Origin of the sequence: Streptomyces sp. NPDC021080 (assembly GCF_044333225.1) — a bacterium.
Lineage (GTDB): Bacteria > Actinomycetota > Actinomycetes > Streptomycetales > Streptomycetaceae > Streptomyces.
This window is the reverse complement of record NZ_JBIRQM010000001.1, coordinates 341030-397041: the sequence shown is the minus strand read 5'-3', so window position 1 is coordinate 397041 and position 56012 is coordinate 341030. Positions and strand designations below refer to the sequence as shown.

The following is a 56012-nucleotide window of genomic DNA, read 5'->3' as shown; positions in this document are numbered from 1 at the left end:
GGCCTCGCCTGCAACCTCGTGCTCGCGCCGCCCGTGTGGGTCGGCGTGGCCGGGGAGCAGATCGAGGACCTGGCACGCCGGATGCGGCAGCTGATGCTGCGGGTCGGCGAGGGCGCCGTCGCGCACACGCCGTTCCACGTGGCGGCCGAGCGGCTGCACGAGGCCCGCCGGCTCGACAACGACATCGCCGGGGTGGACGCGGCCCTGCGGCAGGCCGAGGACAGCCTGAAGCTCAACCCGCGGGTTCGCGAGGGGCTGCTGCACCGGGTCGTGCTGCGCACCGGTCTGGACACCCTGGAGATCTGCACGGTGGTCCTGCGGGTCATCGCGCGCAGCCTCACCGACCTGGCCAAGGAGCGCGAACCACGGCCCCTGTTCGAACCGCGGGCCGGGGCCGTCCTGCAGGAGCTGATGTCCGAGGTCGCCGACGCGATCGTCAGCTTCGCGGTGCTGGTGACCACCGATGTCACCCAGAACGCGGTGTCCGCCGAGGAGCGGCTCAGCGCGGAGCTCGCCACCGCCGCCGCGACCCGCGACAAACTGGCCCGGCTGTTCCTGGAGGAGATCCGGCGCGACCCGAGCCAGTGGCAGCTCCACGGCTCCGTCCTGAGCGAGATCACCCGCATCCTCGACGAGCTGGACACCGAGCACCGCAGCCGGCGGCTGTTCGAGGAGCTGGACCGCTGCACCCGTGAGCAGCACGAGCGCCGGCCGCGTCTGACCCGGATGCAGAACCGGCTGCGCCTGCCGCGCCGCCCCCGGAACCGTTCCACCGCCTCCGGTCGTTCCAGGTGACGAGTACGGTGTCCGGTCGTTCCCGCTCGCCCGGTGCAGCCGGTCGGTGACGGGCCGGGCGAGCCCGTCGAGGACGGCGACCGGTGGCCGCCCCCGCGTTGCGCACGACGCAACGCGCAGGACTGTTCTTGCACTTACGGGGTGTCGCACGCCAAGGTGGCCGTTCCGGCCGAGGCAACCGAACACCCCGAGGTGCAGGCATGAGCAGTGGTGCACGGCCGTCGCGCGGCACGGGCGGCGGCTGGACCAGACGCCGCTTCGTCGGCGTGCTGGCGGGGGCCGCCGGGATCGCGACGGTCCCCGCATGCGCCGCGCCCCGGGCGGACCCCGCCGCGGCGGCGCCGCCCCCGAGGACACCGCCGGCCGGTCCCCCCGTCTCCGCGTCGGCGTCTCCGTCCGCGTCCGCCTCGGCACCGTCGTCCCCGGCTCCCCGCTCCGGTCCGCGGCCGCTGTTCCTGGGCACCTACACCTCGGGCGACGGCGGCGGGAAGGGGATCGGTGTCGCCACGTACGACCCGGCGACCGGTGAGATCACCGGCGGCGGCGTGGTGACGGGTGTCGACAACCCGTCCTTCCTCGCGGTCCACCCGGACGGCCGGACGCTGTACGCCGTCGACGAGCAGGGCGCGGGCGCGGTGACGGCGGTCCGTCTCCCGGAGAACCAGGTGCTCGGCAGCCGCTCCACCGGTGGCGCGGGCCCCTGCCATCTGTCCGTGCATCCGGGCGGCCGCTGGCTGCTGAGCGCGAACTACGCCTCGGGGAGCGTCGCGGTGCATCCCATCGGGGCGTCCGGCGCGCTCGGCGAGCGCACCGATCTGGTCACGCACACGTCCCCGGGGCCCGGTCCCGGCCAACAGGGCCCGCACGCGCACCAGTTCGTCACGAGTCCGGACGGCGGGCATCTGCTCGCCGTCGACCTGGGCACCGACACGGTGTACACCTACCGGCTGGACGGGACCCGGGGCACGCTCACCGAGGTCTCCCGGGCGCGGACGAGGCCGGGCGCGGGCCCGCGCCATCTCACGTTCCACCCCGGCGGCCGGTACGCGTATCTCGCCGACGAGGTGGACGACACCGTGACGGTGTGCGGCTACGACCCGGCGACCGGCCGGCTCACGGTCGGCGAGCCGCAGTCCACGGGCACGGGAAGCGGCACGAGTTACCCGGCCGAGATCCTGGTGACGCCGAACGGTTCGTACGCGTTTCTCGCCAACCGGGGCCACAACAGCCTGACGCGGTACGCGATCGAGGCGGAGGGCGCCCGGCTGCGACTGCTGGACACGGTGCCGGTCGGCGGCGACTTCCCGCGCCACATCGCCCTCTCGCCGGACGGCCGGCTGCTGTTCGCGGCCAACCAGCGGTCGAGCACGGTCACGGTCTTCCGGGTCGACCAGGACAGCGGTGAACTCCGGCGCGCGGGCGAGCCGTTCGCCTCACCCCTCGCGGTCTGTGCGCTGCCGCTGTAGGGGGCGGTGGCAGGAGGCGGCGAGGCTCGCCTGCGTGAGCAGGACGTGCATGCGCTCCGTGAGCTGGGAGACGTCGTCGGCGGGCGCGTGGAACGGCAGGCGTACGTCGCCGTTGCCGCGCGCCCGTTCGATGCGCAGGGTGAATCCGTGGCGGTCCACGGCGAGGGGCTGGACGCGTACCGCGCCGTGCAGGCTGTCCGGTTCGACCAGGCGGGTGAGCCGCTCGACGGCGTCCGGGTGGGCGTCGGCGAGATGGGTGAGGAGGTGGGCCTCGGCGAGGGCGAGCGGGTCGGGCCGGGCGTCGGCCAGTTCGTCCAGGTCGACCACCACGGTCCCGTCGGGCCGGCGCAGCACCGCGCGGGTGGTGCGGAACGACAGCTGCCCGTCCTCGGGGACGAACCAGCCGGCCAGCCAGAGCCGGGCCCGGATCCGGTTCCGTACGGGAACCGGCGCGACATCGGCGAACTCCAGCACGGCGGACGGTTCTCCGCGCGGCGAGCAGATGGCGGCGGCGAGCAGCGCGCTGTCCTCGGGCACCCGCAGGAGCACCCGGCCGTCCTCGGTGACGGAGTGCGAGCCGACGAACTCCTCCCGGCCGCCCTCGGCGCTCACCGCGCAGGACCAGGCCGTGGCGAGCACCGAGCGGGCATGCTCCGCCGCGGCGGGCGCGGCCGTCCAGGTGTGACGGTCACCCATCAGCTTCCTCCTTAGGTAAGGCTTGCCTAACCTATCGAAGATCGGGGCGTACGCCAACCACGCATCGCCCACCGATGGGCACGACGCCGGGTCCACACCCGCCGGAAGACGGCGGGTCCACGCCCGCCGAAGGGGCGGTCGCGGTCACCGCGGAGGCCTGGCCTCAGGGCGTGATCGCGCCGAGCAGCGCCCGCGCACACAGGTCCCGCACCTGGTCACGGGTCAGGTCCGCGCCCCGGAGCCACTCCAGGCACACGGCCGTGGTGAACGCCAGCCACCCGCGGACGGCGATCCGCAGTTCGGGCCGGTCCTCGGCGGACCGCCCGAGTTCGGGATCCGCGGCCAGGGCCTGGAGGATCTGCTGCTCCTGCGCGGCCAGCGCCTGCCGGTAGACCCGGCGCACGGCCTGGTCACCGGCCGCGTCGGCGCGGTGGAAGGCGCGGAACCCGTGCGCGTGCTCCTGCACGTACCCGAGGAAGGTGTCCAGGCCCGCGCCCAGTTGCTCGCGCACCGGGACACCGGGCACCGCCGCGGTCATCCGCAGCATCCGCCCGCTCTCCCGCTCGACCACGGCGGCGAAGAAGTCCCGCTTCGTCGGGAAGTAGTGGTAGAGGAGTCCGCGCGAGACTCCGGCGATCTCGGCGACCTGCTCGATCCAGACGTCGTCGTACGGGCTCTCCGAGAACAGGCGGGCGCCGACCGACAGCAGCTGCTCCCGGCGCTCCTCGGTGCTGAGCCGGCGGCGTGCGCGCTCCCCCTGCTTCCCCGTCATGCCCGCACTTTACTTGACGCCGGTTCAACAACGGGACCAGACTGAACACCGCTATTGAACTCGCGTACAACAGACTCGACCTGCCCGATCAGCAAGGGAGTTGGCGTCATGGCGGAGACGAAGGAGGCGGCGCGGCCCAAGGGGTTCCGCAGCGCGGAGCTGGGCTGGCCGGAGCTGCACCGCATCCCGCACCCGCCGCGCCGCGTCCCCCTGATCGGCGACGTGGTCGGCGCCGACGTCCGTTCCCCGCTGCAGGACTCCATGAGGTTCGGGCGGCAGCTCGGACCGATCTTCCGGCGCCGGGCCTTCCGCAACGAGATCGTCTTCGTCTGGGGCGCGGATCTCGCCGCCGAACTGGCCGACGAGTCGCGGTTCGCCAAGCACGTGGGCCTGGGAGTGGCCAACCTGCGCCCGGTCGCCGGGGACGGACTGTTCACCGCCTACAACCACGAGCCCAACTGGCAGCTGGCGCACGACGTCCTCGCCCCCGGTTTCAGCCGCGAGGCCATGGAGGGCTACCACCCGATGATGCTGGCCGTGACCGAGCGGCTGACGGACCACTGGGACCGGGAGCAGGCCGCGGGCCGCGCGGTGGACGTGCCCGGCGACATGACGAAGCTGACGCTGGAGACGATCGCCAGGACCGGCTTCGGCCACGACTTCGCCTCGTTCGAGCGCTCCCGGCCGCACCCCTTCGTGAACGCGATGGTGGGCACGCTGACCTACGCGCAGCGCCTCAACGTCGTCCCGGTCCCGCTGGCCCCGCTCCTGCTGCGGGGTGCCTCCCGGCGCAACGCGGCGGACATGGCGTACCTCAATCGCACGGTCGACGCCGTGGTGGCCGCCCGCCGGTCCGGCGGCGGCGACGGCGACCTGCTGGACCGCATGCTGGAGACGGCGCACCCCGGGACCGGGGAGCGGCTGACCCCAGAGAACATCCGCCGCCAGGTCATCACGTTCCTGATCGCCGGCCACGAGACCACCTCGGGCGCCCTGTCCTTCGCCCTGCACTACCTCTCCCGGCACCCGGAGGCCGCCGCCCGTGCCCGCGCCGAGGTCGAACGCGTCTGGGGCGGCACGGACCGGCCGGGCTACGAGCAGGTCGCGAGGCTCCGCTACGTCCGCCGGGTCCTCGACGAGTCGCTGCGCCTGTGGCCGACGGCACCGGCGTTCGCGCGCGAGGCCCGGCACGACACCGTGCTCGGCGGTGTCCACCCGATGCGGCAGGGGGCCTGGGCGCTGGTCCTGACCGCGATGCTGCACCGCGACCCGCAGGTGTGGGGCGCCGACGCGGAGGAGTTCGACCCGGACCGCTTCGACGCGAAGGCGGTACGGGCCCGGCCCGCGCACACCTTCAAGCCGTTCGGCACCGGCGCGCGCGCCTGTATCGGCCGCCAGTTCGCGCTGCACGAGGCGACGCTGGTCCTCGGACTGCTGCTGCGCCGCTACGACCTGCGGCCCGACCCCGGCTACCGGCTGCGGGTGGCCGAGCGGCTGACCCTGATGCCGGAGGGACTGCGCCTGCACCTGGAACGGCGTGCGCCGGTGGTGCCGGGGCGGGAGACGACCCTGGCCCGGGCGGCCGACTGACGCCCCGATCGCGGCCCGGGCGGCCGACTGACGCCCCGATCGCGGCCCGGGCGGCCGACTGACGCCCCGATCGCGGCCTGCGCGGCCGGCTGCCGCCACCGTCGCGGCCGGGGTGTCCCGGCTCTCGGCCCCGGGCGGGCCCCGGCCGCACGAGGTGCCGTACGGCCCGCTCCCGTGCCGGGGAACGCCTCCGGGGCCGAGGAGCCCCCTCAGCCTCGAGAGGTCCAGTGGCCGGGGCGGGAGACCGAGTCCGGGAGCCGGGTGCCGGCGCTGCCGCGGGCCGCGTTCAGCTGCGGCTGGGTGAGGAAGAGCGCCCCGGTCAGATCGGCGTCGGTGAGGTCGGTGTCCCGGAGGTCGGCGCCGATCAGATCGGCGCCGCGCAGATCGGCCCCGGTGAGGTCGGCGGCGATGAGGAGGGCTCCGCGCAGACTCGCGCCGCGCAGGTCGGCACCCTTGAGACGGGCGCCCATCAGATCCGCGCCGCGCCGGTCCTTCCTCCTGCCCCCGCCGGTCCCCGCCCGGACGAGTTCGCTGGTCCGCAGCAGCAGTTCGCCGACCTCCTGCCGGTGCGCGCCGACGTCCAGCGCGGCCAGTTCCTCCGGCGTCCCCCGGGTGAGGCGCTCGGTCGCGGAGAGCAGGCGCCGGACGTCCGCGTGCACCGGCCGCGCGGCGGGGAGCGTGAGTGCCTCGTTCAGGTACCAGAGCAGTTCGTGGAGGTGGCGCACGACGGGGAACACGTCGAACATCCGCCGGGCGCGCTCCGTGGGCCCCGAGCGCCAGTCCACTCCGCCGAAGGTCACCTGGGAGACGTGCTGCCCGGCGCCGAAGCAGTCGTAGACCGTGCAGCCGGAGAAGCCCGCCGGCCGCAGCCGGGTGTGGATGCCGCACCGGGAGTCGCTCCGCAGGTTCGGGCAGGGCTCGCCCGCGCCCTTGTCGATCGCGAAGTCGGCCGAGCGGGCGAAGGGAAGGGCGACGCAGCACAGTCCGAAGCACCGGTCGCAGTCGGCGCGCAGTTCGGTGCGGGGGTCAGGGGATGTACTGCCGTACTCGTGCATGGCCTCCACCCTACTCAAAACGGACTCGCCCCGAACCGAGCCGACTTGGTCTCCCGGACCCCGCGCGAGGGCTTTCCCGTGCTCCGGGGCCGGATGTACCGCGTCGGCACCGGGTATCGAATCCGCCATGGACTCCACGGCGCTTCCCGGTCTCCCCGCCCCTCCCCCGCTGGGCGCGAGCGCCCTGCCGGCCGGGACGTACGACGGCTCGCTGGTGCTGGTCACCGGTGGCGGCACCGGACTCGGGAGGGCGATCGCGGCGGAGTTCGCGCGGCTGGGCGCCGACCTTCTGATCGTCAGCCGCCGCGAGCGGCATCTCGCTCCCGCCCGGGCCGAGTTGGCGAAGCTGGGCACCAGGGTCGAGTCCGCCGTCTGCGACATCCGGGACCCGAAGCGCGTCTCCGAGGTGTTCGACGCATGTCCGCTGCCCGACGTCCTGGTCAACAACGCGGCCGCGAACTTCCCCGTCGCCACCGAGGACATGTCCCCCAATGCCTGGCAGGCGGTCGTCGACATCACCCTCACCGGAACGTTCCTGATGACCCGTGAGTTCGGGCGACGGCATCTGGCGGCAGGCACGCCCGGGTCGGTCATCGACGTCGGCGCGTCCTACGCCTGGACCGGCGGCCCCGGTCACGCGCACAGCGCGGCGGCCAAGGCGGGTGTGGAGAGCCTGGTGCGGACACTCGCCGTCGAGTGGGGACCGTACGGCATCCAGGTCAACGGTCTGGTGCCCGGGTTGATGCCGCACGGGGACATGACGGAGGACATCCGCGGCAATCTGACCCGGGCCACGACCGCGACGGCCACGGCGGCTCCGGTGGCCACCGGAGCCACGGGGACCGCGGGGACCACCGCGGACGACGGGGACGGCGAGGGCGACGGGGTGCGCGACGCGCTCGGGCGGCGCCAGCCGGCCCTGCGCGTCGGCGCCCCCCGCGAACTCGGCTGGGCCGCCACCTTCCTGGCGTCCCCCTACGCCCGTTTCATCACCGGTCACACCCTGGTGGTGGACGGCGCCAACTGGCAGCGCAGGGACGTGGTCGGCGCGCCTGTCACGCCGGTGCGGGACCAGCTGGGGCGTGGTCCCTTCACCGGCTGACCGTCACTGCCCCGGCTTCTCCCCCGCGAGATCGAGCCGGGCGAGCCGTTCGGGGTCGGCCAGGATGTGCATCGCGACGATCCTGCCGTCGACGACGGTGACACCCATGACCGACTGCGGCCGGCCGTCGACGATCGCGACGACGCCCGCTTCGCCGTTGACCTGGACGAGCCGCGAACTCGCCGCGAACCGGCGGAAGGCGAGCGCCTGCCGGGCCACCGCCTCGGCGCCGCGCACCAGCTTGGACACGGTCACACCGCCGACCAGGGCGCCCGCGTCGGCACGCAGCACGACATCGGGATCGAGGACGGCGACGAGCGCCTCGAAGTCCCCGCTGCGTGAGGCCGCGAGGAAGGCGCCGAGGACCTCCCGCTGCCGGACGGCGTCCCGCTCGGGCTCGGGTGCGGCTCCCTTGACCCGACGGCGCGCCCGGCTGGCGAGCTGCCGGGTGGCGGCCGCGTTGCGGCCCACGACGGGCGCGATGTCGTCGAAGGGCACCGCGAACATGTCGTGCAGCACGAACGCGAGCCGCTCGGCGGGTTCCAGGGTCTCCAGGACGACGAGGAGGGCGAGCCCCACCGAGTCGGCCAGCAGCACCTCCTGTTCGGGGTCGATCCGGTCGAGCGGGCTGACCACCGGGTCGGGGACGAAGGTGCCGGAGGGCTCCAGCGGGTCCTCGCGGCGCGCGGCGCGCGAGCGCAGCATGTCCAGGCACACCCGGCCGGTCACGGTGGTCAGCCAGCCGCCCAGGTTCTTGATCTCGTCCGAGCCGGTGCGGCCGAGCCTCAGCCACGCCTCCTGGACGGCGTCGTCCGCCTCGCTGAGCGATCCCAGCATCCGGTAGGCCACGGCGCGCAGCCGGCCCCGGTGCTCCTCGAACCGGTCCGCGAGCAGTTCACTGTCGTGCATCGATCCCCCTGTCTCGTCGTACGCACCAGTGACCGATCAAAACACGTGGGTCATTTTCCCTCGAAGCGGGGCGCGCGGCGGGCGCCCTTGGCCGTGTATCCCTCCGCCGCGTCGTCGGAGGTGAGGGTGAGCGCGGCCGACAGGGCGGTCCGGTCGAGAGCGGCGGTCAGCGGGGCTTCGGCGTAGGCGTCGATGTCATGCTTGACGCCTTGCACAGCGAGCGGCGCGTTCGCCGCGATCTGCGCGGCGACGGCTCGGGCCGTCTGCTCCAACTCGGTCTCTTCCACGACGACTTGGACGAGGTGCAGACGTTCGGCCGTCGTCGCGTCCAGCCGTCTCCCGGTCAGCGCGAGGTACTTCGCCCACCCCGCGCCCGCCTCACGGGCGATCCGCAGATCTCCGCCGGCGTCGACGGCGAGCCCCAACTGGGCCTCGGGCAGGGCGAACACGGCGTCGCGCGCGGCGATCCTGATGTCGGCCATGAGCGCCAGCTCGAACCCGAAGCCGAGGCAGTAGCCCCGCACGGCCGCGACGACGGGCTGCGGGAGCCGCGCGAAGGCCGCGAAGCGCTCGTGGGCCCAGCGGATGCCCTCGTAGTAGGCGCGGGCGCGCTCGGCGCCCGAGCGGCCGGTGATCGCGCCGCCCGGGGCGCTCACGTCGATCCCGGCGCAGAAGGCGCGTCCCTCGGCCCGCAGCAGCACGGCCCGGACCGACGGGTCGAAGCGGATCCGGTCGGCGAACAGGCCGAGCTGGCGAGTGGACTCCCAGCTCCACGCGTTGAGTTTCGCGGGCCGGCACAGGGTGAGGACGCCGACGCCGTCCTCGATGTCGAGGCGGAGCCGCTCCTCACCCTCCGGGACGTCCGTGCGGGTGGTGTCGATCATCCGTACCCCCTCAGGATTCTGACGGACCGTCAGAATCCTAGAGGAGATCCCCGAGGAGGGAGGGTGCCGACCGGGAGAGGAGGGCGGGGTTCCGGCCGAGAGGAGGAAGGGTGCCGGCCCGGAGCGGAGAGCGGACGACTCAGACGTCGTCGCGCGTGAGCGCCAGCAGCCGGTCCAGTACACGCGGGCCGCCGGCCCGTACCCCGTCGTGCTCGAACTCGTCGGTCACCCAGGTGCGCAGCCCCCGGACGGCACGGGCGGTGCGCAGCGAGTGCTCGGTGTCGACGTACATGTCGTCGTGGTAGACCGCCGCCGCGACCGGCACCTCGTTCACGGCGAGGCGGGCCGGGTCGTACAGCGGCGCCCAGTCGGTGCGGGCGGCCAGTTCCTCGGCGGTGTCGCGCAGCGGGCGCAGCGCCGGGTCGGTCTCGAACATCCAGGGGTGCACGGACTCGCCGGTGAACAGCAGCGGCCCGTCGTCCGCGAGGGTCTTGGCCGCGTCGAACTGCGGGAACTCGGCGCGTACGCGCTCGGCGGACCAGGCGGTGGGGCGGCCGCCCTGGGCGTAGATGGCCTCGTGGACCAGCGCGTACAGCGGGTGGCCCGCGTAGGACAGGAGCCCCTGGACCTCCTCCTGGAAGGCGTCGGAGAGGGCGAGTCCCTGCGGGGTGCGGACGAAGGCGTCCTCCAGCAGGTAGTGCAGGCGGTGGCTGCCGTCGCTGCCGCCGAGGAGGATGCCGAGCGACTGGAAGGCCTCGGCGGTCAGGCGGTAGCCGCCGCTCAGCACGGGCTCGTGCTGGAGCAGGTGCTCCGCGATCCGGCGGGCGCGCTCGACGTCCTGCGGATAGCGAGCGTAGTGCGCGGCGACCTTGCGCTCGATGCGCGGGTAGGCGGCGCGGTAGACGTCGTCGGCGTGGGCGTCGAGGGAGGGCAGGCCACCGGTGACGACGGCGGCGCTCAGCCCCTCGGGGGCGCTGGAGAGGTAGTGCACGGTGCAGAAGCCGCCGAAGCTCTGGCCCAGCACCGTCCAAGGCGCTCCGCCGGTGAGTCCGGGCCGGATGGCCTCGCAGTCGCGGACGATGGAGTCGGCGCGGAAGAGCGCGAGGTGGTCGGCCTGCTCGCGGGGGCCGCCGCGCAGCGGGAGCGTCTGCCGGTTGGCGGGGGTGGACGCGCCGGTGCCGCGCTGGTCGAGGAGCAGGACACGGAAGTCCTTCAGCGCCCGGTCGAGCCACGCCTGACGGCCGACGAAACGATTCGCCCCGAAGCCGGGGCCACCCTGGAGGTAGACCATCCACGGCAGATTCTGGTGCGCCTTGTCGCTCGCGACGACCTCGCGGGCGAACAGTTCGATGCTCTCGCCCGTCGGTCGGTCGTGGTCGAGCGGCACGGTGAAGCGGTGGTCGGTGAGGACGACACCGGGCTGGCGGTAGCTGACGGTCAACAGGTCTCCCGAGACGTACGGATTCCAGGCTGTCCCAGTTGAGCACATGTTGCCCGGGCTCCGCGGCCCGGGGAGCGGGAAGGCGAACTGAACAGTGACTCAGCAGCCGGGTGACGGGGAACTGAACCGCTGGTCAGCGCGCCGCCAGGCTGGAACGGCGCACCACCAGCTCCGGCTGGAGCACGACCCGGCGGTGCTCGTGCGGCACGGGCGCGGTCTCCGCGTCGATCTCCTCCAGGAGAAGCTCGGCCGCGAGGGCGCCCATGGTCACGGCCGGCTGGCGCACGGAGGTGAGCGGGACGACCGCGGCGGCGGCGAACTCGATGTCGTCGTAACCGACGATCGCGAGGTCGTCGGGCACGCCGACACCGGCCGCGTACATGGCCTGCAGGACGCCGAGGGCGAGCAGGTCGTTGGCGCAGAAGACGGCGGTGGGGCGCTCGGCGAGGCCGAGGAGCCGGGCGCCGGCGTCGCGTCCCGCGGCCACGTCGAGGCGCTCGGTGGGCAGCTCGCGCAGACGCTCCGGGCCGAGGCCCGCCTCGGCCAGGGCGTTCAGGGCGCCCGTACGGCGGTCCCTCACCTGGCTGAGGCCGGGCGGTCCGCTGACGTACGCGATCGAGCGGTGTCCGGCGTCCACCAGGTGCCGGACGGCCAGCGCGCCGCCCGCCACGTCGTCGACCGAGACCGAGCACTCGGTGGTGCCCTCGGAGACCCGGTCGACCAGCACGAAGGGGATGCCGTTGCGGCGGAAGGCCTCGATGTTGCGCCCGCTCGCGTCCGACGGCGTCAGCAGCACCCCGCGCACCCGCTGCTCGGCGAAGAGCGACAGGTAGTCGGCCTCCTCGCTCGGGGACTGCGCGCTGTTGCAGACCATCACTCCGAGTCCGGTCTTCCGGGCGGCGCGCTCGGCGCCGCGCGCGACGTCCACGAAGAACGGGTTGCCCATGTCGAGGACGAGGAGGCCCATGATCCGGCTGCGCCCGGCCCGCAGCTGGCGGGCCGACTCGCTGCGTACGTAGCCGAGCCGGTCTATGGCGGACTGGACGCGTGCCCGGGTCTCGGAGGCCACCGAATCGGGGCGGTTGATCACGTTCGAGACCGTGCCGACCGAGACCCCGGCGGCACGGGCGACGTCCTTGATACCCACCGACTGGGCCATCAGGCGGGAACCTCCAGAAGAACGAGAAGCGGCAGGCCGGCCCTCAGATTACCCGCGAGCGGGCCGGAACCCGTGGTCATGCGGGCAGCCTGAAATCGATGACGTTCAGGGCCGACGGCGTGGTCCCGCCGGACTTCTCCTGGTACATCACGGACAGCGTTCCGTCCTGTGGGACGCGCGTCTCGTCGATCACGACCTCGCCGAACGCGTTCAGGCCGCCGCCGCCGAACAGGAGCGTCCAGTCGGTGTGCCCGGAGGACTTCGAGGCGCCCGCGATCCGCCCGAACGGCAGGATCGCGTACGCGTTGTCGTACCGGTCGAGGACCAGCCTGGTGCGCTGGCTGGAGCCGAGGGCGACCGGGATCTCGGTCTTGGTCCAGCCGCCCGAGGAGCCCTTGCGGAGATGGAAGGCCCGTCCGTTCGCCGTGCGGTCCGCCACGTAGTTCGTGGTGCACTGTCCGAAGCGTCCGGGCACATAGCTGATGATCGCGTGCGGCAGCCCCGCGGAGTCGGTGGCCTGGCTCTCCTGGTTCATCAGGGAGTGGTCGGGGCCGAGGGAGTCCACGACGAGTCCGGCGCCGGTGACGGCGACGGTGCCCGGGGTTCCGGTGGTGCCGACGACGGTGCCCGCGTCGTTGCGCCAGCTGCGGCCCCGGTCGGTGGAGTAGACGTAACCGGTGTCGTGGTTGGTGATGCCGCCGGGGTCGCACATGACAGCGGCGTTCTGCTCGCGCCAGGTGAAGAAGGAGTGCAGCCGGCCGTTCACGTCGTAGTCGATCCCGTGCAGATACATGTTGCGGGCGGTGCTCGACCCGTGCGCGCCGGTGTAGGCCCCGGTGGAGGAGGACCATTCGCCGAGCGCGGTCCAGGACGAACCGTCGTACTCCGCCAGCGCGTTGCGCCCGTTCCCCGAGACACCGACGCGGTAGCTGAGCTGGAGGCGGCCCTCGGGGGTCGCGACGAACTGCGGATAGGTGAACTGCGCGGTGAGCGCGAGGCCGTCGAGGGAGGTCTGGACGGCCCCGAGGACGGCGGAGGTCCAGGCCGTCGACGCGGGGTTGTCGAGCAGCCCGGCAACGGACTTGACGTAGAAGAAGCCGTCGCTGTGCGAGTCCATGTTCAGGTGCAGCCGGCCGTCGGTCCTGGAGACGCCCATGGAGATCACGTTGTGGGAGTCGTCGCTCTTGAGCTTGTGGCCGAGCGTGATCGTGGACCAGCCTGCGGCACCCAGCGCCCGGCGGGCGACGACCGCGCTGCGGTCGGCGGTGTACCAGGCCGCGTACTGGTAGCCGCGGTAGGTCAACAGGCCGTTCTTCTGGAACGAGTTGTTGTTGACCAGCCCGTCGTAGGAGACGAAGTAGAGGGCCCGGTCGTCGAGTCGGGTGGTGCCGGTCCGGGTGACGGAGGGGCCGGGGGCGGCCGCCCGGGCCGTCCCCGCCGTGAGGGCGGGGCCCGCCACGGCACCCATCAGGGCCGTCGTCAGCACGGTGCGTCGTCTCATGTACGGGCTCCTCGATCGGTCTTCGGGCGTGCGGGGCACAGGAGTTGGCCGGGCGGTGCGGGTCAGGCGAGGTGGAACACCTCGGTGAGGGGCTTCATGGCCTCGTCCGGCCTGGCGCCGTCCAGCGCGGTGAAGAACGGCGCCATCTCCGCCTGCCAGCGGGTGTTGACGTCGGTGGCCTCCATGGCGGCCCGCGCGGCCGCGAAGTCCCCGGTCTCCAGATAGCCGACCAGCAGGCCGTCCTCGCGCAGGAAGAGCGAGTAGTTGTGCCAGCCCGCGGCCGAGAGCGCGTCGAGCATCTCGGGCCACACGGCGGCGTGCCGCTCGCGGTACTCGTCGAGGCGGTCCGCACGGACCTTCAGCAGGAAGCACACGCGTTGCATCGATGACCCTCCGGGGCCTGGGGCCGGGCCGGCGCGAACGGTGGAGCACCGGCCCGGCGGGACGTCAGAAGTCGAACTGGTCGATGTTCTTCGCGTCGAAGATGGTGGGCTTGCCGAGGCTGATCACACCGTCCTTGCCGATGGTGAACGAGCCCATGTCACCGGCCTTGAAGGTCTCGCCCTCCTTGCCCGTGATCTGCCCCGAGGAGAGCGCCACGGCCGTACGGGCGGCCAGCTCGCCGAGCTTGGCCGGGTCCCACAGCTCGAAGGCCTCGACGGTGCCGTTCTTGACGTACTTGCGCATGTCGTTCGGGGTGCCGAGGCCGGTCAGCTTGACCTTGCCCTTGTACTTGGAGCCGGACAGGTACTGGGCGGCCGCCTTGATGCCGACCGTGGTCGGGGAGATGATCCCCTTCAGGTCCGGGTGCTCCTGGAGCAGACCCTGCGTCTGCTGGAAGGACTGCTGGGCCTCGTCGTTGCCGTAGGCGACCTTGACCAGCTTGACGTCCTTGTACTTGGGGTCCTTCAGCTCGTCCTTCATGTAGTCGATCCAGGTGTTCTGGTTCGTCGCGGTCTGTCCGGCGGACAGGATCGCGATCTCGCCCTTGTAGCCGATCTGCTGCGCGAGCAGTTGCACCTCGGTACGGCCCAGGTCCTCGGCGCTCGCCTGCGAGACGAAGGCGTTGCGGCAGTCGGTCTTGGTGTCGGAGTCGTAGGTGACGACCTTGATCTTGTTCGTCATGGCCTGCTTGAGCGCGGTGCACAGGGCGCCCGGGTCCTGCGCGGAGACCGCCATCGCGTCGACCTGCTGCTGGGTGAGCGTGTTGACGTAACTCACCTGGCCGCTGGTGTCGGTGGCGCTGTTGGTGCCGACCTCCTTGTAGGTGGAGCCCAGTTCGGTCAGCGCCTTCTCTCCGCCCTTGTCGGCGGAGGTGAAGTACGGGTTGTTGACCGCCTTGGGCAGGAAGCCGACGGTGAGGCCCTTCTTGGTGGCCGCGTTCGGGTCGGCCTTGGCGCCGGCGGCTGCACCCGAACCGCCGGAGTCCTTCACGTCGTTCTTGGTGGTGCCGCCGCAGGCGGTGACGGCGAGGGCGAGGGAGGTGACGGCGGCGAGCGCCGCACAGGCACGGCGGATCGATGACTTGCGCATGGGTGAGGGTTCCTTTACGAGGGTGAGCGGAACGGAATTACGAGACCGGAGCCGAGGCGGCGGCTCTGCGGCCCGCCCTCGCCACGGAGATCTGGCGCCCGACCCGGGGGCCGAGCACGGAGACGACGAGCAGGACGCCGGTGACGACGATCTGCGACTGCGCGGAGACGTTGAGGAGGCTCATCACGTTCTGGAGCGAGCCGAGCAGGAAGACGCCCGCGATCGCGCCGCCGAGCGTGCCCTTGCCGCCGTCGAAGTCGATGCCGCCGAGCAGGACGGCGGCCACGACGGACAGTTCGAGCCCGGTGGCGTTGTCGAAGCGGGCGCTGGCGTAGTGCAGGGCCCAGAACACCCCGGTCAGCGAGGCCATGAAGCCGGTCGCGACGAACAGGATCAGCTTCTGCCGCTTGACCCGGATGCCGGCGAACCGGGCAGCCTCCTCATTGGCACCGATCGCGAACGCGGAGCGCCCGAAGGGGGTTGCGTGCAGCACGACCACGGCGACGGCGAACAGCACCAGGAAGAGCGGGAGGGCCTGCGGGACGAAGCTCTCCCCGATGCGTCCGGCCGCGAAGTCCTGGTACTGGGTGGGGAAGTCGGTGACCGCGTCGGAGCCGAGCACGATCTGGGCGATGCCCCGGTAGGCGGCGAGCGTGCCGATGGTGACGGCGAGGGACGGCAGTCCGAGACGGGTCACCAGCAGGCCGTTGACGAGCCCGCACACCACGCCGAGCACGAGACAGAGCGGGATGATCGTCTCGATCGCCATGCCCTGGTTCCACAGGGCGCCCATCACCGATCCGGAGAGCCCGGCCGTGGAGGCGACGGACAGGTCGATCTCGCCGGCCACCACGAGCAGGGTCATGGGCAGCGCGATCAGCGCGATCGGCAGGGTGTTGCCGATCAGGAACGACAGGTTGAGCGCGTTGCCGAAGCCGTCCACGAAGGAGAAGGAGAAGAGCAGCAGGACGATGAGGAGGGCGCCGACGACCGTGTCCCAGCGGACGGCGCGCGCGGATACGGAGTCAGCCATGGCGGGCGTTCCTCTTCTTCAGGGCGGCGGCCACGCGCAGGGCGACGATCCGGTCGACCGCGATGGCGAGGATGAGCAGGACGCCGTTGATGGCGAGCACCCAGACGGAGCTGACGCCGAGGGCGGGCAGGACGCTGTTGACCGAGGTGAGCAGCAGGGCGCCGAGCGCGGCTCCGTAGACGCTGCCGGAGCCGCCGGTGAAGACGACGCCGCCGACCACGACCGCGCTGACGACGGTGAGTTCGTAGCCGTTGCCGGTACCGGAGTCGACGTTGCCGAACCGGGCGAGGTAGAGGACGCCCGCGAGTCCGGCGAGGCCGCCGCAGACGACGTACGCGGTGAGGATGCGCCCCCGGACCGGGATGCCGGCGAGCCGCGCGGCCTCCGGGTTCGAGCCGAGCGCGTAGAGCTCGCGGCCGCTGCCGAAGTGCTTCAGGTAGTACGCGGCCACCACCAGGACGGCCAGGGCGATCAGCGCGAGATACGGGACCGCCGAGAGGCCGCCGGAGCCGAAGTCGACGAAGCCGCCGGGGAGATCGGCCGCCGTGATCTGGCGGGGGCCGACCCAGATGGAGTCGACGCCGCGGATGATGTAGAGGGTGCCGAGGGTGACGACGAGCGCGGGTACCTGGCCGAGGCTGACGAGCGCGCCGTTGACCAGTCCGCAGCCGACGCCGAGCAGTACCGCCAGGAGGACCGCGACGACGGGGTTCCCGCCGCCCTGGAGGTAGGTGCCGGCCGCGAAGGCGCTGATGCCGAGGGTCGAGCCGACCGACAGGTCGACGTTGCGGGTGATGACGACGAGGGACTGGCCGGTGGCGACGAGCACGAGGATGGTCGCGTTCAGCAGCAGGTCCTTGATGCCCTGCTCGGACAGGAACTCGCTGTTGCCCAGCTGGGTGACGGCGATCATCACCAGGAAGACGGCCAGGATGGCGAGTTCACGCATCTTGAAGACGCGGTCCACCAGCCGGGTGCCGCTGGACCTGGGCACCTCGGTGGCGGGGGCGGGGGTGGGCGCGGTGACCGTCATGCGGCGGCCCTCCGGGGGATGATCGGGGTCATGCGGGCAGCCTTCTCGACGGCGGTCGTGCGGGCGGCCCTCTCGACGGCTGTCATGCGGCGGCCCTCCCGGTGGCGGCGGCCATCACGGATTCCTCGGTGGCTTCGGAGCGCGGTATCTCGGCGGTGAGCCGGCCCTCGTGCATCACGAGCACGCGGTCGGCCATGCCGAGGATCTCGGGCAGATCGGAGGAGATCATCAGGACGGCCACCCCGTCGGCGGCCAACTCGCTGAGCAGTCGGTGCACTTCGGCCTTGGTGCCGACGTCGATGCCGCGGGTGGGCTCGTCGACGATCAGCACCTTGGGTCCGGTGGCCAGCCATTTGGCGAGGACGACCTTCTGCTGGTTGCCGCCGGAGAGCGTGGCGACGGTGTCGGCGATCCGGGCGTACTTCACCTGGAGCCTGACCGCCCAGTCGAGGGAGCGGCTGCGTTCGGCCCCGCGGTCCATCAGGCCCGCCCTGACCGTCGTGCGCAGCCCGGTCAGGCCGATGTTGCGCTCGATGGACATGTCCATCACCAGGCCCTGGGCGCGCCGGTCCTCGGGGACGAGGGCGAGTCCGGCCGCCATGGCGGTGGAGGGGGCGCCGTTCGTCAGCGCCCTGCCGTCGACCTCCACCTCCCCCGCGTCCCAGCGGTCCACGCCGAACACCGACCGGGCGACCTCCGTGCGGCCGGCGCCGACGAGCCCGGCGAGTCCGACGATCTCGCCGCGCCGGACGTCGAAGGAGACGTCGGTGAAGACGCCCTCGCGGGTCAGCCGGCGCACGCTCAGGGCGACTTCGCCCGCCTCGACGTCCTGCTTGGGGTAGAGCTCGTCGAGGTCGCGGCCGACCATCCGGCGTACCAGGTCGTCCTCGGTCATGCCCTCCAGCGGCTCGCTGGAGATCAGGGCCCCGTCGCGCAGGGTCGTGACGCGCCCGCAGATCCGGAAGATCTCCTCCAGCCGGTGCGAGATGAACAGCACCGCGGAGCCCTGCTCGCGCAGGGTGCGGACCACGCCGAACAGCCGGGCCACCTCGCTGCCGGTGAGGGCGGCGGTCGGCTCGTCCATGATCAGGACGCGGGCGTCGAAGGAGAGCGCCTTGGCGATCTCGACGATCTGCTGGTCGGCGATGGACAGTCCGCGCGCCGGGCGCTCGGGGTCGAGTTCGACGCCGAGCCGTTTCATGAGGGCCGCGGTCGCCGCGCGGGTGGCCTTGTGGTCGATGCGGCCGAAAGCCCGCCGGGGCTGACGGCCCATGAAGATGTTCTCGGCGATGGACAGGTCGGGGAAGAGGGTCGGCTCCTGGTAGATCACCGCGATGCCCGCGTCGCGGGCGTCGGCGGGACCGTGGAAGACGGTGGGTTCGCCGTCCAGCAGCACCTGGCCGGCGTCCGGTCGGTGCACGCCGGCGAGCGTCTTGATGAGGGTCGACTTGCCCGCGCCGTTCTCTCCGGCGAGCGCGTGCACCTCTCCGGGGAACAGTTCCAAGGACACGTCCCGCAGGGCGCGTACGGCGCCGAAGGACTTCGAGATGTCCTTCAGCGCCAGCACCGGGGCCGGTCCCGTGTCGGACGGGTGGGTCATGAGGGGCTCCTCGACGACGTCGGCGGGACGGCCCCACAGCGTCGTGAAAGGTTTCAATTGGATTGCCGGGACGTTAGACATGCCACCCAGGTCGCGTCAATGGGTTCGTGCCGAAATTCTTCGACGGCCCGGCGTCACAAGAGGATCACGGTGATCGACTCGCGCCGGAGGGGTTGACAGCCCTTCGGGGTGCTCATAACTTCGCTGCTGAATCGTTTCAGACCTGTCCATTCAGAAATGCTGTCGCAGCCGAAGTCGTAGGAGCCTTGAAGTGACCGAGTCCGCCGCGGTGAAGGCCGCGCTCAAGACCCAGGCCGTCGAGACGCCGTCGTGGGCGTACGGGAACTCGGGAACCCGGTTCAAGGTGTTCGCGCAGCCGGGTGTCCCCCGGACCCCCCAGGAGAAACTGGACGACGCGGCCAAGGTGCACGAGTTCACCGGCGCGGCGCCGACCGTCGCCCTGCACATCCCCTGGGACAGGACCGACGACTACGCGGCGCTCGCCAAGCACGCGGAGGAGCGCAGTCTGAAGCTGGGCGCGATCAACTCCAACACCTTCCAGGACGACGACTACCGGCTCGGCTCCGTCTGCCACCCGGACGCGGCGGTGCGCCGCAAGGCCGTCGGCCACCTCCTCGAATGCGTCGACATCATGGACGCGACGGGTTCGAGGGACCTGAAGCTGTGGTTCGCCGACGGGACGAACTATCCCGGCCAGGACGACCTCCGCGCACGCCAGGACCGGCTGGCGGAGGCTCTCGCGCAGGTCTACGAACGGCTCGGCGACGACCAGCGGATGCTGCTGGAGTACAAGTTCTTCGAGCCCGCCTTCTACGCGACCGACGTCCCCGACTGGGGCACCGCGTACGCGCACTGCCTCAAGCTCGGCCCCAAGGCGCAGGTCGTGGTCGACACCGGCCACCACGCACCCGGCACCAACATCGAGTTCATCGTCGCCACGCTGCTGCGCGAGAACAAGCTCGGCGCCTTCGACTTCAACTCCCGCTTCTACGCCGACGACGACCTGATGGTGGGCGCGGCCGACCCCTTCCAGCTGTTCCGGATCATGTACGAGGTGATCCGCGGCGGCGGCTTCACCCCGGACGTCGCCTTCATGCTCGACCAGTGCCACAACATCGAGGCGAAGATCCCCGCGATCATCCGGTCCGTGATGAACGTCCAGGAGGCCACGGCCAAGGCCCTCCTCGTCGACGGCGCGGCGCTCGCCGAGGCACAGCGGAGCGGGGACGTGCTGGCCGCGAACGCGGTGCTGATGGACGCCTACAACACGGACGTACGTCCGCTGCTCGCCGAGGTCCGCACCGAGCTGGGGCTCGACCCCGACCCCGTGGCCGCGTACCACCGGTCCGGTTACGCGGAGCGGATCGCCGCGGAGCGGGTCGGGGGGACCCAGGCGGGGTGGGGGGCCTAGCCCTCTCGGGGCCCGCTCGCCGGGGGACGAGTCCCCCGGCGGGGCCGGGCCGGGCTCGCCGTGTCGCGTCTGCCCCACTCGGCGAGCCGCGGGCCGCGGGGTTCGCCGTGGCCGGTCGCGCAGTTCCCCGCGCCCCTGACCGGCGTTCCTCCTCCCTCTCTTCGCCGCGAGCCCGCACCGCGTCTGCCCCACGCGGTGGTACGCGGGCCGCGTGTCCCGTCGGGGCCGGTCGCGCAGTTCCCCGCGCCCCTTACGGGGCACTCCTCCCCCTCTCTCTTTCAAAGGACCTGGAACATGGCACCCCATCCCGAAGCCGCCGCTCTGCTGGCCCGGTCCCACCGGCTCGGCGCGGATCCCCGCAACACCAACTACGCGGGCGGCAACGCCTCCGCGAAGGGCACCGACACCGACCCCGTGACCGGCGGTGACGTGGAGCTGATGTGGGTGAAGGGGTCCGGCGGGGACCTCGGCACCCTCACCGAGGGCGGACTCGCGGTGCTGCGGCTCGACCGGCTGCGGGCGATGACCGCGGTGTACCCGGGTGTCGAGCGCGAGGACGAGATGGTCGCCGCGTTCGACTACTGCCTGCACGGAAAGGGCGGCGCCGCGCCGTCCATCGACACGGCGATGCACGGGCTCGTCGACGCCCCGCACGTCGACCATCTGCACCCCGACTCGGGGATCGCGCTCGCCTGCGCGGCCGACGGGGAGAAGCTGACCGCCGAGTGCTTCGGCGACCGTGTCGTGTGGGTCCCCTGGCGCCGGCCCGGATTCCAGCTGGGGCTGGACATCGCGGCGGTCAAGGAGGCCAACCCGCAGGCCGTCGGCTGTGTCCTGGGCGGCCACGGCATCACCGCGTGGGGCGCCACCGCCGAGGAGTGCGAGCGCAACTCGCTGTACGTCATCCGCACCGCCGAGGCCTTCCTCGCCGAACGAGGGAAGGCGGAGCCGTTCGGGCCGGTCGTCCAGGGGTACGAGGCTCTCGCCCCGCGGGAGCGCCGTGAGCGGGCCGCCGCGCTGGCCCCTCACGTCCGGGCCGTCGCCTCCCAGGACCGCCCGCAGGTGGGCCACTTCACCGACTCCGACGAGGTGCTCGACTTCCTCTCCCGCGCCGGACACGGACGGCTCGCGGCCCTCGGCACCTCGTGCCCGGACCACTTCCTGCGCACCAAGGTCAGGCCGCTCGTGCTCGACCTTCCGCCGGCCGCCTCCCTCGACGAAGCGGTCGCCCGCCTCGGGGAGCTGCACGCCGAGTACCGCGTGGAGTACGCCGCCTACTACGAGCGGCACGCGCTGCCCGACTCCCCCGCGATGCGCGGCGCGGACCCGGCGATCGTGCTGGTCCCCGGCGTCGGCATGTTCTCCTTCGGCAAGGACAAGCAGACGGCACGGGTGGCGGGCGAGTTCTACGTCAACGCCATCAACGTGATGCGCGGGGCCGAGGCCGTCTCGACGTACGCGCCGATCGAGGAGACGGAGAAGTTCCGCATCGAGTACTGGGCCCTGGAGGAGGCCAAGCTCCGGCGGATGCCGAAGCCCAAGCCCCTCGCCACCCGCGTCGCCCTGGTCACGGGTGCGGGCAGCGGGATCGGCCGGGCTGTCGCGGAACGGCTGGTGGCCGAGGGCGCGTGCGTCGTCGTCGCGGACCTGAACGCCGAGGGCGCCGAGCGGGTGGCCGCCGAACTCGGCGGTCCCGACAAGGCCGTCGCCGTCGGCGTGGACGTCACCTCCGAGGAACAGATCGCCGAGGCCTTCCGGGCCGCGGTACTGGCCTTCGGCGGTGTCGACCTGGTGGTCAACAACGCGGGCATCTCCATCTCCAAGCCGCTGCTGGAGACCACCGCGAGGGACTGGGACCTCCAGCACGACATCATGGCGCGCGGCTCCTTCCTCGTCTCGCGCGAGGCGGCCCGGGTCATGATCACGCAGAAGCTGGGCGGCGACATCGTCTACATCGCGTCCAAGAACGCGGTGTTCGCGGGCCCGAACAACATCGCCTACTCCGCGACCAAGGCCGACCAGGCTCACCAAGTACGTCTGCTGGCAGCGGAGTTGGGTGAGCACGGCATCCGGGTCAACGGGGTCAACCCGGACGGCGTCGTGCGCGGGTCGGGCATCTTCGCGGGCGGCTGGGGCGCGCAGCGGGCGGCGACGTACGGCATCGAGGAGGAGAAGCTCGGCGAGTTCTACGCCCGGCGGACCATCCTCAAGCGCGAGGTGCTGCCGGAGCACGTCGCGGGTGCCGTGTTCGCCCTGACGGGCGGGGACCTGACGCACACGACGGGTCTGCACATCCCGGTCGACGCCGGCGTGGCCGCCGCTTTCCTGCGATGACGCCGATGAGCCACCCGAACCCCTCCGCCGCGCGCACCTCACCCGCGCGCACCGCCCCGGTGCGCACCTACGCCGCCGTCGACCTCGGCGCGTCCAGCGGGCGCGTCATGGTCGGCCGCGTCGGCCCGGACACGCTCGGCCTGACCGAGGCGCACCGCTTCCCGAACCGGCCGGTCCGCGTCCCCGAGGGACTGCGCTGGGACGTCCTCGGGCTGTACGCGGGTGTCCTCGACGGACTGCGCGCGGCGGGGCAGGTCGACTCCGTCGGCATCGACAGCTGGGCGGTGGACTACGGCCTGCTGGACGCGGACGGAGCGCTGCTCGGCAACCCGGTGCACTACCGCGACGCCCGCACCGAGGGTATTGCGGAGAAGGTGTGGTCGAGTGTGCCCGCCGCCGAGCTGTACGCGGCCACGGGGCTCCAGTACGCGCCCTTCAACACCCTGTACCAGCTGACGGCGGCCCGCGGTTCTACCCAACTCGCCTCTGCCAGACATCTGTTGCTGGTCCCTGATCTGCTGGCGTACTGGCTCACGGGTGAACTGGGCACCGAGCTCACGAACGCCTCCACCACACAGCTGATCGATCCGAGGACCCGCGACTGGTCGTACGGCCTCGCGGAGCGGCTCGGGATCGACCTGGGGCTGTTCCCGCCGCTGCGCCGGCCCGGCGACCCGGCCGGAACCCTGCTGCCGCGGGTGCTGGAGGAGACCGGGACGACCGGCCCGGTGTCCGTGACGACGGTCGGCTCGCACGACACGGCCTCCGCGGTGGCCGCCGTTCCCGCGACCGGAGAGCGGTTCGCCTACATCTGCACCGGCACCTGGTCCCTGGCGGGCCTGGAACTGGACGCTCCCGTCCTCACCGAGGCGAGCCGGGCCGCCAACTTCACCAACGAACTGGGCCTGGACGGCACGGTCCGCTATCTGCGCAACATCATGGGCCTGTGGCTGCTCCAGGAGTGCGTACGGGAGTGGGGCCACCCCGATCTGGGTGAACTCCTCACGGCCGCCGCCGAGGTGGCGCCGCTGCGGTCCGTCGTGGACGCGGGCGACGCGGCGTTCCTCGCGCCGGGCCGGATGCCGTCGCGGATCGCGGACGCCTGCCGCGCCACGGGGCAGCCGGTGCCCGAGTCCCGCGCCGAGATCACCCGCTGCATCCTCGACTCCCTCGCACTCGCACACCGACGCGCGATCGAGCAGGCCCAGTCCCTGGCCGGCCGTCCGGTCGACGTCGTGCACATCGTCGGCGGCGGCACCCGCAACGAGTTGCTGTGCCGGCTCACCGCCGACGCCTGCGGACTGCCGGTCGTCGCGGGTCCGGCGGAGGCGGCCGCGCTCGGCAACGTCCTCGTCCAGGCACGGGCGGACGGGCTGGTCGGCGACCGTGCCGAGATGCGCGCACTGGTCGCGCGCACCCAGCCGCTCCGCCGCTACGAACCGCGGGGCGGCACGGCGCCGTGGCGCGCGGCCGAGGCGAGGCTCGGCACACCGTGAAGCACCCGGCGCGACGCGATCCGAGAACCCGTCCGACGTGGACCCGTTCGCAGTGGACCTGTCCGACGTGGACCCGTTCGCAGTGAACCTGTCCGTAGCGAATCCGTCCGCAGTGGAGCACGCGGTGTGGCGCACCGCCCGGACGGCGGGCGCGCGCCTCCTTCCCGGGGCGCGCCCGCCACGTACCCTGCAACCGTCCACGACCGACCCCGAGGAGCCGCGATGCGTGTCGCCCTGTTCCTGACCTGTGTCAACGACACGCTGTATCCGGACACCGGCCGTGCCGTGGTGGACCTGCTGACGCGACTGGGCGTCGAGGTCGACTTCCCTATGGGGCAGACCTGTTGCGGCCAGGCCCACTACAACACCGGCTACCGTCACGAGGCCGAACCGCTCGCCCGGCGTTTCGCCGAGGTGTTCGGGGAGTACGAGGCGATCGTGACGCCGTCCGGATCGTGCGGGGCGATGGTGCGGGAGCTGTATCCGCGGATGGGTGAACGGGCCCGCGCGGAGGGACGCGGTGACACGCTGGCCCGGACCCTGGCACCGGTCGTGCCGAGGACGTACGAGCTGACCGAGTTCCTGGTCGACGTCCTCGGTGTGACGGACGTCGGCGCGTACTACCCGCACACGGTGACCTACCACCCCACCTGTCACGGGCTGCGCGGTCTGGGACTGGGCGACCGGCCGCGCCTACTGCTCCAGGCCGTCAGGGGACTTGAGCTGCGGGAGCTGCCCGGCGCCGAGGAGTGCTGCGGCTTCGGCGGCACCTTCGCCCTCAAGAACGCCGACGTCTCCGCGGCGATGGGCGCCGACAAGGTGCGAGGCGCCGAGTCGACGGGTGCCGAGGTGCTGTGCGCCGCGGACAACTCGTGCCTGATGCACATCGGCGGCACGATGGCCCGCCTCAGGACGCGGATGCGGCCCGTGCACATCGCGGAGATCCTGGCGAGCACGGCAGAGGAGCCGAAGGCATGAGCGGAACGTTCGTCGGTATGCCGGCCTTCCCGAAGGCGGCGCACGAGGCGGTCAACGACGCGACCCTGCGCGGGAATCTGCGCCACGCCACCCACACCATCCGCGCCAAGCGCGCCAAAGCCGTCGCCGAGGTGTCCGACTGGGCGGAACTGCGTGAGGCGGGCAAGCGCATCAAGGACCACACACTCCGTCATCTCGACCGGTATCTCGTGCAGTTGGAGGAGTCGGTGACCGCCGCCGGTGGCGTCGTGCACTGGGCCGCCGACGCCGAGGAGGCCAACCGCATCGTCACGGAGCTGGTCAGGGCGACCGGCGAGAGCGAGGTCGTCAAGGTCAAGTCGATGGCCACGCAGGAGATCGGGCTCAACGAGGCGCTGGAGACCGCGGGCGTCCACGCGTACGAGACCGATCTCGCCGAGCTCATCGTGCAGTTGGGAAAGGACCGGCCGTCGCACATCCTCGTCCCGGCGATCCACCGCAACCGCGGCGAGATCCGGGACATCTTCGTCCGCGAGATGGGCGCCTGGGGCCGGGCGGCACCCGAGGGACTCACCGACACGCCCGCCGAACTGGCGGAGGCGGCGCGCCTGCATCTGCGCGAGAAGTTCCTGCGCGCCAGGGTCGGCATCTCCGGCGCCAACTTCATGGTCGCCGAGACCGGCACCCTCGTGGTCGTCGAGTCCGAGGGCAACGGCCGGATGTGCCTGACGCTCCCCGAGACCCTGATCTCGGTCGTCGGCATCGAGAAGATCGTCCCGACCTGGCGGGACCTGGAGGTGTTCCTCCAGACCCTGCCCCGCTCCTCGACGGCCGAGCGCATGAACCCGTACACCTCGATGTGGACGGGCACCACGGACGGGGACGGGCCCCGGACCTTCCATCTGGTCCTGCTGGACAACGGGCGCACCGACACGCTCGCCGACGAGGTCGGACGCCAGGCGCTGCGCTGCATCCGCTGCTCGGCGTGTCTCAACGTATGCCCGGTGTACGAGCGGGCGGGCGGACACGCCTACGGCTCGGTCTACCCGGGCCCGATCGGCGCGATCCTCAGTCCCCAACTCCGGGGAACCGGGAGCGAGATCGATGCCTCCCTGCCGTACGCCTCCTCGCTGTGCGGCGCCTGCTACGAGGTGTGCCCGGTCGCCATCGACATCCCGGAGGTCCTCGTCCACCTGCGGGAGAGGATCGCCCAGGGCGGGCGGGCGACCCGGGACGGCAACACGGTCGTACTGAGGCCGGCCAGGGGACACGCCGCCGAGCGGGCGGCGATGCGCGCGGCGCGCTGGGCGTTCGGGCGCCCCGGCGCCCTGCGTGCCGGTCAGCGGCTGGCGTCGGGGACCCGGCGCTTCCACCCGCGGACCCTGCCGGGCCCCGGCAGGGCGTGGAGCGGGACCCGTGAACTGCCCGTGGTTCCCGCGGAGTCGTTCCGTGTGTGGTGGCAGCGCACGCGGGGCGGAAAGGACATGACGAAGTGAGCAGCAGGGATCTGGTCCTCGGCCGGGTGCGCCGGGCCCTCGCGGACGTTCCCCGGGACGACGGCACGCTCCCCGAGCGGGACCCCGGGTACGAGCAGGCCGTCGGCCGGAGGTATCTGCGCGAGCACGGTACGCGGACCGTCGCGGAGACGGTGGACCTGCTCGCGGAGAACCTGGCGGACTACCGGGCGATCGTGCACCGCGCCACCGAGGACGAACTGCCGTACGTCGTCATGCGGTTGCTCGCCGCACGCAGATCCCGGCGCGTGCTCGTGCCCCCGGGACTCCCGCCCGCGTGGATGTCGGCGGCGGATCCCGCCCGGGTCCACGACCGGGCCGCGAGCACGCCCCGCGAACTCGACGAGGTGGAGAGCGTGGTGACCGGCTGCGCCGTCGCCGTCGCCGAGACCGGCACGATCGTCCTCGACGGCGGCCCGGACCAGGGCCGCCGCCGGATCACCCTGATCCCGGACCACCACATCTGTGTCGTCCGGGTCCCCGGCCAGGTGGTGGCGTCCGTCCCCCAGGCACTGGAACGCCTGGACCCGGCGCGCCCGCTGACCTGGATCTCCGGCCCGTCCGCCACCAGCGACATCGAGCTGGACCGGGTGGAGGGGGTGCACGGTCCGCGCACGCTGGAGGTGGTGCTGCTGGGCGAGGGGTGAGAGCACGGCCGGCAGGCCGTCCATGACCCCCCTTCGTATCATCGCGATCATGGCGCCGACCAGGCATTCCGTCGGGCCGTTCAGGTTGCGTTCAGGCTCGGCGCGGCTCTTGGCAAGTCCTGCTCCAGAAGCGTCCAAGCCATGGCAAAGCCCTCTGTGACGCGGGGGGTCGGGCGTGTCATGGTGCCGCGCATGAGCACCGAGCACGTCACCCGTCACTCCCCGCCCGTCACGTCCGCCGCCGTCCTGGCGAGCAAGGTCCCGGAAGTCACCCTGTACTTCTGGGTGATCAAGGTTTTGACCACCGGCATGGGTGAGACGGCCTCCGACTTCCTGGCCCACGTGCTCGGGCCGATTCCCGCCGTGGGGCTCGGCGGCCTGGCCTTCGCGGCCTCCCTGGTGCTCCAGTTCGCCGTACGCCGCTACGTCGCCTGGATCTACTGGACCGCGGTCGTCATGGTGAGCGTGTTCGGCACGATGGCCGCCGACATCCTCCATGTCGGCCTCGGCGTTCCGTACCTGATCTCCACGCCGCTCTTCCTGGTCGTGCTGGGCGCCGTGTTCGCCGTCTGGTACGCCAGTGAGCGCACGCTCTCCATCCACAGCATCCGCACCCGCCGCCGCGAGGTCTTCTACTGGGCCACCGTGCTCGCCACGTTCGCGCTCGGCACCGCGGCCGGAGACCTCTCCGCCACGATCGGCCTCGGCTACCTGGGCTCGGCCGTCCTGTACGCCGTCGCCATCGCGGTCCCGGCCATCGCCCACAGGTGGGGCGCCCTGAACGCGGTCGCCGCGTTCTGGACCGCGTACGTCATCACGCGCCCGCTCGGCGCGTCGGTCGCCGACTGGATGGCGCTCGGCCACGCCCGCGGCGGTCTCGGGCTCGGCCTCGGCCCGGTCACCGCCTCCTGGACCGTCGCCATCGTCGGCTTCGTCGCCTACCTGGCCCTGTCCCGGCGCGACGTCCAGAACGGCCCGGTGGACGCGGCCCCGGGCCTCTGACCGGACACGCAGGACCCCCGCCGTCTGCCTCGGCCCGCCCCGGGCCGGGGCAGACGGCGTCTCCGCTCAGCGTTCAAGGTCCGGCCCGTTCCGGCCCGGTCAGCGCACCCTTCCGCGCGGCTTCAGCGGCAGCGGCGGCAGTTCCGGGGCGGACAGCGGCGCCCCGTCGTACCCCTTCACCTCGCCGAAGCGCGCACCCTTGGCCCAGTCCTCGCGGGCCTGTTCGATCTCCTCCTGGGTGCGGCCGATGAAGTTCCACCACATGATCAGCTCCTCGTCGAACGGCTCACCGCCCAGCAGCATGAGCCCGGCGTCGCTCGTGGCGCGCAGCGGGAGCTCGGTACGGCCGCAGCCGAGGTAGAGCATGGAGCCGGGGAGCACCGGTACGCCGTCGACCTGGGCCTCGCCGGACATGACGAGGACGGCGTACTCGAAGTCGGGCTCCAGCGGCAGGCGTACGTCCGCGCCGCTGGTCAGGGCGAGGTCGGCGCCGACGATCGGTGTGTACGTCGTACCGGGCGAGGCCGTGCCGTCGAGCGTGCCCAGCAGGAGCGTGGCCCGCAGGCCGGGAGCGGTGACGACGGGCAGTTCGGCGTGGTGTTCGAAGTGCGGGTCGGTGTGCCGGTGGCTGTCCGGCAGCGCGACCCAGAGCTGGGCACCGTGCAGCAGCCGGGAGTGGGCGCGGGGGCTCTCCTCGGAGTGGCTGATGGCGCGGCCCGAGGTCATGAGGCCGAGTTCGCGGGGGCGGATCGTCTGCAGGCTGCCCGTGGAGTCGCGGTGCAGTACCTCGCCCTCGTGCAGCCAGCTCACGGTCTGCAGGCCCATGTGCGGGTGCGGCGGGACCTGCATGCCGGGCTCGTCGGCGATGTCGTCGGGCCCGTAGTGATCGACGAAGCACCACGCGCCGACCATGCGCCGGCCCAGGTTGGGCAGCAGACGGCGGACCTCGGTCGACTCACCGAGCTTGACCCGCCGGGGGCTGAGGAGTTCGCGCACCGGCTCGGCCACCACGAACCCGCGGCCGCCGCAGGGGGCGGGAACCGACTCCCGATCAAGATTGCTCATGGCGCACAACCTAGCCCCGCCGGAGGCCTCTCGTCAGTCCATCGATCCGCCCATTGGGGGGCACTTGGCTCAGAACCGGCGTGGCGGCCGGGTCGCCCGGCCGCCGGACCCGTGCGCCACGGCCGGGCCGTTCGGGGTCGAGCCGAAGTCGTAGCTCGCGGCTCGCGGCTCGTAGCTCGCGGCTCGCGGCTCGCGGCTCGCGGCTCGCGGCTCGCGGCTCGCGGCTCGCGGCTCGCGGCTCGCGGCTCGCGGAAACAGTAGCCATGTACATAGTAGCCATGTACTGTTTCTTGCATGAGTTCAGCGAAGTCGGTCACCGAGAACGCGACGCCCGGGTTCCTCGTCTGGCGCCTGTCGATGAAGTGGCGTGTCGCGGTGGACCGGGCCGTGGGCCCGCTGGGCCTGACGCACGCGCAGTACTCGCTGGTGGCGTCGCTGTACAGCATGCACCGGGCCGGGGAGCACCCCAGCCAGCGCCGACTCGCCGACCACACCGGCCTCGAGCCGCTCTACGTCTCGAAACTGGCTCGCTCCCTGGAGGCGGCCGGCCTTCTCGACCGCGCCCGGGATCCGGCGGACCCCCGGGCGGTGCGGCTGACCCTCACCGACGAGGGGCGCACGGTCACCCTCCGCGCCATCACCGTGGTCCAGGGCCTGCTGGAGCAGCTGCTCGAACCCCTGGGCGGGCTCGGCGGCCAGCGCACACGGGCGTTCAGCCGCGAGCTGGCCGTCCTGCTCGACGTACCGCTCGATCCGCACACCGGAGCCGCGCCGCGGTCCGGCGAGGCTTCACCACCTTCCGATCCTTCCGAAGAGGTTCCACCCGAGGAGTGGTCATGAGTACCCCTGTTCCCCCTGTCAACGGCCAGGTCATCGGCCTCGCCCACTACGCGAGCCGCGCAGCCCTGGAGCGGGTGCTGGCCCGCAGCGGCACCACCTTCGAGCAGTCGGTGGCCCTGCGGGCCGTGTCCGACAACGGCGGGACCGCCGAGCGGGCGCGGGTCGCCGACCGGCTCACCGCCGGTCTGAAGATCGACGGGTCGGCGGCCCTGCGAACCGTCGAGGAGCTGACGGCCCGAGGACTCCTGGCGAAGCCGACGCCCGGGCAGGTGTCCCTGACGAACGCCGGCCGGGAGCTGTTCGCGTCGATCCGCGCCGCGGGCGACGCGATCGCGGCCCGGGTGTACGCCGGAATCCCGGCCGAGGACCTGGCCGCCGCCGGGCGCGTGCTGGCCCTGGTGACGGAGCGGGCCGACGCGGAACTCGCCGAGGCGTAAACGGCGCGGGGCGCGGCCGGGCACCCCGGAGCCGCACCCCACCCACCCGACCGCTTGTGGAATATTCAACCAATCCCCCTGGTTGTGGCCCGTCGAAGGAGGTCAGCGGTGGACATGACGTACTACGACCACGGGACGGCCGCGGAGCGCTGGGAGCGGGGGCGGATGTTCTTCGAGGCCAAGGACTACGCCGCGGCGGCGCGCGTCCTGGGCGGACTGGTCGAGGAGGTGCCGGAGCAGACCGGACCCCGGCTGCTGCTGGCGCGCTCCTACTACCACTCGGCCCAACTGCGCCGAGCCGAGACCGAGTTGCGCACCATCGTGGAGCGCGACCCGGTCGAGCACTACGCCCGCCTGATGCTGGGCCGCACCCTCCAGCGCCTCGGCCGCCCCGACGAGGCGGCGTCCCACCTGCGGATCGCGTCCGCACTCGGGGGCGAGTTCCAGGAGGTTTGATCCGGTCCGGAACCGATGATCGCGGACCCGACCGCGACGATCTCGGGTCCGGGGCTCCGTCGAAAGGGCCGGCCACGGACGTGGCCGGCCCTTTCACGTCCGTCCGGCCCACCCGGCGATCGCCGCGTCGGGCGGATCCCCTCCGGGGCCCGGGTGACGCGCTCGCGGTCACGGGAGCCGCACACCCCGAGAGGCGTCGCCCGGCACGGCATCAGGGGCCGTCAGATGACGAATGTTTCGCCGGTGACTGCGTCCACCAGCATCCCGCCCGGCGCACACTCCGGATCCTGTTCGCACGCCTCGTCGGAAACGGAGAGGACCCACCAGATGCGATAGGGGTCGCCGTGCCGCTTGAGCTGGTCGGCCTTGAGCACCTGGACATGAACCGGATCAGCGGCGCTCGCGTGGACCCGGCGTCTGACCAGTCGCTCCGCTTCGCCCGCCCCGATGAGCTTGCCGGGCACGGGCACCCGCTTCGGCCCGAAGTCGACCGAGAGCCGGGACACCCGGCCCACCCGGTCGATCTGCACGTCGAGGCTGCGCGGCATCACCACGCCGTGGCTGGTGAAACGCCACCTCGTGATCCAGCCCGTCCCGGCCTTCTCGCCGACGGCACCGGTGCGGTGGGAGGCGGCGGCAGCCCAGGGATAGTGGGCACGCATGTACCTGTCGGCGATCAGGTAGGCATCGCGTGCGTCGTGCGGGGTGCGCGCGCCGGACACGGGAAAGGCATCCGGGTCGGGCCGGCTGGAGTCGTCGAACCGAACAGCGAGTCGACGAGCTCCGGGCCACATCAACTCCGCGTACGTCGCGCCACCGAGACTGATGTCCATCCACCCGTTGTAACCGTCGAGCCCGGGGCTGACCTGGGTGTGCCCGATGCGGTAATGATCCCCGAACGCCTGCCGGACGACCCGTCCGGCCTCACGCATCTCGCTGTCCGACGCATCGCGGACGGTGGATCCGTCCACGTGGTCGAGTGTCACCAGCGTCTCGGTGCAGACGATCCCCATGACCGCGACGAGCGCGCTCACCAGCGCGACGGGACGAGCCCAGGCCGACCGGGCGACACGGCCCCGGACAACGGCGATGCCCACCGCGAGACCGATCACCCCACCCGCCACGTTCATCTCCACGTCCGCGCTGTCGCAGATCCCCGAGACGAAGGGAGCGACGGCCTGGGCGAGTTCGATCACGCAGGGCAGCAGCACGACCCCCGCGAGCACGGGCAGGACACGGCGCAGCGCGAGGATGCCGAACAGGCCCAGCGGAATGCACATGGCGAGATTCCACAGACCCTGGGTGGTGTGCAGCGGCTCGGTGATCTGGTGGTTGATCACACACTCGCGCACGCTCCCGGTCCCGCCGGCCCGGAGCGCCAGCGTCACCCCCACGACGCCCGTGACGAAGAACCCGAGCGGCGCGTACCAACCGGCGTGCCGGCCACGTCTCAGGCGTGCTCCACGCCACGCGAGGACGCCGACCACGATCCCGGCGACGGCAAGGGCCGGCAGGAACCACGGATCGTCACCGAATACTGCGTCGAACACACTCTCACACTCACCTTCACCGCACAGCGCGCCTCTTTTGGAACAAGATGGTTCGTACGTCCCACGAGTGACGCCGCATCAGAGTGCGGAAAGACACAGGGCTCCGCCCGCGCCGCCTCGATCGCCCCGGTCCGGCTTGGCATCCTGGCGGGATGGCATCCGAACCTGACCGCAGCGTCCCGCGCATCGCCCTGAGCGACCTGGTCGAAGAACTCCTCGGTCACGAGGGTCCGTTGCCGATCGTCGCGGCCGGTGACCCCGTGCTGCGCCGGGGCACGGAGCCGTTCGACGGGCAACTGGACCCGGACCTGCTGGCCCGGTTCGTCGCCGCCCTGCGCGCCACGATGCACGCGGCACCGGGCGTCGGCCTCGCCGCGCCCCAGGTCGGCGTGCCGCTGCGGATCGCCGTCATCGAGGACCCGGCGCCGGTCTCGGACGAGGTGCGTCTCGTACGCGGGCGGGTGCCTCAGCCGTTCCGGGTGCTGGTCAATCCGTCGTACGACGGGATCGGTCCGGGGCGGGCGGCGTTCTTCGAGGGGTGCCTCAGCGTTCCGGGCTGGCAGGCGGTGGTGGCCCGGCACGCGGAGGTACGCCTGAAGGCGCTCGACGAACACGGACGCGCTGTCGACGAGGTGTTCAGCGGCTGGCCCGCCCGCATCGTCCAGCACGAGACGGACCACCTGGACGGCATGCTCTACCTCGACCGCGCGGAGCTGCGCTCGCTGTCCTCGAACCAGGCGACGGCGGAACTCTGGTCCCAGCCGACACCGGAACGGGCGGCCGAATTCCTGGGCTTCACCCTGCCCGGCTGACGCCCGAGTCCGGGCTCGACCGCGGCCCCGGCCTCGGACTCGGCCCCGCTCGGCGCGGCACCCGGCCGGGAAGGCCCCCAGGTCCGCCCGGCCGGTAATTCGGAGGCGCCCCGCCCCCGGCTCCGCTAGCCTGCGGGCATGTCTACGCCCCGCGTCTCTTAGCTCCAGGACCCGCTTCCACGCCACCCGTGTGTCCTGAGCCGATTGACTTCTGGAGCGTTTTCCCATGATCACCGTTCGCGGTGCCGACGTGCGCGCCGGCGCCCGTCTGCTGCTCTCCGGCATCTCCTTCACCGTCTCCTCCGGCGACCGTGTCGGCCTGGTCGGCCGTAACGGCGCCGGCAAGACCACCCTGCTGAGCATCCTCGCGGGGCTGCAGCGTCCCGCCGCCGGTTCCGTCTCCCGTACCGGGTCCGTCGGTCACCTCGCGCAGGACCCGGCCGCGGCCGACCCCGCGGTGACGGTCACCGCCCGGATCCTGTCGGCCCGGGGTCTCGACCGTGCCGTACGGGCCCTGCGGGCGGCGGAGACCGCGATGGCCGACGGATCCGAGCGTGCGATGAACGCCTACGCGCGCGCCGAGGCCGAGTTCCAGGCGCGTGGCGGGTACGCGGCCGAGGCCGAGGCGGCCCGGGTCGCCGCCGGTCTCGGTCTGCCGGCCCGGGTGCTGGACCAGCCGATCGGCACCCTGTCCGGCGGGCAGCGGCGGCGCGTCGAACTGGCCCGCATCCTGTTCGCCGACGACGGCGTCCTGCTCCTCGACGAGCCGACGAACCATCTGGACGCCGACTCGGTCGTCTGGCTGCGCGGGTTCCTGGCGAGCCGTCGGGCGGGGCTCGTCCTCATCAGCCACGACACCTCCCTGCTGGCCGACGTGGTCAACCGCGTCTTCCATCTGGACCCGCACCGCGCCACGCTCGACATCCACAACACCGGCTGGGCGGCCTACCTCGCCCAGCGCGACGCCGACGAGCGACGGCGGGACCGGGAACGGGCGAACGCCGAGCGGAAGGCGGCGGCGCTGCACGCCCAGGCCGACAAGATGCGCTCGCACGTGGCGACGTCCGTGGCCGCCCGGAACATGGACCGCCGCGCCGACCGTCTGCTCGCCGGGCTCGAACCGGTCCGGCGGACGGAGAAGGTGGCCCGGATCCGGCTGCCCGAACCGGCCCCGTGCGGACGGATGCCGCTCGGCGCGGTCGCGCTGGCCAAGTCGTACGGCGATCTGCGCGTCCTCGGGGGCGTCGACCTCGCCGTCGACCGGGGCAGCCGGCTGGTGATCCTCGGGCCGAACGGCTCGGGCAAGACCACCCTGCTGCGACTGCTCGCCGGTCACGACGATCCGGACAGCGGGCGCGTGGTGCGCGGGCACGGGCTGCGCCTCGGCTACTTCGCACAGGAACACGACACGCTGGACCCCGCCGGTACGGTCCGCGACCACCTCGCCGCGTCCGCGCCGCATCTCGGTGACGGCGAGGTGCGGCGGGTGCTCGGCTCGTTCCTGTTCACCGGCGACGACACCGACAAGCGGGTCGGGGTGCTCTCCGGGGGCGAGAAGACCCGGCTCGCCCTGGCGGGGCTCGTCCACTCGGGCGCGAACGTGCTCCTCCTGGACGAGCCCACCAACAACCTCGACCCTGCCTCCCGCGCCGAGGTCCTGGCCGCGGTGGCCACCTACCCCGGAGCGCTCGTCATGGTCACCCACGACGAGGGCGCCGTCGACGCCCTGCGCCCGGACCGGGTGCTGCTGCTCCCGGACGCGGACGAGGACCTGTGGAGCGAGGAGTACCGGGAGCTGGTGACCCTGGCCTGACGCGGGCCGCGGGCGGGGCCGCCGCGTGGCCGGACACCGGCCGCACGGCGGGCCCGCCCGCACCGGTCGCAGGCGGCCCCTCCTCCGACGTCCCGGCGCAGCGGGCCCGCCTCGCCTCCAGCCGTACGCCGGTCGTCCGCCGGTCGTGGACAGTCGTACGCCGGCGCGCGGACGGCGCGTGACACCGCGCCCGTCATACCGGTCCGCAAGCCCCGGACCGCTCGGGCGCGCGGCCCCGGCACCCGGCCGGAGTCCCGCGCGGCAAGCGGTCCCGTGCCCCGCGCTCACGCGTCCCGGTACGCCTCCAGGAGCCTCAGCCAGACCTCGCTGACCGTCGGGTAGGACGGGACGGCGTGCCACAGGCGGTCGACGGGCACCTGGCCCACGACGGCGATGGTCGCGGAGTGGATGAGTTCACCGACGCCGGGGCCGACCAGGGTGAGGCCGAGGACGATCTCGCGGTCGAGGTCGACGACCATGCGGGCCTTGCCGCGGTAGCCGTCCGCGTACAGGCCGGCACCGGCCACCGACGCCATGTCGACGTCCACGGCCCGGACCCGGTGGCCGGCCCGCTCGGCCTCCGCGAGGGAGAGGCCCACGGCCGCCGCCTCCGGGTCGGTGAAGACGCACTGCGGGACGGACGCGTGGTCGGCGGTCGCGGAGTGCGCGCCCCAGGGGCCCGTCTCCAGCAGCGGCGCTCCCGCGGCGCGGGCGGCGATGGCGGCACCCGCGATCCGGGCCTGGTACTTGCCCTGGTGGGTGAGCAGCGCGCGGTGGTTGACGTCGCCGACCGCGTAGAGCCATTCGCTGCCGACGGCCCGGAGGCTGTCGTCGACCTCGATCCACGTGCCCGGCTCCAGGCCGACCGTCTCGAGGCCGATGTCGTCGGTGTGCGGCACGCGGCCGGTCGCGAACAGGATCTCGTCGGCCTCGACCCGATCACCGGTGTCCGTGAGGGCGACCACCGTGGAGCCCTCGCGCGAGACGGCGGTCACCGAGGTGCCGGTGCGCACGTCCGCGCCCGCCTCGGCCAGTGCCTCGGCGACCAGTTCCCCGGCGAAGGGCTCCATGCGGGGCAGCAGTCCCTTGCCGCGCACCAGGAGGGTGACCTGTGAGCCGAGCGCCTGCCAGGCCGTGGCCATCTCGGCGGCGACGACACCGCCGCCCACCACGATCAGCCGTCCGGGGACGGCGTGCGCGCTGGTGGCGTCGCGGCTCGTCCACGGCTTGACCTGGGCGAGGCCCGGCAGGTCGGGGAGCTGGGCGCGGGTGCCGGTGCAGACGGCGACCGCGTGCCGGGCGGTCAGCAGGCGCCGTTCGCCGTCGGGCCCGTCGACCGTCACGGTGCGTGGTCCGGCGAGCCGCCCGTGTCCACGGTGGAAGTCGGCGCCGATGCCGTCCAGCCAGGCGAGCTGGCCGTCGTCCTTCCAGTCCGAGGTGAACCAGTCACGGTGGGCGAGGACCGCGGAGGCGTCGAGGGGACCTTGTACGGCGGCGGACAGGCCGGGTACGCGGCGGGCGTCGGCGCGGGCGATGGCCGGGCGGAGGAGGGCCTTGCTGGGCATGCACGCCCAGTACGAGCACTCGCCGCCGACCAGTTCGCTCTCCACGACCGCGGTGGACAGGCCGGCGGCGCGGGCGCGGTCGGCGACGTTCTCCCCCACGGGTCCGGCACCGAGCACCACGACGTCGTAGGCGATGGATTCCGTTTCCGTCATGGGGCCAGTCTGGTTGCCGGCGCGCGCCGTGGCCACACGGGTACGGGCCCGGAATAGGCACCCGGCGGGTGGCGTTGTGCTGATCGGCATGACCCGGACACGAGGAAGAGGGAAGTCGAATGAGCAGCACCGTTGAGCTCACCAAGGAGAACTTCGACCAGACGGTCACGGACAACGAGTTCGTCCTGATCGACTTCTGGGCCTCCTGGTGCGGGCCGTGCCGCCAGTTCGCCCCGGTCTACGAGAAGGCCGCCGAGGCCAACCCCGACCTGGTGTTCGCCAAGGTCGACACGGAGGCGCAGCCGGAGCTCGCGGCCGCGTTCGACATCCAGTCGATCCCGACCCTGATGATCGTCCGCGACCAGGTCGCGATCTTCGCCCAGCCCGGCGCGCTGCCCGCCGCCGCTCTGGACGACGTCATCGGGCAGGCCCGGAAGCTGGACATGGACGAGGTGCGCAAGTCGGTCGCGGCCCAGCAGGCCAAGAACGCCGAATAGGCCCGGGACACCGAGCGGCCGAGGAACGCGGGCGGGTCCTGGGCCGGGGTGCGGCTCACCTGCCCCCCTGACCCGGGGCGCTCGATCCCCGGAACCCCGGCGCTCGGGCCCGGGACTTCGACCGCTCGGGCCCGGGACTTCGGCCCGCAAGGCCGAAAGCCAGGGCCCCGGCCCACGCGCCAGGCCCGGAGGCCAGGGGCTCGGAGGCTCTAGAACGGGTAGCCCGCCACGTCCCCGCGCACCGTCGTCCACCGCAGGTCGGTAAAGGCATCCAGGTTCGCCTCGCCGCCGAAACGCGCCCCGGTGCCGGAGGCGGCGGTACCGCCGAAAGGGGCGACGGCCTCGTCGTTGACGGTCTGGTCGTTGATGTGCGCGATTCCGGTCGGGATGCGCTCGGCCAGGCCGAGGCCGCGGGCGGTGTCCCGGGTGACGATGCCCAGCGAGAGGCCGTACGGTCCCGTCGCGGCCAGGGCCGCCGCCTCGTCGAGGCTGCCGAAGGAGCGGACCGGCGCGACCGGGCCGAAGACCTCCTCCGCGTACGCGGGGGTCGTGTCGTCGACCCCGGCGAGCACGGTCGGCCGGTAGAAGAGCCGCTCGTGCGTGCCGCCCGCCGCCAGCTTCGCGCCGTTCGCGGTGCTGGACTCCACCAGCCCCCGGATCTTGGCGAGTTGGGCCTCGTCGATGACGGGCCCGAGGTGCACCTGCTCGCGGTGCGGGTCGCCGACGGCCAGTGAGTCGGCCTTGGCGGCGAGCCGTTCGACGTACTCCTCGTACAGCGAGGTGTGGACCAGGTGGCGGCCGGTCGTCATGCAGATCTGGCCCTGGTGGAAGAAGGAGCCCCAGGCCGCCGTGGAGATCACCGCGTCGAGATCGGCGTCCTCCAGGACGATCAGGACGGAGTTCCCGCCCAACTCCAGGTGTGCGCGCTTGAGATGACGGCCGGCCGCCTCACCGACCGCGCGCCCCGCGGCGGTCGAGCCGGTGAAGGAGATGACCGGGACCAGCGGGTCGGCGACCAGGGCCTTGCCAGCCCCGGGCCCGCCGGGCACGACCTGGAGCAGCCCGTCCGGCAGGCCCGCGGCGGCGAAGACGGCCGCGAGCGCGAGGCCGCCGCACACGGCCGTGCGCGGATCCGGCTTCAGGACGACGCCGTTGCCGAGCGCGAGCGCCGGGGCGACCGAACGGATCGAGAGGATGAGCGGCGCGTTGAAGGGGGCGATCACGCCCACGACCCCGACCGGGACGCGCCGTGTGTACGACAGCCGCGGGGCCTCCGACGGCAGGACCTGGCCCGTCGGACGGGAGGCGAGGGCGGCCGCCTCGTAGCACTCCTGGGCGGCCACGTGCAGTTCGAAGTCCGCCTTGCCGGGGATGGAGCCCGACTCCCGCACGATCCAGTCGCGCAGTTCGTCGGCGTGCTCGGCGAACAGGTCGCCCGCCCGGCGCAGTACGGCGGCGCGGACGAAGTGCGGGGCCGCGGCCCACTCGGTCTGGGCGGCGCGGGCGGTCCGCGCGGCCGTCGCAATGTCCTCGGCGCCGGCGAGGGTGAGGGTGCCGAGGCCCTCGCCGGTGGCGGGCTCGGTGACGGTGTACTCATCGCCCAGGAGGGGGCGGGGCTGCCAGGTCGTGGGGTCGAGCAGTGGCATGTCGGCTCTCCGATCGTTCACTGATCACCAGCGGGACTCGGCGGCCCTGCGGCCGGGGGCAGCGGAAGTCCCGTGTAGTTCGCGGCCAGTTCGGCGGCGGCGGAGCGGGACGCCGTGATCCGGCGCAGTCGCGCGAGCTGTATCCGGTGTTCGAAGGCGTCCCCATCTGGTTGAGCGTGCAACATTCTAGTCATGTCGTACGAGAAACGCGTCGCCTGCCACACCCGTTCCAGGGCCAACTCCGAGTAGCCGTCCAGGAGTTCGGAAGACCCGGAGTGGTGCAGCTCGGCGAATCCGCGCGCCAGGAGCCGTACGTCGGACACCGCGAGGTTGAGCCCCTTGGCCCCCGTCGGCGGCACGACGTGGGCGGCGTCCCCGGCCAGGAAAAGCCGCCCGTGGCGCATCGGCTCGTGGACCCAACTGCGCATGGGAGTGACCGACTTGTCGGTCACGGGCCCGCGTTCCAGCCGCCAGTCCGCGTCGACCGCGAAGCGCGCGGCCAGTTCGTCCCAGACGCGCTCGTCGGGCCAGTCGCCGGTGTCGGTGCCGTTCGGGACCTGGAGGTAGAGCCGGGACACCGACGGGGAGCGCATGCTGTGCAGGGCGAAGCCGCCGGCACCCCGGGCGTAGATCAACTCCTCGCAGGAGGGCGGTACATCGGCGAGGATGCCGAGCCAGGAGTACGGGTAGTCGTGTGCGTACGTACGGCCCGTCCCGGCCGGGAACGCGGCGCGCGCGACGCCGTGGCCGCCGTCGCAGCCCACCACCCAGTCACAGGTCAGTGTCCGCTCGCGCCCCTCGTGCGTGAATCGTACGGCGGGCGAGACGCTCTCCGGATGCTCCACGACGAGCGCCTCGGCCTCGAACAACAGGGGTGGCCCGTCAGCGAGTTGGAGAGCGACCAGGTCCTTCACGATCTCCGTCTGGGCGTAGATCGTGACGGTCCGGCCGCCGGTGAGCCCGGGGAAGTCGACGTGGTGGCGCTCCCGCTCGAAGCGCAGCTCGATCCCGTGGTGGACCAGGCCCTCGGCGTCCAGCCGCGCGCCCGCTCCGCACGCGCGCAGGACGTCGACCGTGCCCTGCTCCAGCATGCCGGCCCGCTGGCGCCGCTCGACGTACGCGCGGGTCCTGCTCTCCAGGACGACGCAGTCGATCCCCGTCCGGTGCAGCAGCCGGGCCAGCAGGAGCCCGGCCGGCCCCGCGCCGATGATGCCGACGGTGGTCCGCATGTCATGCCTCCGCTGTCCGATGCCGCCGGGGCCGGGCTCCGGCACCGAGTCCCGGCCCGGCCCGGCCCGGTCGGAAACCGTCCCGGCCGCGCACGGGCCGGGCGGACAGGCCCGGTGCCGCGCCGGGGCGAGCGCGCCCGTCGCGGAACCAGCCTCTCTCAGCTCGACTCCCGGTGCACGACGCGTGCACCCAGAACCTCGTGCGTCTCGGGTCCGGCACCCGGCTCACGGACCACCCGGTCGACCAGTTCGGCCAGGTCACGGCCGGAGGGCAGGTCGAGGTGCACGGTGCTCAGCCGGGGCCTGAGCAGCCGGCCGAGCATGAGGTCGTCGGCGCCGACGACGGCGGTCTCGTCGGGCACGGCGACGCCTTCGTCCTGAAGGGCGCGCATGAGCAGCATCGCGTACTCGTCGTTGTACCCGAAGACGGCGTCGAGGCCGAGGGCGGGCCAGCGCGCCGCCAGCCGGGCGGCGGCCTCCTCCTCGTACGCCAGCGGCAGTTCGGTCACCGTCGCGTCCGTGCCGCTCAGGGCCCGCCGGACGCCGTCGAGGCGGGGCCTGGAGAAGATCTCCAGGCCGCTCTCCTCGGGCATCACCACACCGATGCGGCGGCGGCCCCGGGACAGCAGATGGACACCCGCGCAGTGGCCGACCCGATCGTGATTCATGAGCAACGCGTGGGCGCCCTCGACCCGTTCGGGGCCCAGGGTGACCACGGCACGGGCGCCGGCCCGCTTGAGGACGGCCACGCCCTGGGCTCCGAGGCCGCTGCCGGGCACCAGGACGGCGGCCGGGCGCAGCTCGGCCCAGGCGCGGGCGGCCTCGTCCCCGCACAGGCCGACACTGCCGTACTGCACGACGGTGTAGTCGAGCCGGCCGAGCGCCGACTGGAGTTCGGCGAAGAACCGGTGGTAGAGCGGGCCCACGGGGACGGCCGGGGCGGGCATCAGGACCATGCGGCTGTGTCCGGCGCGCAGACTGCGGGCGGCCGCGTGCGGAACGTACCCGAGTTCCTCCGCGGCCTCGCGGACCCGGCGCCGGGTGGGTTCGCTGATCCGGACGGCGCTGGCGTTGTTCAGGACGTACGAGACGGTCGCGCGGGAGACACCCGCGAGGCGTGCCACGTCGGCACTGGTCGGTACGGGCCGTCGTACGGGCGCCGGCTGGGCGGACTGTTTCGGTATCTGCACCATGACGCGAGGCATCCTTGCAGAGGGCCGGGGCGCCGCCTCGCGCAGGGCACCCGATCGACTCCCCCGTTGACGGAACTCCCGCTTCCGTAAAGGAGGTTGATGGTCCTGTATCGCCGCGCCCACCCAGAGGTTACCGTTCGGTAGACAACCGCTTCGGAGGTGACCCGGATGGCTCCCGACCGTGCCCCAGGACTGACGGAGAGCGCGCGTGCGCTGGCCGCGGGTGAGGTGACTTCGCGCGAGCTGGTCGAGCGGGCGCTCGCCCGGATCGAGGCCGCCCGGCCCACCGTGAACGCCTTCCGGCTGGTACGCACCGAGGCCGCGCTCGCGGAGGCCGACGCGGCGGACGAGGAACTCGCGGCGGGCGGGCGGCGGCCCCTGCTCGGGGTACCGGTCGCGGTCAAGGACGACATGGACGTGGCGGGCGAGCCGACCGCGTTCGGCTGCCCCGGGGACTTCCCGCCGGTGGCCGAGGACGGCGAGGCGGTCCGCCGGCTGCGCGCGGCCGGGGCCGTCGTGGTCGGCAAGACCAACGCCTGCGAGCTGGGCCAGTGGCCCTTCACCGAGGGCCCGGCCTTCGGCGCGACCCGCAACCCCTGGCACCACGGGCACACCCCGGGCGGTTCGTCCGGCGGTTCCGCCGCCGCCGTGGCCGCGGGCCTGGTGCCCGCGGCGCTGGGCTCGGACGGGGCGGGCTCCGTGCGCATCCCGGCCGCCTGGACCCATCTGGTCGGCATCAAGCCGCAGCGCGGCCGGATCTCGACCTGGCCGCGCCCGGAGTCCTTCCAGGGCATCACGGTCAACGGCACGCTCGCCCGCACCGTCGCGGACGCGGCCCTGCTGCTGGACGCGGCGAGCGGCAGCCACGCGGGCGATCTGCATCGCCCCGCCACGCTGCGCGTCAGCGACGCCGTGGGCCGCGATCCGGGCCGGCTGCGCATCGCGCTGTCGCTGAAACCGCCCTTCACCGCGCTGCCCGCGCGGCTCGATCCCGCCGTACGGGCGAAGGTCCTGGCACTCGCGGAGCGGCTCGCCGCGCTCGGGCACACGGTCGAGGAGGCCGACCCGCGCTACGGGCCTATCGGGCTCACGTTCGTCCCGCGCGCCACGGCAGGCATCGCCGAACACGTGCGCGCCGTGCCGTTCCCCGAACTCCTCGACCGGCGCACCCACGGCGCGGCGCGCCTCGGCCGGCTGCTCGGCGGTGCGCCGCTGCGGGTGGCCCGCCGGGCCGAGGTGGGGCTGCAGCGGCGCGTCGGCGCGCTCTTCGGCACCTACGACGTGCTGCTCGCCCCGACGACCGCCGCTCCCCCGCCGCGGATCGGCTCGATGCTCGGCCTGAGCGGCGTCCGCACCGACCGCGCCATGATCGCGGCCTGCCCGTATGCCTGGCCGTGGAACGTCCTCGGCTGGCCGGGCGTCAACGTCCCCGCGGGCTTCGTCGGCGAAGGACTCCCGGTCGGCGCGCAGTTGCTCGGCCCGGCGGACAGCGAACCGCTGCTGGTGTCGCTGGCCGCGCAGTTGGAGGCGGACCTTCGCTGGCACGAGCTGTGGCCTCCGCGGGAAGCCGTCGCGGACTCCCCGGCCGCATAGCGGAGTTCGAGCCTTACCCTGTGACCATGGACGATGCCTCGATGGTCGGTTTGATGGGACGGGTCACCGGCACGGTCGGCCCCGGGCTCGTCGGCGAGGTGATCGTCCGGGTGCGTGGCGGTGCCGAGCACTTCCTCGCGTATCCGGCCGCGCCGCAGGACCGCATCGAGCGGGGCACGGTGGTGATGGTGGTGGAGTACCTGCCCCCGCGCACGGTGTACGTCTCGGCCGCGTACGACGGCTGACCGCCCGGCGCGACCACCCGGCTCCGCGAGCGACGGCCGGCGACGACGCCGGTGATCCCCGAACCGGGCAATCCGGCAATCCGGCAATCCGGCAATCCGAGGAAATGACAGGCGAACTCGCCCTGTCCATACGACAGTTGAGCTGCACTCGTCCCAGGTGAGAGCCGTATGCGTCAAGAACGCAACAAGGATTCGCCGAGCTCTGTACCCGCGCGTCGGCGAGGAGCACACTCCCGTTCGTTCGGTGCCGAAAGGGCACCATGCAAAGGGGGCGTATGCCGATGGTCATCGGCGTCGTGGCGGGGACGGTTGTCCTCGCACTGATCTTCATCGTTGTGGTCTTCAAGCTCATGTGGCGAGTCGCGGAGCCCAACGAAGCGTTGATCATCTCCGGTTCGAAGCATCGGACCGAAGGCCTCGAAGAAGGTATGGGATTCCGGATCGTGACGGGCCGCGGCACGCTGGTGCTGCCGGGTGTCCAGGCGGTGCGGAAGATCTCCCTCGACCTCAACGAGACCGAACTGCACGTGGACTGCGTGACCACCCAGGGCATTCCGCTCAAGGTGCGGGGCGTGGTCATCTTCAAGGTGGGCGACGACTTCGTGTCGATCGCCAACGCGGGGCGCCGTTTCCTCGACCAGCAGAAGATGATGGCGGAGCGCGTGCACAACGTGTTCGCGGGTCATCTGCGGTCCATCGTCGGCGGTCTGACCGTCGAGGACATGATCCGCGACCGGGAGAAGCTCACCGGTCAGACCCGGGCCGCGTGCGGCACGGAGATGGAGAAGCTCGGTCTGATCGTCGACTCGCTGCAGATCCACGAGATCGAGGACCCGACCGGGTACATCCGGAACCTGGCCATGCCGCACGCCGCCGCCGTGCAGCGTGACGCGCGTATCGCGCAGGCCGAGGCGAACCGGCTGGCCACCGAGGCCGAGCAGAAGGCCGCGGCGCGGATGTCGGAGGCGACCCGGGACAGCGAGATCCAGCAGGCCGGTTACCAGGCCGAGCGGGACAAGGCGGCGGCGACGGCCCAGATGGCCGGCCCGCTCGCGGCGGCCGCGGCTCAGCAGGACGTCGTCGTCCAGGAGACCCGGGTCGCCGAGCTCGAGGCGCACCGCCGCGAGCAGCAGCTCCAGGCGGACGTCCGCAAGCCCGCGGACGCGAGGGCGTACGAGATCCGGGCACAGGCCGAGGCCGAGCGCGACGCGCGGATCTCGGCGGCGCAGGCCAAGGCCAGGGAGACCGAACTGGCCGCCGCGGCGGAGGCGACCCGGGTCAAGACGGCCGCCAACGCCGAGGCCGAGGCGACCAAGGCACGGGGTGCGGCGGCAGCGGAGGCGACCCGGGCCACCGGTGAGGCCGAGGCCGCCGCCGCCCAGGCCAAGGGCCTCGCGGCGGCGGAGTCGACCCGGGCCCAGGGTCTCGCGGAGGCGGAGGCCATCCAGGCCCGCGCCGCCGCGCTGGCCGAGAACCAGGAGGCCGTCGTCGCCCAGCAACTCGCCGAGCACTGGCCGGAGATCGTCCAGGCAGGCGCGAGCGCGTTCGGCAACGTGGATCACATGGTGCTGCTCAACGGCGCCGACGGCATGTCGGACCTGTTCGCCAAGGCGCTCACCATGGGCGGCACCGGCCTGGGCCTGGCACGCCAGTTGCTCGCCTCGATGAACCCGGAGGGGGGCCAGGCCAAGAACCCGGCGACGGAACTCAACGGGTTCGCGGCCCCGGTCAGCGAGAAGGTACCCGTGGAGAAGGAGGGGTGAGCCCGGCGCGCTGAGGCGCACGGGCACCAGCAGTTCTGAGCAGCAGGGCGCGGGCGTACGGGAGTTGGGCCACGACTCCGGTACGCCCGACGCCGTTCCCCCGGCGCACGTGGCGCCGTACGGCAGGCATCGCCGGGGAGTTGGACCGGGTCCCGGGCGCGTGCGCAGCCCTCCGGCCCCGGACCCGCCCGCCGGGACCGCGGACGCAGGCTCTACCGTGGCCCGCGTGAACGCGTTTACCGATGAGACCGAAGAAGACGTCCCCGGCCGCTACGGCCCCACCGCGACCACCGAGGCCGAGCCCCGCGAGGTCGGCCCCGTGAAGACGGAGTACTCCCCCGCGCACGACGGCGACCCCGATCCCGGTGAGATCGTCTGGACGTGGGTGCCCTTCGAGGAGAACGACGGCCGGGGCAAGGACCGTCCGGTGCTGGTCGTGGCCCGGGAGGTCGCGGGCACCCTGCTCGCCGTCCAGCTCTCCAGCAAGGAGCACAACGGCGACCGCGAGTGGGTGCCGATCGGCAGCGGGCCCTGGGACCGGACCGGCCGTGACTCCTGGGTGAACGTGGACCGCGTCATGCGGCTGCACGAGGAGGGCATGCGGCGCGAGGCGTGCGCGCTGGACCGGATGCGGTTCAACTCCGTGGTGCACCGGCTGCGGGAACGGTACGGCTGGCGCTGAGCGCCCCCGCCACCGACAGCGGCGCCGCGCGGGGCGGGCCACTCGGCGCCTGGTACCGGGCACGGCAGGACGAGCCGCCGAACACGCGGTGCCGGGCCGGGCAGGACGAGTCGCCCGGCACGCGGTGCCGGACCGGACGGGCGGGACGGGCCGCCGGGCACGGGGTGCCGGGCGGCACGGGCCCGCGGCGCACCGGATCAGAAGCACCGAGGGGGACGTGCGGACGGGGGCTTCACGCTCCCCGGAGTTCGGATGCGAACACCCGGTCGAAGGCCTGGTGCGTGGTCCGGCCCGGTGTGCGGTCCAGGACGCCGAACACCACGTGGTCGAAGTACCCGTCCAGGCGGCCCCCGGTCAGCACTCCGTGGAAGGCCCGCGCCACCTGGGCGGGGTCGTTCCGGAACACCCCGCAGCCCCAGGCCCCGAGGACCAGACGGCGGTAGCCGTGGGCGGCGGCGGTCTCCAGGACGCGTTCGGCGCGGATCGCCAGCGCGCCCGGCAGGTCGGCCGCCCGCCGCGGGGCGGTCCGCAGGACGACCCCCGCGTTCGGGGCCGCCGCGGTCAGGAATCCGGCCGGGAAGGGCTCGTCGAGGAGTCGGCCGCGGTCGTCCCGGAAGACCGGTACGCCGGGTGAGTGAATGACACGGTCCGTGTAGAACGCGTCACGGTGGGCGCGGTGATGGTCGTAGAAACCCCGGGCCCGCAGCAGACACGTGTACAGCGCGGAGGCCCGGCACAGGGCCTCTTCCTGGGCCTGCGCCCCGTTCAGATAGCCGCCGCCGGGATTGCGCGCCGAGGAGAAGTTCAGCACGGCGACCGGGTGCCCGCCCCCGGAGGTCAGCCGTCGGGCCGCCTCCAGACTGCTCTCGCCCGTGACCTCGTACGAAGTGACGACCTTCGTCACCGACGGTATCCCGACCGGCTCCGGTCCGTGCAGCCGCGTCCCGGCCCGCGCGGCCTCGACGGCCGCGGCGATGGACACCGCGGCCCCGGAAGGGCCGCGGTAGCCGCCGGCGGCCACGATCTCCTCGGTCTCCCGGGCGATCACACGCAGACGCGCGCTCATGGCGCCACCCCCGTACGCGCCACGGGCGCGGCCTGCGTGCGCTCCCCCGTCGTGCCCATGAACGCATCGTGAGCGATGCTGGTCGTGCGGCGCAACAGAGTTTCCCGGCCCCGCGAACAGTGCGTCCCGGTCCCGAAAGAAACGGTTTGCACCCTTGTGCGAATCGGCGAGAAGGTCTTGGGTGGAACGGTCATTGTCGGTCCGGCCCACCAGACCCCGGGCCGGCGGCATGGTGGAATCTCAGGAGGATCCCGACATGTCCGATTCGGTGAGTGACTGTACGGAGCAACGACGCTCCGCTGTCACCGAGGCCGAGGTGGAGGCACTGGTCCGTGGCATCTGCTTCAAGACCGGTCCGCCCCGCCTCCTCGGTGTCGAGGTGGAATGGCTTGTCCACGAGCTGCGCGGGCCGCGGCTCCCCGTAGCACCCGAACGACTCGAAGCGGCCTATGCCGCACTGCGGACCCTGCCCCTGCGTTCGGCGCTCACCGTCGAACCCGGCGGTCAGCTGGAGCTCAGTTCCGCCCCCGCCGCCTCCCTGATGGAGTGCGTGCGATCCGTCTCGGCCGACCTCGACGCCGTACGCGCAGGCCTGCGCGAGGCGGATCTCGGCCTCAGCGGTTTCGGGCAGGACCCCTGGAACCCCCCGAGCCGCTATCTCCATGAGCCCAGGTACGACGCCATGGAGCGGTATCTCGACCGCGCGGGGCCCGAGGGCCGCGCCATGATGTGCACGTCGGCCTCGGTCCAGGTGTGCCTGGACGCCGGATACGAGGAACCGGGCCCGCTCGGGCACGGGCGCCGCTGGTGGCTGGCCCATCAGCTCGGCGCGGTCCTGGTGGCCGCGTTCGCCCACTCGCCGATGGCCCGCGGACGGCGCACCGGCTGGCGTTCCACGCGTCAGTCGCTGTGGGCGTCGATGGACCCCGGGCGCACCGACGCGCCGCTCCTGGGCGGCGACCCGCGTGCGGCCTGGGCCCGGCGCGTGCTGGACGCGCCGGTGATGTGCGTACGGGGAGCCGAGGCACCCTGGGAGGTCCCGGAGGACCTCAGTTTCCGGGACTGGACCCGGTCCGCGGCCCCACCGGACCGGACGGACCTCGACTACCACATGACCACGCTGTTCCCGCCGGTCCGGCCGCGCGGTCATCTGGAGCTCCGCATGATCGACGCACAGCCGGGTGAGGACGGCTGGATCGTGCCGCTCGCGGTGACGGCGGCACTCTTCGACGACCCGGACGCGGCCGAGGTCGCCTACCGGACCGTCAAGCCCCTCGCGGAGCGGGCGGGCTCCGCTCCGGCGCCGCGCAACCCGCTGTGGCACGACGCCGCGCGGTACGGCCTGGCCGATCCGGAGCTGCGCGAGGCCGCGGCGATCTGTTTCGCGGCGGCGTACGAGGCACTGCCCCGGCTCGGTGCCACCACCGAAGTCCTGGACGCGGTGGCCGAGTTCACCGAACGCTATGTGGCCCGGGGCCGCTGCCCCGCCGACGACCTGGTCGGCGCGGCCGCCTCTCACCACCACGGCGGATCCGGGCGTCGCCCGGCCGGCCGCCCGCACGGCCTGTCCGACGGGAAGGACCTCAGCACATGACCGGCACGACCGCCTCCGGCCACCGCACGGATCCGGAATCGCTCCGGCAGCGCGCCCTGGACGCGCTCACCACCGCCCGCGACCGCACCGCCCTGCTCACCTCCTGCGTGGAGGACCCCGAACTGACCGCGCAGCACTCGCCGTTGATGTCCCCGCTCGTGTGGGACCTCGCGCACATCGGCAACCAGGAGGAGCTGTGGCTGCTGCGGGCGGTCGCGGGGCGCGAGGCGATGCGGCCCGAGATAGACGGGCTCTACGACGCGTTCGAGCACGCACGCGCCGAACGGCCCTCGCTGCCGCTGCTGCCGCCCGCCGAGGCCCGTACGTACGCGGCCGAGGTGCGCGGCCGGGCGCTGGACGTCCTGGAGAGCGCCGCGTTCGAGGGCACCCGGCTGACCGAATCGGGATTCGCGTTCGGCATGATCGCGCAGCACGAACAGCAGCACGACGAGACGATGCTGATCACCCATCAGCTCCGGCGGGGGCCCGCCGCCCTCACGGCACCGGACCCGGCGCCCACCGGACCGTTCACCGGACCCGCCGAAGTCCTGGTGCCCGGGGGCCCGTTCGTGATGGGCACCTCCACCGAACCGTGGGCGCTCGACAACGAACGCCCCGCGCACCGGCGCACGGTCCCGTCGTTCTTCATCGACACCACTCCGGTCACGAACGCCGCCTACCAGGCCTTCATCGAGGACGGCGGCTACGGCGAGGAGCGCTGGTGGACTCCCGCGGGCTGGAAGCACATCCGCGAGCACGGCATCGAGGCGCCGCTGTTCTGGCGGCGCGAGGGCGGCCAGTGGCTGCGGCGCCGCTTCGGGGTGACGGAGGTCGTGCCGCCCGAGGAGCCGGTGCTGCACGTGTGCTGGTACGAGGCCGACGCGTACGCGCGCTGGGCCGGGCGGCGGCTGCCCACCGAGGCCGAGTGGGAGAAGGCGGCCCGTCACGACCCGGTGTCCGGCCGCTCCACGCGCTACCCGTGGGGCGACGAGGACCCCTCCCCGGTCCACGCCAACCTCGGCCAGCGTCATCTGCGCCCCGCCCCGGCGGGCAGCTATCCGGCGGGCGCCTCGCCGCTCGGCGTACGTCAGTTGATCGGCGACGTGTGGGAGTGGACGTCGAGCGATCTGGAGCCCTACCCCGGGTTCGTCGCGTTTCCCTACCGGGAGTACTCGGAGGTGTTCTTCGGTCCGGAGTACAAGGTGCTGCGCGGCGGTTCCTTCGCGGTGGACCAGGTGGCCTGCCGGGGCACGTTCCGCAACTGGGACTATCCGATCCGGCGGCAGATCTTCTCCGGCTTCCGCACGGCCCGCGACGGGGAATCCTGATGTGCCGTCATCTGGCGTACCTGGGAAGCGAGGAGAGGATCGGCACGCTCCTCGTCCAACCGGAGCACAGCCTGTACCGGCAGTCGTGGGCACCCCGGCGCCAGCGGTACGGGACGGTCAACGCCGACGGCTTCGGGGTGGGTTGGTACGCCGACGGGGACCCGGTCCCGGCCCGCTACCGGCGCACCGGTCCGATCTGGGGCGACCAGTCGTTCGCGGACCTGGCCCGGGTGGTCGGGACGCGGGCGCTGCTCGCCGCGGTGCGGGACGCGACCGTGGCGGGCGCGGACGGGGAGGCCGCCGCGGCCCCGTTCGCCGCGGGCCCCTGGCTGTTCAGCCACAACGGCGCGGTCCGCGGCTGGCCGGGCACGCTGGCCCCGCTCGCGCCGGCCCTGCCCCCGGCCGAGCTGCTGTCGCTGGAGGCCCGGTGCGACTCCGCGTTCGTGTGGGCGCTGGTCCTGCACCGGCTGCACGCCGGCGACACGGAGGGCCAGGCGCTGGCCGACACCGTCGTGGAGGTCGCCGAGGCGGCCCCCGGCTCCCGGCTCAACCTGCTGCTCACCGACGGCGAGACGATCACCGCGACCGCCTGGGGCGACACCCTCTGGTATCTGATCGAGCCCGGCCGCCGCACCCTCGTGGCCTCCGAGCCGCACGACGACGACCCGCTCTGGCGCGAGGTCCCCGACCGCACCCTCCTCACCGCGAACCGCACCGAGGTACTGCTCACCCCGCTCAAGGACATGAGCGACGACATGGCACCCGCACAGCGCAAGGAGCCCCGTACGTGAGTCCGTTCCAGTTGACCCGCACCCTTCCCGAGGACGCCACGGACGCGGCACTGCGCGCCGACGTCCTGCACGGCCTCGGACACCTGCCCAAGACCCTCCCGCCGAAGTGGTTCTACGACGCCCACGGCAGCGCGCTCTTCGAGAAGATCACCGAACTCCCCGAGTACTACCCGACGCGGGCGGAACGCGAGATCCTGCTCACGCGGGCCGGCGAGATCGCCGCGGCGAGCGGAGCGCGCACGCTCGTCGAGCTCGGTTCCGGATCGTCGGACAAGACCCGCCATCTGCTGGACGCGATGACGGACCTGCACACCTATGTGCCCGTGGACGTCAGCGAGAGCGCGCTCACCCAAGCCGGTCACGCGCTGATCGCCGAGCGGCCCGGCCTGAACGTCCACGCTCTGATCGCCGACTTCACCGCCGGTCTCACGCTCCCCGACACCCCCGGGCCGCGGCTCGTGGCCTTCCTCGGCGGCACGATCGGCAATCTGCTGCCTGCCGAGCGCGCGACGTTCCTGGCGTCCGTACGGTCACTGCTGTCCCCCGGCGACACGCTGCTGCTCGGCACCGACCTGGTCAAGGACGCGTCGGTGCTCGTCACCGCCTACGACGACGCGGCCGGGGTCACGGCCGCGTTCAACAAGAACGTGCTGAGCGTCGTCGACCGTGAACTCGGCGCCGACTTCGACCTCGACGCGTTCGAGCACGTGGCGCTCTGGGACCCCGAGAACGAGTGGATCGAGATGCGGCTGCGGTCGTGTGTCACGCAGACCGTGAAGATCCCGGCGCTGGACCTGGCGGTCCACTTCGCGGAGGGCGAGGAACTGCGGACCGAGATCTCGGCGAAGTTCCGTGCGGACGGTGTCCGCGGTGAACTGGCCGCGGCGGGATTCGCCCTGACCCACTGGTGGACGGACTCGGAGGGCCGGTTCGCGCTGTCGCTGAGCGGGGCGGCGGAGAACTCGCCCTGAGGCCACTCCTTCTCGGACACGGGGATCCGGCGCGCGCGGCCACCACGGCGCGCCGGATCCCCTGGCCGACAGGTCCCGGGACACCGCGGCCCGGGCCGCACGGAGCGGGCAGGGGCTCCCGGCCCCTGCCCGCCGCTCGTCTCCCGGACCACGGACCACGGGCCGGACACCGGCTTCGCCCCGGACGGCTTCGACCGGACCGGCGTTCGAGTGATGATCTGTATGCTCGCGGCGTGCTCGCGCCCTCGGGTGGATCTCCGGCGGCGGCACGCACCCGGAACGTCGACGGATGAGCGAGAAGACTGTGTTCGACTACGAGAAGGACGGCGCGGCCATCTACCGCGAGTCCTTTGCCACCATCCGCGCGGAAGCCGATCTCGCGGGCCTGCCCGCCGACGTCGGCCAGGTCGCGGTCCGGATGATCCACGCCTGCGGCATGGTGGACCTGGTCCGTGACCTCGCCTACACGCCCCACGTGGTGGCCCGCGCCCGCGAAGCCCTGCGTTCGGGCGCACCGGTCCTCTGTGACGTCTCCATGGTCGCGAGCGGGATCACGCGGGGGCGACTGCCCGCGGACAACGAGGTGATCTGCACGCTCTCCGACCCGTCGGTGCCGGACCTGGCGGCGAAACTGGGCACCACGCGCAGCGCGGCGGCCCTGGAACTGTGGCGCGACCGCCTGGACGGCGCCGTGGTGGCCGTCGGCAACGCTCCCACCGCGCTGTTCCGTCTCCTGGAGCTGATCGAGGAGGGCGCACCACGCCCGGCCGCGGTCATCGGCGTCCCGGTGGGCTTCGTGGGCGCCGCCGAGTCGAAGGAGGCCCTGACCGAACACCCCTCCGCTCTCGACCACTTGGTCGTACGGGGCCGCCGCGGCGGCAGCGCGATCGCGGCAGCCGCGATCAACGCGATCGCGAGCGAACAGGAGTAACCGGCGTCGAGCGCTCAGCCCGGGACGCCTTCCAGGGGCAGGTGGTCGCGGTAGTACTCCGACTCCAGCCACTCTTCCTTCACGAAGAGCGGGCGCGTCAGGAGCGTTTCCCCGACCCGCTGCTCGCGCAGGAGGATTCCGAGATCGGTCAGGGAGAGCGAGGCGTCAGGGGTCTCCACCTGCTGGTCCACAAGATCGAGTAAGTGAGCGTAACCATGTGTGAGTGAGTGTCGTTGTCAGGGTGTGAATCTGACGGAATGGGCGAAGATGCAGGGCGTGCATCCGCAGACCGCGTATCGCTGGTTCCGTGAGGGGACGTTGCCGGTACCGGCTCAGCGGGTCGGGCCGCGCACGATCCTGGTGAACATCGATGCGAACACCACACCCGAGGCCATCGGCGGGCTGGGCCTGTATGCCCGCGTGTCCTCGTACGATCAGAAGACCGATCTGGAACACCAGGTCGCCCGGCTGTCGGCGTGGGCAGCGAAGGGTGGCCACCGGGTCGTTCGTGTTGAGGCGGAGATCGCTTCGGGGATGAACGGCTGCCGTTCCAAGGCCCGGCGCCTACTGGCCGATCCAAGCGTGACCTGCGTGGTGGTGGAGCACAAGGACCGGCTCGGCCGGATGAACATCGAGCTTGTCGAGGCCGCCTTGTCCGCGACGGGCCGTCGCCTGCTGGCGCTGGACGACGGCGAGGTCGAAGACGACCTGGTGCGGGACATGGTGGAGGTACTGACATCGTTCTGCGCCCGCTTGTACGGGCGCAGGTCGGCGAAGAACCGGGCCCGCAAGGCACTGGAAGCCGCCGAGCATGGCTGACCTACGCCGGATCGCAACGCCGTTCGTCGCTCCTGGCCCGTCCGGTGTGGCGGTACGTACCCGGCTCAAAGACCTCACGCCCAGGGATGAGAAGGTTCTGCGCCTGGTGGGTGCGCACCTGGGCTCGCTCGCCTCGAAAGACCTCAAAGCGCGCTGCGCCGATGGCCTGGGGCATTCCACCGAGTTATGGGCGGCCCGTAAGCGGGACCTGACGGCCCAGTCGTCGTCCAGGTGGGCCGGGTCGATCACGAAGGCCACGCATGACCAGTGGGCGCTCGCCCGGCGCGGCCAGGCCGCGCACGTGCAGTCCCTCGAAGCCGATATCGCGATGATCCGGTATCGGCTGACGTTACCGGTCGGACAGAAGGGAACCAAGCGGGCTCCGGGCGGCTACCGCTCCACGCACGAGTGGTTCCACAAAGCACGCCGCCTGCACGTGCTGGAGGAGCGGCTCGGCCAGGTTCGGGCCGACTGGGAAGCGGGCCGGGTGCACGTCGTGCGTGGCGGTAAACGTCTGCTGGGCATCCGTCACCACCTCGACAAAGCGCAGCTCACCGAGACCGAGTGGCGTGAGCGGTGGGAAGCCGGGCGCTGGTTCCTCCAGGCGTACGGCGAGTCGGGGAAAAGGTTCGGCAACGAGACGATCCGCATCACGCCCGAGGGCGAGGTGTCGATCAAACTCCCGGCCCCGCTCGCCGACCTGGCGAACACCAGGCACGGCCGCTATGTACTCGCCGGGAAGGCACGCTTCCCTCACCGGGGGCAGGAATGGGCCGACCGTGCACAGGCGAACCGGGCCGTGGCCTACCGCATCCACTACGACACAAGACGCGGGCGCTGGTACGTGGACGCCTCCTGGCAGATCTCACTCACCATGGCCATCCCACTCAAAGCCGCCCTTGCCGATGGCGTGATCGGCGTGGACACCAACGCCGACCACCTCGCCGCATGGCGCCTGGACACTCACGGCAACCCGATCGGCCGGCCCCGCCGGTTCTTCTTCGACCTGTCCCGAGGCGCCCAGCACCGCGACGCCCAGGTACGGCACGCCCTCACGCGGCTGCTGAACTGGGCCAAGACCTGCGGCGTCAAGACCATCGCGGTCGAAGACCTCGACTTCCAGACCGAGAAAACCAGAGAGAAGCACGGGCGCAAGCGCCGATTCCGGCAACTCATCTCCGGCATGCCGACCGGCAAGCTTCGCGCCCGGCTGACCTCCATGGCCGACGCCACAGGTATCGCGATCATCGCCGTGGACCCGGCCTACACCAGCAAGTGGGGTGCCCAACACTGGCAAAAGCCGATGACCAGCCCCACCCGGAAGACCACCCGGCATGACGCGGCGAGCATCGCGATCGGACGACGCGCCCAGGGACACCCGATCCGGCGACGGACGGCACCGCCCCGTGCACACCAGAGCGATGTGCACGGGCATCGGACCGTCCAGGCCAACCGGCGTGCCCCTGGGCGTGAGGGACCCCGCCCACGCATCCCCGGACCACGGACACGATCCGTGCCGCCGGACGCAGCGAGTACGCGGGCCACCAGGACACCCAACACCGTTCGGGATGTCCGCAGTGACCAGGTATGGGTCCAAGACTCACTCCTGCTCACTGATTAGGAACGGTGTAGAGCACCCAGTTCCCGTGCTCGGCGGCGTGGTCCAGGAGGAACTCGTGGCCCTGCGCCGGATCGCTGCCCGCCAGCGGGAAGCCCGCCAGGAAGACCTGTGGACCGGCGACCGCGTCCAGGGCCACGCAGGCAAGCCTGCCGACGTCGTAGAACGCCTTGACGCCGCCCGGGAAGTCCTCCTGACCGTAAGGACCGCCGACTCGCGCCGCCGGCCGGGAGACCAGCAGCGCCTCGGCGACCTCCGCCGGGGACATCCCGAACCGCAGCGGCCCCACGCCGCCTTCGGCCCGCAGCTCCCAGCACTCGCGCTCCGCACCCGCGTTCATCCGCCCCACCCCTGCCGTTGACCGGCCCGCACCGCGCCGATGACTCAACCGTGCTGGCCAACCAGGTAGACCCTGTCGCCGGACGGGCGCTGGTCGACGACCACCTGGACGGTGACGGGGTCCGACGCGGTGTACGAGCCCCAGCGATAGGTGTGGGAGATCGGGAACCTCCAGCCGTAGCTCTGGGCTTCGTCCCCGGCGAATTCGATGTAGCTGAAGTCGTGGTCGTCCCGCCATGTGTGCACAGAGCCCGACTTCAGGCTCAAGCCGGCGGTGCGCGCGAAGCTCCCCAAGCACGCCCGTGAGGTGTCGAAGCGCAGGTACAGGGTCCCTTCCGACCCGGCAAACGACTCCTCGTCGTGAAAGTGCACGCCGGTCGCGTGGCAGGGCAGTGCTATCGAGTAGTGCACGAGAACCGTCTCGAGCGACCCGTCCCCCACGGTCACATCGCCACCCGAGCTGTCGTAGTCACGTGGATCGCCGGAGCAAGACCCCAGAAGGAGTCCCGTCACCGTGACTACGGCCGCCGCCCGCCCGGCCGCCACCATGCGCGACCCGACGTGTTTGACCGAGCTCAGCAACCCGTCCTTGGCCTTCACTCCACCACCCGCCCCTCTCCGAATTCAGGCTCAGGGCGGTGATCCTAGCGATCTCCGGAGGTGGGAGGACGGTCGCATGGGGCCTGGTCAGGGGCCGCCGGGATCCGGGAACGCGCCCCTGTGAAGCCGCTCGTCGAGCCAGGCGGCGGCCGCCTCGGGGCCGGGGACGACCGGGACCCCGGACGGCACCGGTGGTCTGCGGATCACGACCACCGGCAGGCCGGCCTCCCGGGCCGCCGTCAGTTTCGGGGCGGTGGCCTCGCCGCCGCTGTCCTTCGTCACCACGACGTCGACGGCGTGACGCCGGAGCAGTTCCCGTTCTCCCCGGAGCGTGAAGGGGCCGCGGTCGAGCAGTACCTCCATGCGGGCCGGAGCCGGTGCCTGCGGCGCGTCCACGGACCGTACGAGAAACCACAGGTCGTCCAGGGCCGCGAAGGCCGCGAGACCCAGCCGGCCCGTGGTGAG

The 56012-nt window shown here is 72.4% G+C and carries 52 protein-coding genes (2 of these 52 running past the window's edge); 28 read left to right on the top strand and 24 right to left on the bottom strand.

The window, feature by feature from the left end; all coding sequences use genetic code 11:
- On the top strand, nt 1-795 hold the 3' portion of the coding sequence (locus tag ACH4S8_RS01720; RefSeq protein ID WP_398389871.1) for an aromatic acid exporter family protein. Its footprint begins 459 nt before the window's first position; the window shows 795 of its 1254 coding nt (coding positions 460-1254); the start codon falls outside the window, past its left edge; its stop codon occupies nt 793-795.
- A 200-nt stretch (nt 796-995) separates the two neighbouring features.
- Nucleotides 996-2261, top strand: a complete 1266-nt coding sequence (locus ACH4S8_RS01715; RefSeq protein ID WP_398389869.1) for a lactonase family protein — start codon at nt 996-998, stop codon at nt 2259-2261.
- Here the strand turns inward: ACH4S8_RS01715 and ACH4S8_RS01710 are convergent.
- Both ACH4S8_RS01710 and ACH4S8_RS01705 read right to left on the bottom strand, forming a co-directional pair.
- Nucleotides 2229-2957 carry a DUF2470 domain-containing protein gene (locus ACH4S8_RS01710; protein WP_398389867.1) on the bottom strand — a complete coding sequence of 243 codons (729 nt, stop codon included), beginning with the start codon at nt 2955-2957 and terminating at the stop codon, nt 2229-2231. The genes ACH4S8_RS01715 and ACH4S8_RS01710 overlap by 33 nt on opposite strands.
- Nucleotides 2958-3120: 163 nt before the next feature.
- Nucleotides 3121-3729: a TetR/AcrR family transcriptional regulator gene (locus ACH4S8_RS01705; RefSeq protein WP_398389865.1), complete on the bottom strand. Its 609-nt coding sequence runs from the start codon at nt 3727-3729 to the stop codon at nt 3121-3123.
- 108 nt (nt 3730-3837) lie between these two features.
- On the opposite strand from ACH4S8_RS01705, the gene ACH4S8_RS01700 reads away from it, so the two are divergent.
- Nucleotides 3838-5319 carry a cytochrome P450 gene (locus ACH4S8_RS01700; protein ID WP_398389864.1) on the top strand — a complete coding sequence of 494 codons (1482 nt, stop codon included), beginning with the start codon at nt 3838-3840 and terminating at the stop codon, nt 5317-5319.
- Between the two features lie 209 nt (nt 5320-5528).
- On the opposite strand, the gene ACH4S8_RS01695 is transcribed toward ACH4S8_RS01700, so the two are convergent.
- On the bottom strand, nt 5529-6374 hold the full coding sequence (locus ACH4S8_RS01695) for a pentapeptide repeat-containing protein (protein WP_398389862.1): 846 nt from the start codon (nt 6372-6374) through the stop codon (nt 5529-5531).
- A gap of 127 nt (nt 6375-6501) precedes the next feature.
- Between ACH4S8_RS01695 and ACH4S8_RS01690 the strand changes: the two genes are divergently transcribed.
- Nucleotides 6502-7476: an SDR family oxidoreductase gene (locus tag ACH4S8_RS01690; protein WP_398389860.1), complete on the top strand. Its 975-nt coding sequence runs from the start codon at nt 6502-6504 to the stop codon at nt 7474-7476.
- 3 nt (nt 7477-7479) lie between these two features.
- Here the strand turns inward: ACH4S8_RS01690 and sigJ are convergent, their stop codons facing one another.
- The 10 genes from sigJ to ACH4S8_RS01640 all read right to left on the bottom strand — a co-directional run bounded on the left by sigJ (nt 7480) and on the right by ACH4S8_RS01640 (nt 18569).
- Nucleotides 7480-8385: an RNA polymerase sigma factor SigJ gene (sigJ, locus tag ACH4S8_RS01685; RefSeq protein WP_398389858.1), complete on the bottom strand. Its 906-nt coding sequence runs from the start codon at nt 8383-8385 to the stop codon at nt 7480-7482.
- 50 nt (nt 8386-8435) lie between these two features.
- Entirely contained in the window at nt 8436-9269 is an 834-nt protein-coding gene (locus tag ACH4S8_RS01680) for an enoyl-CoA hydratase/isomerase family protein (protein WP_398389856.1), read from the bottom strand.
- 139 nt (nt 9270-9408) lie between these two features.
- Nucleotides 9409-10710, bottom strand: a complete 1302-nt coding sequence (locus ACH4S8_RS01675) for an alpha/beta fold hydrolase (RefSeq protein WP_398389854.1) — start codon at nt 10708-10710, stop codon at nt 9409-9411.
- Between the two features lie 133 nt (nt 10711-10843).
- Nucleotides 10844-11869, bottom strand: a complete 1026-nt coding sequence (locus ACH4S8_RS01670) for a LacI family DNA-binding transcriptional regulator (RefSeq protein WP_398389853.1) — start codon at nt 11867-11869, stop codon at nt 10844-10846.
- A gap of 76 nt (nt 11870-11945) precedes the next feature.
- A complete protein-coding gene (locus ACH4S8_RS01665) occupies nt 11946-13370 on the bottom strand; it encodes a BNR repeat-containing protein (RefSeq protein ID WP_398389851.1) in 1425 nt (474 codons plus the stop codon).
- Between the two features lie 62 nt (nt 13371-13432).
- Entirely contained in the window at nt 13433-13753 is a 321-nt protein-coding gene (locus tag ACH4S8_RS01660) for an L-rhamnose mutarotase (protein WP_398389849.1), read from the bottom strand.
- Nucleotides 13754-13817: 64 nt separating this feature from the next.
- Nucleotides 13818-14903 carry a rhamnose ABC transporter substrate-binding protein gene (gene rhaS, locus ACH4S8_RS01655; RefSeq protein WP_398389847.1) on the bottom strand — a complete coding sequence of 362 codons (1086 nt, stop codon included), beginning with the start codon at nt 14901-14903 and terminating at the stop codon, nt 13818-13820.
- A 37-nt stretch (nt 14904-14940) separates the two neighbouring features.
- Nucleotides 14941-15936: an ABC transporter permease gene (locus ACH4S8_RS01650; protein WP_398389845.1), complete on the bottom strand. Its 996-nt coding sequence runs from the start codon at nt 15934-15936 to the stop codon at nt 14941-14943.
- Nucleotides 15929-16969, bottom strand: coding sequence for an ABC transporter permease (locus ACH4S8_RS01645; protein ID WP_398389843.1), 1041 nt, complete (start codon nt 16967-16969; stop codon nt 15929-15931). The genes ACH4S8_RS01650 and ACH4S8_RS01645 overlap by 8 nt, the downstream gene beginning before the upstream one ends.
- Nucleotides 16970-17051: 82 nt before the next feature.
- Nucleotides 17052-18569: a sugar ABC transporter ATP-binding protein gene (locus ACH4S8_RS01640; protein ID WP_398389841.1), complete on the bottom strand. Its 1518-nt coding sequence runs from the start codon at nt 18567-18569 to the stop codon at nt 17052-17054.
- 271 nt (nt 18570-18840) lie between these two features.
- Here ACH4S8_RS01640 and rhaI point away from each other — a divergent pair, with 271 nt between their 5' ends.
- The 7 genes from rhaI to ACH4S8_RS01605 all read left to right on the top strand — a co-directional run bounded on the left by rhaI (nt 18841) and on the right by ACH4S8_RS01605 (nt 27951).
- The gene (gene rhaI / locus ACH4S8_RS01635; RefSeq protein WP_398389839.1) at nt 18841-20001 is read left to right on the top strand and encodes an L-rhamnose isomerase; all 1161 of its coding nucleotides are present in this window, start codon (nt 18841-18843) and stop codon (nt 19999-20001) included.
- A gap of 294 nt (nt 20002-20295) precedes the next feature.
- Complete coding sequence (locus ACH4S8_RS01630; protein WP_398389837.1) at nt 20296-22335, top strand: bifunctional aldolase/short-chain dehydrogenase; 2040 nt, start codon at nt 20296-20298, stop codon at nt 22333-22335.
- 5 nt (nt 22336-22340) lie between these two features.
- Complete coding sequence (locus ACH4S8_RS01625) at nt 22341-23831, top strand: rhamnulokinase family protein (RefSeq protein WP_398389835.1); 1491 nt, start codon at nt 22341-22343, stop codon at nt 23829-23831.
- Between the two features lie 222 nt (nt 23832-24053).
- The gene (locus ACH4S8_RS01620; protein ID WP_398389833.1) at nt 24054-24809 is read left to right on the top strand and encodes a (Fe-S)-binding protein; all 756 of its coding nucleotides are present in this window, start codon (nt 24054-24056) and stop codon (nt 24807-24809) included.
- On the top strand, nt 24806-26284 hold the full coding sequence (locus tag ACH4S8_RS01615) for a LutB/LldF family L-lactate oxidation iron-sulfur protein (RefSeq protein ID WP_398389831.1): 1479 nt from the start codon (nt 24806-24808) through the stop codon (nt 26282-26284). Before ACH4S8_RS01620 ends, ACH4S8_RS01615 begins: the two co-directional genes overlap by 4 nt.
- The gene (locus ACH4S8_RS01610) at nt 26281-26949 is read left to right on the top strand and encodes a lactate utilization protein C (protein WP_398389830.1); all 669 of its coding nucleotides are present in this window, start codon (nt 26281-26283) and stop codon (nt 26947-26949) included. The genes ACH4S8_RS01615 and ACH4S8_RS01610 overlap by 4 nt, the downstream gene beginning before the upstream one ends.
- Before the next feature lie 192 nt (nt 26950-27141).
- The gene (locus ACH4S8_RS01605; protein WP_398389829.1) at nt 27142-27951 is read left to right on the top strand and encodes a hypothetical protein; all 810 of its coding nucleotides are present in this window, start codon (nt 27142-27144) and stop codon (nt 27949-27951) included.
- A gap of 99 nt (nt 27952-28050) precedes the next feature.
- Here the strand turns inward: ACH4S8_RS01605 and ACH4S8_RS01600 are convergent, their stop codons facing one another.
- A complete protein-coding gene (locus ACH4S8_RS01600) occupies nt 28051-29016 on the bottom strand; it encodes a pirin family protein (protein ID WP_398389828.1) in 966 nt (321 codons plus the stop codon).
- A 294-nt stretch (nt 29017-29310) separates the two neighbouring features.
- Between ACH4S8_RS01600 and ACH4S8_RS01595 the strand changes: the two genes are divergently transcribed.
- The 3 genes from ACH4S8_RS01595 to ACH4S8_RS01585 all read left to right on the top strand — a co-directional run bounded on the left by ACH4S8_RS01595 (nt 29311) and on the right by ACH4S8_RS01585 (nt 30749).
- Nucleotides 29311-29856 carry a MarR family winged helix-turn-helix transcriptional regulator gene (locus ACH4S8_RS01595; RefSeq protein WP_398389827.1) on the top strand — a complete coding sequence of 182 codons (546 nt, stop codon included), beginning with the start codon at nt 29311-29313 and terminating at the stop codon, nt 29854-29856.
- Nucleotides 29853-30293: a MarR family winged helix-turn-helix transcriptional regulator gene (locus ACH4S8_RS01590; RefSeq protein WP_398389826.1), complete on the top strand. Its 441-nt coding sequence runs from the start codon at nt 29853-29855 to the stop codon at nt 30291-30293. Before ACH4S8_RS01595 ends, ACH4S8_RS01590 begins: the two co-directional genes overlap by 4 nt.
- 108 nt (nt 30294-30401) lie before the next feature.
- Nucleotides 30402-30749 carry a tetratricopeptide repeat protein gene (locus ACH4S8_RS01585; RefSeq protein ID WP_398389824.1) on the top strand — a complete coding sequence of 116 codons (348 nt, stop codon included), beginning with the start codon at nt 30402-30404 and terminating at the stop codon, nt 30747-30749.
- A 221-nt stretch (nt 30750-30970) separates the two neighbouring features.
- On the opposite strand, the gene ACH4S8_RS01580 is transcribed toward ACH4S8_RS01585, so the two are convergent.
- Nucleotides 30971-32299, bottom strand: coding sequence for a VanZ family protein (locus tag ACH4S8_RS01580; RefSeq protein ID WP_398389823.1), 1329 nt, complete (start codon nt 32297-32299; stop codon nt 30971-30973).
- 152 nt (nt 32300-32451) lie between these two features.
- Between ACH4S8_RS01580 and ACH4S8_RS01575 the strand changes: the two genes are divergently transcribed.
- Together ACH4S8_RS01575 and ACH4S8_RS01570 are read left to right on the top strand one after the other, a co-directional pair.
- Nucleotides 32452-33111 (top strand): peptide deformylase, encoded by a 660-nt coding sequence (locus tag ACH4S8_RS01575; protein WP_398389821.1) that lies wholly within the window; start codon nt 32452-32454, stop codon nt 33109-33111.
- A 226-nt stretch (nt 33112-33337) separates the two neighbouring features.
- Complete coding sequence (locus ACH4S8_RS01570) at nt 33338-34924, top strand: ABC-F family ATP-binding cassette domain-containing protein (protein ID WP_398389819.1); 1587 nt, start codon at nt 33338-33340, stop codon at nt 34922-34924.
- Between the two features lie 284 nt (nt 34925-35208).
- Here ACH4S8_RS01570 and ACH4S8_RS01565 read toward each other — a convergent pair whose 3' ends face one another.
- Nucleotides 35209-36642: a dihydrolipoyl dehydrogenase family protein gene (locus tag ACH4S8_RS01565; RefSeq protein ID WP_398389817.1), complete on the bottom strand. Its 1434-nt coding sequence runs from the start codon at nt 36640-36642 to the stop codon at nt 35209-35211.
- A gap of 119 nt (nt 36643-36761) precedes the next feature.
- On the opposite strand from ACH4S8_RS01565, the gene trxA reads away from it, so the two are divergent.
- A complete protein-coding gene (gene trxA, locus ACH4S8_RS01560; protein WP_398389816.1) occupies nt 36762-37139 on the top strand; it encodes a thioredoxin in 378 nt (125 codons plus the stop codon).
- Between the two features lie 209 nt (nt 37140-37348).
- Here trxA and ACH4S8_RS01555 read toward each other — a convergent pair whose 3' ends face one another.
- The 3 genes from ACH4S8_RS01555 to ACH4S8_RS01545 all read right to left on the bottom strand — a co-directional run bounded on the left by ACH4S8_RS01555 (nt 37349) and on the right by ACH4S8_RS01545 (nt 41207).
- On the bottom strand, nt 37349-38785 hold the full coding sequence (locus ACH4S8_RS01555) for an aldehyde dehydrogenase family protein (protein WP_398389814.1): 1437 nt from the start codon (nt 38783-38785) through the stop codon (nt 37349-37351).
- A 17-nt stretch (nt 38786-38802) separates the two neighbouring features.
- Nucleotides 38803-40014 (bottom strand): 4-hydroxybenzoate 3-monooxygenase, encoded by a 1212-nt coding sequence (locus tag ACH4S8_RS01550; protein WP_398389812.1) that lies wholly within the window; start codon nt 40012-40014, stop codon nt 38803-38805.
- A gap of 158 nt (nt 40015-40172) precedes the next feature.
- Nucleotides 40173-41207, bottom strand: a complete 1035-nt coding sequence (locus tag ACH4S8_RS01545; RefSeq protein WP_398389810.1) for a LacI family DNA-binding transcriptional regulator — start codon at nt 41205-41207, stop codon at nt 40173-40175.
- Between the two features lie 168 nt (nt 41208-41375).
- Here ACH4S8_RS01545 and ACH4S8_RS01540 point away from each other — a divergent pair, with 168 nt between their 5' ends.
- The 4 genes from ACH4S8_RS01540 (at nt 41376) to ACH4S8_RS01525 (ending at nt 45490) form a co-directional block, all read left to right on the top strand.
- Nucleotides 41376-42800 (top strand): amidase, encoded by a 1425-nt coding sequence (locus ACH4S8_RS01540; RefSeq protein WP_398389809.1) that lies wholly within the window; start codon nt 41376-41378, stop codon nt 42798-42800.
- Between the two features lie 26 nt (nt 42801-42826).
- Nucleotides 42827-43045 carry a hypothetical protein gene (locus ACH4S8_RS01535; protein ID WP_398389808.1) on the top strand — a complete coding sequence of 73 codons (219 nt, stop codon included), beginning with the start codon at nt 42827-42829 and terminating at the stop codon, nt 43043-43045.
- A 275-nt stretch (nt 43046-43320) separates the two neighbouring features.
- A complete protein-coding gene (locus ACH4S8_RS01530) occupies nt 43321-44808 on the top strand; it encodes an SPFH domain-containing protein (RefSeq protein WP_398389806.1) in 1488 nt (495 codons plus the stop codon).
- Nucleotides 44809-45034: 226 nt separating this feature from the next.
- Nucleotides 45035-45490, top strand: a complete 456-nt coding sequence (locus ACH4S8_RS01525; protein ID WP_398389804.1) for a type II toxin-antitoxin system PemK/MazF family toxin — start codon at nt 45035-45037, stop codon at nt 45488-45490.
- 232 nt (nt 45491-45722) lie between these two features.
- Here ACH4S8_RS01525 and ACH4S8_RS01520 read toward each other — a convergent pair whose 3' ends face one another.
- A complete protein-coding gene (locus ACH4S8_RS01520) occupies nt 45723-46556 on the bottom strand; it encodes a TIGR02452 family protein (RefSeq protein WP_398389802.1) in 834 nt (277 codons plus the stop codon).
- Between the two features lie 256 nt (nt 46557-46812).
- Here ACH4S8_RS01520 and egtA point away from each other — a divergent pair, with 256 nt between their 5' ends.
- The 5 genes from egtA to ACH4S8_RS01495 all read left to right on the top strand — a co-directional run bounded on the left by egtA (nt 46813) and on the right by ACH4S8_RS01495 (nt 52171).
- Nucleotides 46813-48150, top strand: a complete 1338-nt coding sequence (egtA, locus tag ACH4S8_RS01515; protein ID WP_398389801.1) for an ergothioneine biosynthesis glutamate--cysteine ligase EgtA — start codon at nt 46813-46815, stop codon at nt 48148-48150.
- Nucleotides 48147-49478 carry an ergothioneine biosynthesis protein EgtB gene (gene egtB, locus ACH4S8_RS01510; RefSeq protein ID WP_398389799.1) on the top strand — a complete coding sequence of 444 codons (1332 nt, stop codon included), beginning with the start codon at nt 48147-48149 and terminating at the stop codon, nt 49476-49478. Before egtA ends, egtB begins: the two co-directional genes overlap by 4 nt.
- Nucleotides 49478-50269 (top strand): ergothioneine biosynthesis protein EgtC, encoded by a 792-nt coding sequence (gene egtC / locus ACH4S8_RS01505; protein WP_398389797.1) that lies wholly within the window; start codon nt 49478-49480, stop codon nt 50267-50269. Before egtB ends, egtC begins: the two co-directional genes overlap by 1 nt.
- Nucleotides 50266-51240 carry an L-histidine N(alpha)-methyltransferase gene (egtD, locus tag ACH4S8_RS01500; protein ID WP_398389795.1) on the top strand — a complete coding sequence of 325 codons (975 nt, stop codon included), beginning with the start codon at nt 50266-50268 and terminating at the stop codon, nt 51238-51240. The genes egtC and egtD overlap by 4 nt, the downstream gene beginning before the upstream one ends.
- Before the next feature lie 289 nt (nt 51241-51529).
- Complete coding sequence (locus ACH4S8_RS01495) at nt 51530-52171, top strand: precorrin-8X methylmutase (RefSeq protein ID WP_398389794.1); 642 nt, start codon at nt 51530-51532, stop codon at nt 52169-52171.
- A 14-nt stretch (nt 52172-52185) separates the two neighbouring features.
- On the opposite strand, the gene ACH4S8_RS01490 is transcribed toward ACH4S8_RS01495, so the two are convergent.
- Nucleotides 52186-52362, bottom strand: a complete 177-nt coding sequence (locus ACH4S8_RS01490) for a hypothetical protein (RefSeq protein ID WP_398389792.1) — start codon at nt 52360-52362, stop codon at nt 52186-52188.
- Between the two features lie 52 nt (nt 52363-52414).
- Here ACH4S8_RS01490 and ACH4S8_RS01485 point away from each other — a divergent pair, with 52 nt between their 5' ends.
- Both ACH4S8_RS01485 and ACH4S8_RS01480 read left to right on the top strand, forming a co-directional pair.
- The gene (locus ACH4S8_RS01485) at nt 52415-52990 is read left to right on the top strand and encodes an IS607 family transposase (RefSeq protein ID WP_398389791.1); all 576 of its coding nucleotides are present in this window, start codon (nt 52415-52417) and stop codon (nt 52988-52990) included.
- Nucleotides 52983-54611: an IS200/IS605 family accessory protein TnpB-related protein gene (locus ACH4S8_RS01480; protein WP_398389789.1), complete on the top strand. Its 1629-nt coding sequence runs from the start codon at nt 52983-52985 to the stop codon at nt 54609-54611. The genes ACH4S8_RS01485 and ACH4S8_RS01480 overlap by 8 nt, the downstream gene beginning before the upstream one ends.
- Here ACH4S8_RS01480 and ACH4S8_RS01475 read toward each other — a convergent pair.
- From ACH4S8_RS01475 to ACH4S8_RS01465, 3 genes are all read right to left on the bottom strand, one after another.
- A complete protein-coding gene (locus ACH4S8_RS01475) occupies nt 54601-54948 on the bottom strand; it encodes a hypothetical protein (protein ID WP_398389787.1) in 348 nt (115 codons plus the stop codon). The genes ACH4S8_RS01480 and ACH4S8_RS01475 overlap by 11 nt on opposite strands.
- A 44-nt stretch (nt 54949-54992) precedes the next feature.
- Nucleotides 54993-55547, bottom strand: a complete 555-nt coding sequence (locus tag ACH4S8_RS01470; protein WP_398389785.1) for a hypothetical protein — start codon at nt 55545-55547, stop codon at nt 54993-54995.
- Between the two features lie 87 nt (nt 55548-55634).
- Nucleotides 55635-56012 carry the 3' end of a cobalt-precorrin-6A reductase gene (locus ACH4S8_RS01465; RefSeq protein ID WP_398389783.1) on the bottom strand. 399 nt of this gene lie beyond the right edge of the window, so 378 of the gene's 777 nt are visible here — the last part of the coding sequence; the start codon falls outside the window, past its right edge — the gene reads right to left on this strand; its stop codon occupies nt 55635-55637.

Coding starts and splice junctions, on each gene's coding strand:
- ACH4S8_RS01680 (WP_398389856.1), bottom strand. CDS start 9,269: ATGATCGACACCACCCGCACGGACGTCCCGGAGGGTGAGGAGCGGCTC.
- ACH4S8_RS01625 (WP_398389835.1), top strand. CDS start 22,341: ATGAGCCACCCGAACCCCTCCGCCGCGCGCACCTCACCCGCGCGCACC.
- egtC (WP_398389797.1), top strand. CDS start 49,478: ATGTGCCGTCATCTGGCGTACCTGGGAAGCGAGGAGAGGATCGGCACG.
- ACH4S8_RS01640 (WP_398389841.1), bottom strand. CDS start 18,569: ATGACCCACCCGTCCGACACGGGACCGGCCCCGGTGCTGGCGCTGAAG.
- ACH4S8_RS01695 (WP_398389862.1), bottom strand. CDS start 6,374: ATGCACGAGTACGGCAGTACATCCCCTGACCCCCGCACCGAACTGCGC.
- ACH4S8_RS01570 (WP_398389819.1), top strand. CDS start 33,338: ATGATCACCGTTCGCGGTGCCGACGTGCGCGCCGGCGCCCGTCTGCTG.
- ACH4S8_RS01630 (WP_398389837.1), top strand. CDS start 20,296: ATGGCACCCCATCCCGAAGCCGCCGCTCTGCTGGCCCGGTCCCACCGG.
- rhaS (WP_398389847.1), bottom strand. CDS start 14,903: ATGCGCAAGTCATCGATCCGCCGTGCCTGTGCGGCGCTCGCCGCCGTC.
- ACH4S8_RS01605 (WP_398389829.1), top strand. CDS start 27,142: ATGAGCACCGAGCACGTCACCCGTCACTCCCCGCCCGTCACGTCCGCC.
- ACH4S8_RS01710 (WP_398389867.1), bottom strand. CDS start 2,957: ATGGGTGACCGTCACACCTGGACGGCCGCGCCCGCCGCGGCGGAGCAT.
- ACH4S8_RS01660 (WP_398389849.1), bottom strand. CDS start 13,753: ATGCAACGCGTGTGCTTCCTGCTGAAGGTCCGTGCGGACCGCCTCGAC.
- ACH4S8_RS01475 (WP_398389787.1), bottom strand. CDS start 54,948: ATGAACGCGGGTGCGGAGCGCGAGTGCTGGGAGCTGCGGGCCGAAGGC.
- ACH4S8_RS01520 (WP_398389802.1), bottom strand. CDS start 46,556: ATGAGCGCGCGTCTGCGTGTGATCGCCCGGGAGACCGAGGAGATCGTG.
- ACH4S8_RS01540 (WP_398389809.1), top strand. CDS start 41,376: ATGGCTCCCGACCGTGCCCCAGGACTGACGGAGAGCGCGCGTGCGCTG.
- ACH4S8_RS01670 (WP_398389853.1), bottom strand. CDS start 11,869: ATGGCCCAGTCGGTGGGTATCAAGGACGTCGCCCGTGCCGCCGGGGTC.
- ACH4S8_RS01690 (WP_398389860.1), top strand. CDS start 6,502: ATGGACTCCACGGCGCTTCCCGGTCTCCCCGCCCCTCCCCCGCTGGGC.
- egtB (WP_398389799.1), top strand. CDS start 48,147: ATGACCGGCACGACCGCCTCCGGCCACCGCACGGATCCGGAATCGCTC.
- ACH4S8_RS01545 (WP_398389810.1), bottom strand. CDS start 41,207: ATGGTGCAGATACCGAAACAGTCCGCCCAGCCGGCGCCCGTACGACGG.
- egtA (WP_398389801.1), top strand. CDS start 46,813: ATGTCCGATTCGGTGAGTGACTGTACGGAGCAACGACGCTCCGCTGTC.
- ACH4S8_RS01615 (WP_398389831.1), top strand. CDS start 24,806: ATGAGCGGAACGTTCGTCGGTATGCCGGCCTTCCCGAAGGCGGCGCAC.
- ACH4S8_RS01595 (WP_398389827.1), top strand. CDS start 29,311: ATGAGTTCAGCGAAGTCGGTCACCGAGAACGCGACGCCCGGGTTCCTC.
- ACH4S8_RS01530 (WP_398389806.1), top strand. CDS start 43,321: ATGCCGATGGTCATCGGCGTCGTGGCGGGGACGGTTGTCCTCGCACTG.
- ACH4S8_RS01535 (WP_398389808.1), top strand. CDS start 42,827: ATGGACGATGCCTCGATGGTCGGTTTGATGGGACGGGTCACCGGCACG.
- trxA (WP_398389816.1), top strand. CDS start 36,762: ATGAGCAGCACCGTTGAGCTCACCAAGGAGAACTTCGACCAGACGGTC.
- sigJ (WP_398389858.1), bottom strand. CDS start 8,385: ATGCACGACAGTGAACTGCTCGCGGACCGGTTCGAGGAGCACCGGGGC.
- ACH4S8_RS01650 (WP_398389845.1), bottom strand. CDS start 15,936: ATGGCTGACTCCGTATCCGCGCGCGCCGTCCGCTGGGACACGGTCGTC.
- ACH4S8_RS01600 (WP_398389828.1), bottom strand. CDS start 29,016: ATGAGCAATCTTGATCGGGAGTCGGTTCCCGCCCCCTGCGGCGGCCGC.
- ACH4S8_RS01480 (WP_398389789.1), top strand. CDS start 52,983: ATGGCTGACCTACGCCGGATCGCAACGCCGTTCGTCGCTCCTGGCCCG.
- ACH4S8_RS01550 (WP_398389812.1), bottom strand. CDS start 40,014: ATGCGGACCACCGTCGGCATCATCGGCGCGGGGCCGGCCGGGCTCCTG.
- ACH4S8_RS01495 (WP_398389794.1), top strand. CDS start 51,530: ATGAGCGAGAAGACTGTGTTCGACTACGAGAAGGACGGCGCGGCCATC.
- ACH4S8_RS01555 (WP_398389814.1), bottom strand. CDS start 38,785: ATGCCACTGCTCGACCCCACGACCTGGCAGCCCCGCCCCCTCCTGGGC.
- ACH4S8_RS01715 (WP_398389869.1), top strand. CDS start 996: ATGAGCAGTGGTGCACGGCCGTCGCGCGGCACGGGCGGCGGCTGGACC.
- ACH4S8_RS01645 (WP_398389843.1), bottom strand. CDS start 16,969: ATGACGGTCACCGCGCCCACCCCCGCCCCCGCCACCGAGGTGCCCAGG.
- ACH4S8_RS01590 (WP_398389826.1), top strand. CDS start 29,853: ATGAGTACCCCTGTTCCCCCTGTCAACGGCCAGGTCATCGGCCTCGCC.
- ACH4S8_RS01665 (WP_398389851.1), bottom strand. CDS start 13,370: ATGAGACGACGCACCGTGCTGACGACGGCCCTGATGGGTGCCGTGGCG.
- ACH4S8_RS01565 (WP_398389817.1), bottom strand. CDS start 36,642: ATGACGGAAACGGAATCCATCGCCTACGACGTCGTGGTGCTCGGTGCC.
- ACH4S8_RS01575 (WP_398389821.1), top strand. CDS start 32,452: ATGGCATCCGAACCTGACCGCAGCGTCCCGCGCATCGCCCTGAGCGAC.
- ACH4S8_RS01700 (WP_398389864.1), top strand. CDS start 3,838: ATGGCGGAGACGAAGGAGGCGGCGCGGCCCAAGGGGTTCCGCAGCGCG.
- ACH4S8_RS01620 (WP_398389833.1), top strand. CDS start 24,054: ATGCGTGTCGCCCTGTTCCTGACCTGTGTCAACGACACGCTGTATCCG.
- ACH4S8_RS01705 (WP_398389865.1), bottom strand. CDS start 3,729: ATGACGGGGAAGCAGGGGGAGCGCGCACGCCGCCGGCTCAGCACCGAG.